Here is a 54688-nt window from a genome sequence, read left to right as displayed (position 1 = left end):
AGTTATTGCATTGGTTGTTGGAGTTGTATTCGGAGCTTTTGAGATGCTTCGGTCCGTTAGGCTCTGGAAACAGGCGGAAACGACGCTGGATCAGACGAGGAAAGCGTTTGCGGAAATGGTGCGCGAGCGGTTCGAATACTGGAATTTGACCAAGTCAGAAGCGGAGGTCGCTCTTTTGACTTTAAAGGGGTTTGATATTCGTGAGATCGCCAAGTTTCGCGACACTGCAGATGGGACCGTCCGCGCTCAACTCTCAAAGATTTATGTGAAATCTGGAATGGGGAACCGCGGTCAGTTCGTTTCGTTGTTTATTGATGAACTTTTGGATAGCGACGCCTACGCAGATACATTTGGGAAAATGCAATAGCCCGTTGCCTTTGCCGAAGCTCTGCTTCTGGCGACTTCGTTTTTCATTGAAATCTGTATTTGGCAAGTTGCCGTCGCTTTTGGCTGCGAAGCAAAGAAATTAACCGCCATTCTCCGAACCTTCATTGTCCTTCCCCCGCAGAGCTTTAGGCGCTTTTCAAAGGGAATGACGTTGGCCAACGCTTTGACTAGTTTTCCGGTGTGATCTCGATTTCCTGGCGCAATTTCCCACTCGCACGGTCAAAAATCAGGATTTGATTGTCGTCTGTCACAACGGCATACCAATCTGGTCCTTGGGTATAGGCGGTGGCGGTTGCCCCACCGGGAAGGGTGATCACCTCTGGCAGAGGGGCGCGGGCATTGTTATAGCGGTGCCAAATCAAGCCGAGGATCAGCACGATCCCCGCAATCATCACGCCCGTAAGGACCGTCACCAGAAGCCGTAGAAAGCGCAACTGGGGTGGTTCGGGCAGATTATCGCCCGTATTATCGCCTTGTGGGGTGTCCATGACCAACCTTTGTATCACCATAGCGGCCAATCCGCCGTCTCGTCTTGATAAAGCTTTGGCGCGTGATGTGCCAGAGGAGGCGGCTTTGTCGCGCACCCGCTTGGCGCGGTTGATTGCCGACGGGGCCGTCACGCGCGGCGGAGTTGTATTGGACAGTGCCAAGATAGCCGTTCAAGAGGGCGATGAGATTAACATCAAAGTGCCCGAAGCGGTGAGCTATGACGTGGTGGCTCAGGACATTCCGTTGGACATTGTTTGGGAAGACGAAGACCTTTGTGTGGTCAACAAACCGGCGGGGATGGTTGTGCATCCGGCACCGGGCACGCCGGATGGCACCTTGGTGAATGCCTTGCTGCACCATTTCGGAGGGGATTTGTCCGGCGTTGGCGGCGAAAAACGCCCAGGTATCGTGCACCGCATTGATAAAGACACCAGCGGGTTGCTGGTGGTGGCGAAATCGGACCGGGCCCATCATGGCCTCGCCAAACAGTTCGAAAAACACACCGCCCAGCGTGCCTATCTTGCGTTGGTCAATGGCGTTCCTGATCCGGCAGACCCGCGTTTGATGGGCACCAAAGGTGTGTCGGCGGGGGGGCGTGGCGACATCACGATCACCAGCGGTTTGGCGCGGCACAAAACCGAACGGCAACGCCAAGCGGTGTTTTTTGACGGGCAGGGGCGTCATGCGATCACTCACGCCCGTGTATTGGAACGATACGGGTCTCCGGAGACGCTATCCTTGGTGGAATGCCGTTTGGAAACCGGGCGCACCCATCAGATCAGGGTTCACATGACCCATGCGGGGCATTCTTTGGTTGGGGATCCAGTCTATGGCGGGCGGCGCAAAGTCTCGGCCAAAGCGATCTCTCCTGAGGCGCATAAAGCAGTGATGGCCTTTAATCGTCAGGCCTTGCATGCGCGGGAATTGGGGTTTGACCATCCGGTGAGCGGCGAGCCGCTCTTGTTTCAGGCCGAGATTCCGGCGGATATGGCAGAGCTGTTAAAGCTGCTGCGATAGTTTCGCCAATAGTCATCATTTTGTGGGCCGCGTTGGATGGGTTATGAAAAGGGGCTTTTGGTTGAATTTTTGTGATGTTATAACGTTGCAAAATTCTGATAATTGCGTGACCAATGAGCAACCTCGGTAAAACACATCTTAGGAAGTCCCGGCGAGGGCGAAACAAAATGCGAGACTTTGATGCCTTGCCGTCCACGTTGCGGGGCTGGATGGCGGGGGCTGTTTTGCCGTGGTCGGCAAAGTCTTGTCTCAAGATTTGGCGCAGCGCGGCCAATCAGGACGAGGCCATAAAGCGATTGCAGGCCGCAGAGGAGCGGTTGCTGTCGCAGGAGCGGGGGATTTCCTGACTGTCTGGCTGGGTTAAGACTTCGTAAACTTGGTTGTAACACAGTGCACCTGTGCGTGAGCGCACGGACATCTACCTTACATTCGGCCAAAGTTGATTTATCTGGTGATTAACGTTTTGGCAGCACAGCCCTTGAAACGGGTGTTAGCGCTGCCTATCTGGATGTTAACGGTCATAACATTGATTGGAGGAACAGGGACATGAGCAATTACGCAAACCTTCCAGCCCCAACGCCTGAAGGCGGGCTGAACCGCTATTTACAAGAGATCCGCAAGTTTCCCTTGCTGGAGCCAGAAGAAGAATTCATGGCCGCGAAGGCTTGGGTGGAAACCCAAGACAGCCGCGCGGCGCATAAACTTGTCACAAGTCACCTGCGTCTGGCAGCGAAAATCGCGATGGGCTATCGCGGTTACGGCCTGCCGCAGGCTGAGGTGATTTCAGAAGCCAATGTTGGCCTGATGCAGGCGGTCAAACGCTTTGATCCGGACAAGGGTTTCCGTCTTTCGACCTATGCGATGTGGTGGATTCGCGCCGCCATTCAGGAATACATCCTGAGGTCATGGTCATTGGTCAAGATGGGCACAACGTCGGCCCAGAAGAAGCTATTCTTTAACCTGCGCAAGGCGAAAAATCGCATTGGTGCCCTTGAAGAAGGTGACCTGCGCCCGGAACACGTGGAAAAGATCGCCACAGATTTGGGTGTGACCAAGGACGAAGTTGTGTCGATGAACCGGCGGATGTCGGGTGGTGATGCATCGTTGAATGCCACCGTCGGGTCCGAAGGTGAAGGTACCATGCAATGGCAGGATTGGCTCGAAGATGAAGACGCTGACCAGGCCGGTGACTATGCAGAACGCAATGAGCTTGAAGCGCGTCGCGAGTTGTTGGCCGAGGCGATGGATGTGTTAAATGACCGTGAAAAGGACATTCTGACACAACGCCGTTTGGCTGAAAGCGCCGTGACTTTGGAAGAGCTGTCAGGCCAATACGATGTCAGCCGAGAACGCATTCGCCAGATCGAAGTGCGTGCCTTTGAAAAGCTGCAAAAGCGCATGCGTGAATTGGCGCGAGAACAAGGTATGCTTGCCCGCGCTTGAGAATAAGGGACAGGCGGTTTGGCCTGACCCACTCTATTCCTCCCTGGCAAAGGCCTCTTTCCGACCTCCCCGGAAAGGGGCTTTTGTTTGTGTTTCTTGAAATTGTGAGCTTTCGCTAAATCGATTTAGTTCTGGCGCTAACATGACTTGGGCGCTATGTCATCTGGAGGAGGATTTCGCTATGACACATCTGCGCTGGGGTATTTTGGGGGCGTCGAAGTTTGCGCGTGACCAAATGGGGCCGGCCCTTAATGCGGCGCGGCGTGGGAAGCTGGTGGCGCTTGCAACATCGTCTGCGGATAAGGCAGTGCCGTTTGACGCCTTTGCCACCGGGATCACGGTGTATGACAGCTATGAGGCATTGATCACGTCGCCTAATGTCGACGCGGTTTACATCCCATTGCCCAATCATTTGCATGTGGAATGGGCATCCAAAGCGATGGATGCGGGCAAACATGTCTTGGTTGAAAAGCCCTTGGCCATGCATGCGAGTGAATTTGACCAAGTGATTGCAAAGCGCGATGCAACCGGGCTGCTGGCAGCAGAGGCTTATATGATCGTGCATCATCCGCAGTGGCTACGGGCCAAGGCATTGTACGAGGCGGGAGCGATCGGCAAACTTGTCCGGGTGAGTGGCGCGTTTTCCTACGACAATTCAGCGGATGTCAGCAATATTCGCCACGATCCTTCTAAAGGGGGCGGTGCGATCCCCGATATTGGTGTCTATATTTATGGGGCTGCGCGATTTGTGACGGGGGAAGAGCCCGATGAGATTTTGAGTACAGACATCCGCCGCGAAAATGGTGTAGATGTCTGGAGCCATGTTACCGCAAGATTTCCGTCATTCCATTATACTGGTGTGGTCTCGATGCGGATGGCACCGTGGCAGGAGATGGTGTTTCACGGCGAAAAGGGCGTGATGCGATTGAGCGCACCCTTTAATGCCAATCTGTATGGCGAAGCGCGGATTGAACTGCAAACGCAAGGTGATGATGGGCCAGAGGTGCAGGCCATTCGCTATCCAGCTGATAATCACTATGTGCATCAAGTCGAAGCCTTTAATGGCTCGGTCCTTGATGGGGTGGCGTATCCGTGCCCTTTGGAGTTTTCCAAAGGGACACAGAATATGATTGATATGGTTTGGGCCAAAGACAATGCGGAAGCGCGACTGTAGAGCGCCCCGGCCGCGCCCCTTTGGGACGCAGCGGCCCGCCCTCCAGCCTGCGCCTTAGAGATCGGCGATTTCAATCACAACCTTGCCAGTAGATTTGCGAGTCCGGAGCATTTCGAGCCCGTCGGCGGCCTGTTCCAGCGGAAACGTGTTGCTGACATGCGGTTTGATTTTTCCTTGACCGTGCCAGTCCATGAGTTGGCTCAACGAGGTTGTAAGTACATCGGGGCGGAACGAAAGGTAACCGCCCCAGTACAGCCCAAGTACCGAAATGTTTTTGACCAAAAGGTGGTTGGCCTTGATTTGTGGAACGTCACCAGAGGCGAACCCAATAGTCAAAATGCGCGCTTCTGGATTGCAGGATCGGAAAGCCGCGGTGAATTGGTCGCCGCCGACAGGATCATACACAACATCGGCCCCGCCCAAGGATTTCATCACATCGCGGATGTCTTCGGTTTTGGCGTCGATGAGGTGGTCAGCACCGGCCGATTTGGCAGCTTGAAGTTTGTCGGCCCCGCGGGCGCAGGCGATGACGCGCGCACCCATCAGTTTACCGATCTCGACGGCCGTTAGACCGACACCACCTGCCGCCCCGAGGACGAGTAGCGTTTCACCGGGTTGCAATCGGGCTCGGTGATCGAGGGCAACATGTGATGTCCCATAGGCAATTTGCAAGGCCGCGGCGTCTGTCCATCCCATTGTGTCGGGTAGTTTGACGGCGCGATTGGCATCAAAGCAGCCATATTCGGCCAATCCACCCTGACCACCAAAAACCGCCACTCGGTCACCTGGCTCAAACCCGGTTACGCCTGAACCAATGGCCGTCACAACCCCAGAAACTTCCATACCCAAGGTGAAGGGCAAGGGTGGGGTTTCTTGATAAGTACCTTTCATCATAAGCAGATCGGCAAAATTCAGCCCGCAGGCGGCAATTTGCAAACACAGCTCTTGGGGTTTTGGTGTTGGCGTAGCACAATTTAAGAGTGTCGGGGGGGATTCGTGTGAGGTGAGTCGATAAGCGCGCATTGGTCTCTCCGATTTTGCGTGCATGAGTGCCTTTTACGGGTGGCCCTGTCAAACATGGCTCGTTGTCTAACGTTGGGTTGAGTAAAAGGAGACAATAACGGGAAAATTGCAACTTTGTGTTGATTTGTGAGCAATTTTACCATCTTTACGACTGTGCGTGACTTGATCTTAACCTCATTTTTGCAGTACCAAGTCATGTTATGAAGCGCACAGGTTCGGGTTGATTGGTACTAGTGGCGCATGGCGCGCCCAATTCGGCCCGCCCATGAAACAAAGAACGGGAAACTTAGTATGGCGCATCCAGTAGATGTACATGTCGGCAAACGTATCCGTCACCGCCGTTGGTTGGTGGGGATGACACAACAACAGCTGGCCGAAAAAGTTGGAATTAAATTCCAACAAATTCAAAAATATGAAACCGGGGCCAACCGTGTCAGCGCGTCGCGTCTTTGGGACATCGCAGATGCGCTTGAAGTCAAAGTCAGCTTCTTCTTTGAAGGGATTGAGACCGAAGGTTCGGAGCAATCGCAATCATCCGACAATGTCCCGGCAGATATCCTTGGTGACAAAGAAGCGCTTGATTTGGTTCGCTCTTACTATGCGATTCCAGAGAACCAGCGCCGCCGTTTGTTTGAATTGGCGCGTGTTCTGTCCGACGTTGCTTGAGCCTGACGCGACCTTGCGGTAGCACGGTGGCAACACCGGACCGGAGGGCGCGACATGGTCTCATCTGAGCTAGCGAATGAGCTGATTTCGACCGCAGAGGCGATGGCCGACGCGGCCAGATCGGCCATTTTGCCGTTGTTTCGCACGTCATCTCTGTTGACCGACAACAAGCTTGAAACCGGGTATGACCCTGTTACCGAAGCGGACCGTGCAGCAGAATGCGCTATGCGCGATGTCTTGGCTAAACGACGGCCATCTGATGCTATTCTGGGTGAAGAATACGGCCAACAGGACGGTGACAGCGGTCTGACTTGGGTTCTAGATCCGATAGATGGAACACGGGCGTTTGTATCAGGGACGCCGACGTGGGGTGTGTTGATTGCGGTGTCGGATGCCAATGGCCCGATTCTAGGCGTGGTCGATCAACCCTATATTGGTGAACGTTTTGTCGGCGGTCTTGGGCGCGCAGATTGGACGGGGCCGCATGGCGGTGGCCCGCTTGGCACCAAAACCACCCAAGACCTTAAGGATGCCATTCTATTTACGACCTTTCCTGAGGTTGGAAGCCCAACTGAGGGGGCTGCGTTTCACAAAGTGGCGGAGCAAGTGAAACTGGTCCGTTATGGGATGGATTGCTACGCTTATGCCTTGTTGGCCGCAGGTCAAATTGACCTTGTGATTGAGGCCGGATTGAACTCCTATGACATTCAGGGGCCCATCGGCGTTATTGTGGCTGCGGGGGGCGTGGTAACGGATTGGCAAGGTGGGCCTGCCCATAATGGCGGGCGTGCCATCGCAGCAGCCAACAAAGATATTCATGCCAAGGCCTTGGCAATCCTGAAACGTCACGTTTAAACTAGCCTCGGCTTAAACCTAAAAAACCGGTAGACGCGTCCTTCCCTTTTCTGGCGTCGCTGGTTTTCGACATACCGAAAAGGGCGGAGATCGTGATGCAGGAAACCCTCATCCGTAACGCCCATACTATCCTGACCATGGATGATCTGGGCCGCGAGTTGACCCAATATGATATCCGGCTAAAGGGCGGTGTTATTGCCGAAATTGGCCAATCTTTACAGAGTTCTGGCGAGGTGGTAGAGGCGGCGGGATGCGTCGTTACACCGGGATTGGTCAACACCCACCACCATTTGTACCAAACTCTGACCCGTGCTGTTCCGGGCGGGCAGGACGCGCTTTTGTTTGGGTGGCTGAAAACACTTTACCCTATCTGGGCGCGCTTTGGACCTGAGGAAATGTTCACTTCGGCGCAGGTTGGACTGGCCGAACTGATGCTCTCGGGTTGTACGATGAGCTCGGACCATCTCTATCTTTATCCCAACGGTGCACGCCTTGAGGATACGATTTTTGCTGCTCAGGAACTTGGGATTCGCTTTCATCCGACGCGGGGAGCGATGAGCATTGGTGAAAGTGACGGCGGTTTGCCGCCGGACAGTTTGGTCGAAAACGAAGCGGCCATTCTTGAAGACTGCATTCGTGTGATTGACGGATTCCATGACCCTCGGGATGGGGCGATGGTGCGCGTCGGCGTGGCCCCATGTTCGCCGTTTTCGGTCAGCCGCGAGCTGATGCGTGATGCCGCCCTTTTGGCGCGAGACAAAGGTGTGATGATGCACACCCATTTGGCCGAAAACGATGAAGATATTGCTTATAGCCTTGCTCAATTTGGCTGCCGCCCCGGACAGTATGCCGAAGATTTGGGGTGGACCGGGGAGGATGTTTGGCACGCGCATTGTGTCAAACTTGATGGGCAAGAGATTGATTTGTTTTCTAAAACGCGTACGGGTGTAGCCCATTGTCCCTGTTCCAATTGTCGGCTTGGCTCGGGTATTGCTCCGGTGCGTGCAATGCGTGACGCCGGGGTGAAAGTCGGCCTTGGTGTCGACGGATCAGCAAGCAATGACGCCGGTAACATAATCCTTGAGGCACGGCAAAGCATGCTCTTGCAACGTGTTGCCAGTGGCGCTGATGCCATGAGCGCGCGTGAAGCTTTGCGCATTGCAACACGCGGCGGGGCCGAGGTGTTGGGGCGCCATGACTGTGGGCAAATTGCCGTTGGAAAACGCGCCGATCTGGCACTTTGGGATATTGCTGGTATCGAAAGCGCGGGGAGCTGGGATCCTGCTGCTCTGTTGTTGGCGGGGCCGGTCTGGGTCAAACACCTCATGGTTGAGGGGCGGCAAGTGGTGCGCGATGGACACGTCACCGGAATTGACCTTGAGAAGGCCATTGTTAAACAGAATCAGCTAGCACAGGCTTTGAGTGAACAATTGTAGGGTCCTGTGACACCGGAGTGAGGAATACCATGTTGCGCTTTGTCTTGATTTTGACGCTGATGATCGGCTTGGGCCAATCGGCAACTGCGCAACAGGCGCGCCAAATGTTGAACGGCTTGCGAGCAGAACAGGGGCTTGGTGCTGTGAAACCGTCTTCAAAACTTGAACAAGCTGCCATGGCACACGCCATGGACATGTCGCGCAAAGGGTTCTTTGCGCACGGCGGGTCTGATGGGTCCAATGTGATGAAACGGGTGCGGCGTACGGGATATGGCCCCTGCGTCGTTGCCGAGAATATCGGAAAAGGCCAGCGCAGCCTGACAGAAGTCATGGGTCGCTGGGCCGCGTCCCCGGGCCATCGCAAAAACATGCTGAATCGTCGTGTCACTGAATACGGCTTGGTGCGGGCCCCCGGTGATATCTGGGTCATGGTCTTGGGTAAGCCGGGTTGCCGCGGTTAGGCGACCCCCGATTGGGTTACCCGTTGACTTTGCGGCCCGCCACGTAAGTCGCTGAAATTGCGCGATCGTCCCCCATCATGATGGTTGGAAACAGGGCTTCCCATATTTCTTGTGCTCGGGTGCTACGTTGCGCAATTTCTGGGGTTGAAGCGAGGTCGAGAACAATGAAATCCGCCTCCATCCCCGCGCCAAGATTGCCGATACGATGATGTTGATGCAGCGCTCGAGCCGACCCTGCGGTGGCCAACCAAATTAATTCCGCGGCATGTAGCGGCGTCCCGCGTAATTGGCCGATTTCATATGCGGCGGCCATGCTGCGCAACATCGAAAAGGACGATCCGCCCCCTGTATCGGTGGCCAATCCCACCTGTTGCCCGGCGGATTTCAACCCGGCCATATCAAACAGGCCAGACCCAATAAAAGTATTGGAGGTCGGGCAATGGATCAGAGACGCTCCCACGTCTTTGAGCTGATTCTTTTCGCGATCTTCCAAATGAATTGCATGACCATAGAGGCCCTTTTCACCAAGCAATCCATAGGCCTCGTATGTATCGAGGTAATCGCGTGCCTGCGGGTACAGACCTTTGACCCAGGCGATTTCGTCGGTCTGCTCGCTTAGGTGGGTTTGCATTAAGCAATCGGGATTTTCGGCCCAAAGGGTGCCGAGCGTCTCAAGTTGCTCTGGAGTTGAAGTTGGCGAAAACCGAGGGGTGATGACATAAGACGCACGCCCGCGATCATGCCAATGTTCGAGCAAGCGACGGCTGTCGTCATAGGCGCTTTTGGCGGTATCGCGCAGACCATCAGGCGCATTGCGATCCATACAGGTTTTGCCCCCAAACACCCGCATATTGCGATCGGCCGCCGCCGAAAAGAACGCGTCGACGGAGGCGGGATGAATAGTGCAAAAGGAACAAACGCTCGTGGTGCCATTGGCCAGCAAGAAATCAAGGTAGCGCCCGGCGATCTCATCGGCATAGGCGCGATCGCCAAACCGCATTTCTTCGGGGAAAGTGTAGGAGTTTAACCAATCTATCAACCGCTTGCCCCAGCTCGCGATAATGCCGGTTTGCGGGTAATGGGCGTGGGCGTCCACAAACCCGGCGACGATCAAACCATCCTTGTGGTCCTCAACCTCTACCCACGGGTAGGCCGATCGCAAATCAGCAGCCGGGCCAACCGCATGGATCACCCCATTTTCAACCAACACCGCCCCGCGTGTTTCATGGCGGGCTGTTTCGATCCCATTGGCAAAGGGATCGCCGTCAAACCAAAGGGTTTGGCCAAGATGCAGGCAAGTTTGGGTCATGGGGGCTCCTGATGTGATGCGCCACGTTAAGCGCACGAATGCCAAAGGTAAATTGCCGCAGTATCATTGCGCAAGCACCCTGTTCCCCCGCTAGCCCATGCCCTAAAGTCAGCCCAAGATTCCCCGGAGGTGCGTATGGCTGATGACATCCAAAAACAGGTGGCAGAGACAGATGGGGAATATGCGCTGGATCGCAAGGATGTTGCGCAGGTTCTGTTTGCCGTAGATCGCGAGGATCGCGAGTCGCTGTTGGCGATGATGGAGCCGTTACACGCGGCTGATATCGCGGACCTTTTGGAACAGATCAACGCCTTTGATCGTATGCGTTTGGTGCGCCTATATGATCAAGAGTTCGACGGTGAAATTCTGTCGGAACTAGACGATGCGATCCGGGAAGAGGTGATTGGCCTTCTAAAACCGCAGGTTCTGGCCGAGGCGGTGCGCGATCTTGAATCGGACGATGTTGTTGACCTCCTCGAAGATCTGAAAGAGCCGCAGCAAGAAGCCATTCTTGACGCGCTAGAAGACAGCGATAGGGCTGCGGTTGAACAATCGCTGACCTATCCAGAATTCTCAGCTGGTCGCTTGATGCAGCGTGAGGTGGTGATGGCACCTGAGCATTGGAATGTCGGAGAAGCCATTGATTACTTGCGCAATAACGATTCTTTGCCTGAGCAGTTTTACCATGTGGTTCTGGTTGACCCGCGCTTGCGCCCGGTCGGCAATATCACCCTTGGGCGCCTTATGTCATCGCGGCGCGAGGTGTTGTTGAAATCGATCCTTGAAGAGACGTTTCAAACAATACCAGTGCTGCAGGACGAGGGCGAAGTTGCCTATGCATTCAACCAATACCACCTGATCTCAGCCCCGGTCGTGGATGAAAACGACCGGCTTGTTGGTGTGATCACAATCGATGACGCCATGGCGGTCTTGGACGAAGAAAACGAAGAAGACATCCTGCGCCTTGCGGGTGTTGACGGTGAAAGCCGCTTGTCTGACCGAGTGATCGATACCACCAAGCGGCGTTTTCCTTGGCTTGCGGTCAACTTGGTAACATCGGTGATGGCGTCGCTGGTCATTGCGCAATTCGAAGACGCGATTTCGCAACTTGTGGCTTTGGCGGTGTTGATGCCGATCGTCGCCTCTATGGGGGGCAATGCGGGAACGCAATCGCTCACGGTTGCCGTGCGCGCTTTGGCAACCAAGGATTTGACCGGTGCCAACATCTGGCGGGTCATCCGACGCGAAGTGTTGGTGGGCCTTGTCAATGGCGTCGCCTTTGCCGTGATCATGGGGATTGTCGGGGTGATTTGGTTTGGCTCTCCCGCCTTGGGTGCGGTGATCGCCGCCGCAATGGTGATCAATCTGGTCGTTGCCGGGCTTGCCGGAATTGCCATTCCTGTGGTTCTTGAAAAGGCCGGGGTTGATCCGGCGCTGGCCTCCGGGGCGTTTGTAACAACCGTGACCGATGTGGTCGGCTTCTTTGCCTTCCTTGGGTTGGCTGTCATGGTGTTGCTATAGGGGCGCAAAATGGATTTGGATGAGCGCAAAGCCGTTGCACGAAAAGAGGCCTTTGCCCTGCGCAAAGCCGCCTATGATACGCGTCCCCCCGGGGCTGCCGGGCATCTGAGCAGTTTGCTGGCGGGCTATCGCAGCGTGCCCCTGTCGGGGTACATGCCGATCCGGACCGAGATCAATCCCGTGCCCGCCATGGAAGAGGCCGCAGCCCATGGCCCGGTGAGCGTTCCGGTGATCATTGCCGCCGGGCAAGCGCTAAAATTCGCGCTGTGGGAACCGGGCCGCGCCATGCAAGATGGACCATTTGGGGCGAAAATCCCCGAAAACCCTCAGTTTATCGAACCAGAAATTGTCATTGTGCCCTTGGTGGCCTTTTCTCGGTCGGGGGGGCGTTTGGGCTATGGTGGCGGCTTTTATGATCGCACATTGGAAGAGTTGCGGGCCAAACGTCCGACGCTGGCCATTGGCTTTGCCTTTGCCGCGCAAGAGGCCGAAGATTTACCGCTTGAGGCGACAGACCAACCATTGGATATGATCGTGACGGAACAAGGGGTGATGACCCCCTAAAGTCGCGTCACTCTGCTTGCGTTTAGATAAGGAGGCCGTTTGGCCCCCTGTCTTTTTTCTAAATGGTATTTGCGGCTTAGCCCAACGCGCGCCAGCCAATGTCGCGGCGCACAAACCCTTCGGGCCAATCCACCGCGTCCACCATCGCATAGGCGCGATCCCGCGCTTCTTGCAGGGTTTCACCGCGCGCCGTGGCGTTCAAAACCCGTCCGCCGCTGGTCAACACCTTGCCATTTTCGGCGGTGGTTCCGGCATGAAACATCATGTTGAAACTATCGGCCTTCAGGCGACCGAGCCCTTTGATCTCGGTGCTTTTTTCATAGGAACCGGGGTAGCCGTTGGCGGCCATAACCACGGTCATCGCGTGATCATCCGCCCATGTGACCTGTGCCTCATCCAACCGGCCTTCGGCACAGGCTTGCATCAAATCAAACGCCTGCGCGCCCAGACGCAGCATCAGGACCTGACATTCAGGATCACCAAAGCGCACGTTGTATTCCACCAACCTCGGTTGCCCGTTTTCGATCATCAGACCAACATACAGGACACCCTGATAGGGGGTGCCACGGCGCACCATTTCTGCCATGGTCGGGCGCACGATTTCATCAAGCGCCTTTTGGGTGACCGCATCATCCATGATTGGCGCGGGGGAGTACGCGCCCATTCCGCCGGTGTTCAATCCGGTGTCGCCTTCGCCAACGCGCTTGTGGTCTTGGGCCGTGCCAATGGGCAGGCAAATGTCTCCATCGACCAGCACAAAGAACGACGCTTCTTCGCCGGTCATAAACTCTTCGATTACCACTTCGGCACCTGCCGCTCCAAAGCTTCCGCCGAACATATCGTCAATCGCGGCTTCGGCTTCGGCGACGGTTTCGGCGATTATCACACCTTTGCCAGCCGCCAGACCATCGGCCTTGACCACGGTAGGCGCGCCGGTTTCACGTACATGCGCCTTGGCGGCCTCTGCATCGGTGAAATGGCCATAGGCGGCGGTGGGGGCATTTGCGGCGTCGCAGATTTCCTTGGTAAAGCTTTTGGAGGCTTCGAGTTTGGCCGCCGCTGCTGAGGGGCCAAAGACCGAGACACCCGCCTCGCGCATGCGATCGGCGACACCGGCGGCAAGCGGGGCTTCGGGGCCGATGATCACCAGATCAATGGCGTTTTCAGAGACGAATTCGGCTACCACGCCACCATCATTAATGTCGAATTGCGCGCATTCGGCGATTTGCGCGATACCCGCGTTGCCGGGCGCGACGATCAGCTTGTCGCACTTGGGGTTTTGCAAGGTTGCCCATGCCAATGCGTGCTCGCGCCCGCCGCTTCCGAGAATAAGGATGTTCATCGCATGGTCCCCTTGGTATCCGTTGGGGGCGGTCTAATGGCCGTGGGTAAAAACGGCAAGAGTTGTGGCGATGAATGGTAATCTAAGTGATCCTGACCTGTGGTCGCGGATCGCGGCCTATGAGTTTCCTTCAGTCGATGGTATGCTCTTTGGCGACTACGTTAGGCTGAAGACCGGATATAATGCGCGTGATGTCAACGCGATGATTTTTGAATATCGGCGCTTTACCTATCTGTGCATTGCCTGCCCGGGTGAGACGCGCCCATCCACCTATGTCGATGAAATCTGGCATATCCATCTGACCTTGACCGCCGATTATTGGAATCGCTTTTGCCCAGAGGCACTGGGCCGCAAGCTACATCACAATCCCGGTGGTCCACCTCCGAATGAGTCGCCTCGGTTCGAGGCAACCCTTGAGCAATATGAGCAAGAATTCGGAAAATCCGCGCCGGATCGCTATTGGCGCCCTGCGCCTAGCCGGTTCATTTTACGCGGCTTACAGATTGGGTTTCTTATTTTTGCCACGGTGGTAAGTTCTGTCGGTTGGCCAAAAACAGCGTTGTTGGCACTCGTACCTATCGTGTTGATTCAGATTTGGATCCATAGACAGCGCCCACAAAAGGCAGGCGGTGACAGTGGTGGCGTTGGTTGCGGTGGTGGCTGCGGTGACTAGCGTCCAAACACCGAACCCACTAAACTGCGCCCAACCCCGCTAAGAGGCAGAGTATGGATCTTTTCGACGACACCCCTGACACATCGGATAACGCCCCGGAATTCACGGTTTCCGAACTCTCTGGCGCGGTGAAACGCACGATTGAGGGCGAGTTTGGGTTTGTACGGGTGCGCGGCGAAGTTGGGCGAGTTAGCCGGCCACGATCCGGGCATATCTATCTTGACCTCAAGGATGACAAATCGGTCATTTCCGGGATCATGTGGAAGGGTGTTGCCGCACGTCAACAGACCCAGCCCGAAGAGGGCATGGAGGTCATCGCCACCGGCAAGATGACCACCTTTCCAGGCCAATCCAAGTATCAGATCATCCTCGAAGAAATCCGCCCAGCCGGGGCCGGGGCCCTGATGGCGATGCTGGAAAAGCGCAAGGCGCAGTTGCAAGCCGAAGGGTTGTTTGAAGCTGCTCTCAAGAAAAAACTTCCCTATCTGCCTGAAATTATTGGGGTTGTGACCTCGCCCTCGGGGGCGGTGATCCGCGATATCCTGCACCGTTTGCGCGATCGTTTTCCACGTAAGGTTTTGGTTTGGCCGGTGGCCGTTCAGGGCGCGAAATGTGCCCCCGAAGTCGCGCGCGCCATTGAGGGGTTCAACCGCATGACACCTGGAGGCGCGATGCCACGCCCCGATTTGTTGATTGTGGCGCGGGGCGGTGGTTCAGTCGAAGACCTTTGGGGATTTAACGAAGAGATCGTGGCACGGGCAGCAGCATCATCGGACATTCCGTTGATTTCGGCCGTTGGACACGAAACCGATACGACGTTGATCGATTTCGTATCGGACATACGGGCCCCAACCCCAACTGCGGCAGCGGAGCTGGCGGTGCCGGTGCGCATGGAGCTTTTGGCCGGGCTGCGCGACTATGATGCGCGAATGACCCGCGCGGTGGAGCAACGTTTGGAACACCGTGGCCAAAGGTTGCGGGATTTGGGACGCGCGATGCCGCGTGCAGAAACTTTGTTGGATGGGCCACGCCAGCGGCTTGATATCATGGGGGATAAACTCCCCGCTGGGTTGCGGCGTTTGGTTGACCGTCAACGCCTGCGCCTGTCTGAAAGCGCCGGGAGCCTGCGCCCCGGTGTGTTGAGCCGCGCCATTGCAGCGGAACAATCGCGCTTGTCGGATCGCGCAACACGGCTTCAACCGGCGCTTAAGCGGTTGGTGCAAACCCGGCGCGAGGCCTTGGTACAACGGCTTGGCCGGTTGTCTCCGCGCCCAATTCAGCGGGAAATTGCGGTGCAATCTGATCGGCTTGTTGGGCTGTCCCGCCGGTTGGACGAGGCGCAACGCGGGCGGATTTCAGAGGCACAATCCAAATTGGATGCGCTGGACCGGTTGCGCGAAACTTTGGGCTACAAGGAAACGCTGCGGCGCGGCTATGCGGTTGTGCGCGGGGATGGCGATGTGGTCACAACCACTGCGGGTGCAAAGAAAGCCGAGGCTTTGGAAATCGAGTTCGCGGATGGGAAAGTGGCGGTTGGCGATGGCGCAACCTTGCGAAAACCGACGAAAAAATCGCAAACGCCACCAAAGCCGGAACAAGGCAGCCTGTTCTGACGCGGCGAATTCGCCGCTATCCTTATGGTAGGCTTTCTTTTTCTTCTGCGCTCGCATAAGCTTTTTCTGCATTGCTGCATCGCAGGGGAGGCGAGGATGGCTGAAAAAGATAAGCCGCTATTGATAAAACGCTACGCCAGTCGGCGGCTCTATAACACGGAGACGTCGGATTATGTGACGCTGGAGGACATTGCTGGCTTTATTCGCGATGGTCGTGATGTTGAGATTATTGACCTTAAGTCGGGTGATGATCTGACCCGCCAATATCTATTGCAGATTGTGGCCGAACACGAAAGCAAGGGCGAAAGTGTTCTTCCTATCAACGTCTTAACGGATTTGGTGCGCAGCTACACGACCCAAGCCGGAAGCTCGGTTCCGCAGTTTTTGGCCGCAAGTTTCGAGATGTTCCGCGATAGCCAATCCAAGTGGATGGAGAATATGGGTGGGGCCAATCCGATGGCCAAAATGAACCCGTTGACCCAAATGCCGGGTTTCGAAGCCATGCAGGCGCAACAAGAAGCGTTCATGAAGGCAATGACGGGTGGAATAGCCGGAGGAACAGCTCCGACTCAGGACGCACCAGAAGAGGGCGAAGACCTCGAAGCTATTCGCAAACAGCTGAGTGATCTGCAAAATAAACTGTCCAAGTTGGACAAGTAAAGCTGCACAAACCTTGAAGATTGGAGGGGTTTTTACCCCTCCTTTTTTGTTTGTGACAATCAGGTTCCGTAAACGCGCAACGGCCCCATAACTTGATCAGCGGCTTGGGTCAGAACGGTAGCGACGGCCTCGCAATCCGATTGGGTCAGACGCGCAGGGAGGCGCGTGTCACAGGCCCGCATGAGCATGGCGCGTGTCTGTGGAAGCTCAACCTGCTCGGGCAAAAATTCCCAGTTCCAAAAGGCCCGCGCGTTATCAGTTGTCAGGCCAAAGACCTGAACTTTGACGCCCATCTCCGCCGCTACGCCCACGAAGGCCTGAACGTCACTATCGCTCATCCCATCAAGGTTGAATTGCAAGGAATCCGGCGCTCGGTTTTCGGGATCAAGCTTGGCGGGAACCGAAATCCACGGGCTTTGATTGATCAATGTCGCGACGTGATCATGGTTGCGCCGCCCCTCCTGAACACGGTTTTTCAGGATCGGAATTTGCGGACGGATCACCGCCGCCGCAAGGTTGGATAGACGCAGGTTGTAGAGTGGGAGCTTGTTTTGCCACCGGTCAAATGCCGCTTCCAACTCGGTTGAATTGTCCTTGCGATCCATATGCTTGCGCCAGTTGTGCTCATATGCACCAGAGAGGATAACGGCACGTGCCACAAGATCGGCATCATCCGTCACCATGATCCCACCTTCGCCGGCGTTGATCATCTTGTAGCTTTGAAAGCTAAAGCACCCGACCTTGCCGATGGTTCCGATATTGCGCCCATGCCATGTGGTGCCAAGGCTATGGGCGGCGTCTTCGATCACCGGGATGTTGCGTGTATCACAGAGCGCCATGATGGCGTCCATATCCGAAGTATGGCCACGCATATGGCTTATGATGACGGCCTGAACACCGGGCAATTTGGCTTCGAAATCGGTCATGTCGATGCGGTAATTGTCGGTGACCTCACATAGAACCGGCACGCAATCGGCATGGATCACCGACGACGGAACCGCAGCAAAGGTGAAGGCCGGGATCATCACGCGGGCATCACGGGGGAGGCCCATTGCCTTCAGCGACAAAAACAAAGCCGCCGAACAGCTGGACACTGCGAGGGCAAATTTGCTTCCTAGCTCGACGGCGAACTCCTGTTCCAAAAGGGACACTGGCGCGTCCTCTGGTGCGTGATAGCGAAACAGGTCACCCGATTGCAAAAGCCGGTCGATTTCGGCGCGGGCGGCTTCGGGGATGGGTTCGGCGTCGTGCATGTTCGGAAGCATGAATTTCAATTTCCTGAATTGCGGTTTTCGGTATTCTTAATTCAGGAGTGCGCACAGGCCAAGAATTTTCCGCGCCAGTTGGCGGGAATTTACCAAATTGTCATGGAGAAAAACTGTTAGACGCCCAACCGGTCGCGAAGCGCGTACCAGCTCATGGCGAGGCTAAGTAGAGGCGTGCGAAACCCCGAACCGCCGGGAAAGCCGGGGGTCGGCAGGGCAGCAAAGGTATCAAACCCCTCGGATTGACCGCGCAGCGCCTCAGCCATAAAGCGACCGGCCTGAATGGCATTGCCAACCCCGTGCCCAGAATACCCCGACGCGGACAAGACATTGGGGGCCAGTTGCACCAAATAAGGCATACGTTTCATTGTGATAGCTAGCGTTCCGCCCCAAGCGTAATCAAGAGAGACATCGCGCAAATGTGGAAAGATCTGCAACATGGGTTTGGAAACGGTGGCGCGGATGTCCTTTGGAAAGCGGTAGCCATAGCTTTCGCCACCACCAAAAAGCAGACGTTTGTCAGCCGAAAGCCGGAAGTAATTGACGACAAAGCGATCATCGGCGACCGCCACGTCTTGGGCCAAGACATCGGCCGCGCGTTCCCCCAGAGGTTCGGTGGCAACGATGAAATTGTTGATCGGCATCACGCGGGCGGCGACCTTGCGGTTCAAGCCGCCAAGATAACCGTTGCAGGCATAGATCAGGTGATCGGCCTCGACATGGCCGGTGTCCGTGGCGATCCGGATTTTCGCCCCCGGTTTAACATCGTGGACATGGGCGCGTTCATAAATTTTTGTACCAGCGGTTGTGGCCGCACGGGCCAGCCCAAGGGCAAGGCGCAGTGGATGCAAATGCGCAGCGCCCTTGTCGAGAATACCACCTTGATAGGTGGGGGAGGGGCAGAGACGATAAAAGGCGTCTTTGTCCAAAACATCAACGTCATAACCATAACGGCGCGACAGATGGTCGGCATAGTCATGGGTCCAGCGCACTGACTTTGTCGATGATCCGGCCCAAGCGACTCCGTTTTTGAGCGCGCAATCGATATTGTGGGTGGCGATCAGATCACGCACCAAAGCCTTGGCGTCTTCACCCAAATCCCAAAGTCTACGCGCGGCGTCGTCGCCGACCATGCGTTCCAACTCCTGTTGGTCCTGACGTTGGCCCGAACCTAGCTGCCCGCCGTTACGGCCCGATGCCCCAAAACCGACGCGCTGTGCCTCGAGCAACACCACATTCACACCGGCCTCGGCCAGATGGAGCGCCGCCGAAAGCCCAGTGAACCCACCGCCAATGATGCAAACATCCGCCTGTGTCGCGCCGCGCAATGGCGGATAGTTGGGCACGTCCCCAGCAGTGGCGGCGTACCAGCTTGCCGGGTGTTCACCGCGTTTGTCGTTTGCAAAAAGCAGGTTCACATGCGTTTCCCCCGAGGGTTAGATCGATCTTGCGTACGCTCTGCGCCGCACACATTAGACGTTGAGCAATAGATGTTCGCGTTCCCATGGCGAAATCACCTGAAGGAACTCATCATATTCGGCCCGTTTCACAATCGAAAACACCCGCGCAAACTCGGGGCCAAGGACCTCGTGCAAAGCTGCGGCGTTTTCAAAGCGATCCAATGCTTGACCTTGAACACGGGGAATATCGCCTTCGCCTTGGTAAGCATCGCCGCGATATTGCGCCGACGGGCGCAGTTTTTCCATCATGCCTAAGTAGCCACAAGCGAGCGAGGCCGCGATGCCGAGATAGGGGTTGCAGTCCATCCCGGCGATGCGGTTTTCAACCCGACGGGCTTGTGGGCTAGAGAGCGGCACGCGTATACCGGTTGTGCGATTGTCACGCGCCCATTCCAGATTGATCGGGGCCGCGTGATCGCGCACGTAGCGGCGATAGGAATTCACATTCGGCGCCAGCACGGCAATCGCTTCGGGCAGGTGTTTTTGTAGCCCGCCGATAAAGTGGAAAAACGCGTCTGTTTCGCCCTCTTGCGGGCCGACAAAGATATTTTGCCCGGTCTCCATATCCAACACCGAATGGTGAATATGCATGGCGCTGCCGGGTTCGTCGGCGATAGGTTTTGCCATGAAAGTGGCGAAACAATCATGTCGCAATGCCGCCTCGCGGATCAGCCGTTTGAAGTAAAATACCTCATCCGCCAGCTTGACCGGATCGCCGTGCAAGAGGTTGATTTCCAACTGTCCCGCACCGCCTTCTTGGGTGATGCCGTCGATCTCAAACCCTTGCGCTTCGGCGAAATCATAGATGTCGTCGATCACCGGGCCAAATTCGTCAACGGCGGTCATGCTATAAGCCTGACGGGCGGCGGCGGGGCGGCCCGATCGGCCGGTCATCGGTTTGATGTCTTGCGCCGGGTCAAGGTTGCGGGCGATCAGGAAAAATTCCATTTCCGGCGCAACCACCGGTTCCCACCCCTGTTGGTGATAAAGGTCCACCACGCGTTTCAACACGTTACGGGGCGAATAGGGGATCGGGTCCCCGTGCCGATCATAGGCGTCATGAATGACCTGAAGCGTCCAGTCCCCCGTCCATGGCGCGGCCGAGGCTGTGCTCATATCTGGGCGGAGCAGCATGTCTTTTTCGATGAACCCGTCGTCATCGGCGGCTTCGCCCCAACCGCCTGTGATCGTTTGGAAAAAGATCGAATCCGGTAGGTGGAAATAGTCTTGGCGCGCAAATTTTGACGCCGGAACCGCCTTGCCACGTGCAATGCCGGGCAGGTCAGCGATGATGCACTCCACCTCGTCCAAACGATGGCCGGTGAGATAGGTTTGCGCGGCTTCGGGTAGGTCTTTTATCAAATCGCTCATGCGATCCTCCCTTCGCGGAAAAACAGGGCAAATTGATCGGCGAGCTTTTGCGCCGATAGCGGCGTGCCGAGTTTTGCAGCGGCTTGATCAAGGATATCTTGGGGTACAATACCGGGGCCGCGCGTGTCGATTAGGTCTTGGGTATAGGCGTCGCTAAATTCGGGATGCGGTTGCACTGAATAGGCCTTGCCCGGATAGAGAAGCGCGGCATGGGTGCAAAACGCATTACTGCCAACGGTTTTGGCCCCGTCTGGCGGGGTGATGACCTGATCCTGATGCCATGCGTTCAGAGTGATGTTCTGGCCATTTAGATCATAGTCTTGTGGACCAATCGCCCAGCCGCCATCGTATTTTTCGACCCGACCGCCAAGGGCCTGAGCGATGATTTGGTGACCAAAACAGATTCCGACAATCGGCTTGCCCGCAGCCACGGCCCCACGGATCAAATCCTCGAGCGGGGCGATCCATGGGTGATCTTCGTAAACGCCATGGCGGGACCCGGTGATAAGCCAGCCATCCGCGGCTTCAGGGCCAGAGGGAAATTCGCCGCGCACAACCGAGTAGCTGTCAAACTCAAACCCGTATCCGGTCAGGAATTTCATAAAGACCTCGGGGTATTCCCCGTGCTCTTCCACCAGATTTTCAGGCACAAGGCCGGTTTGCAAGATACCAATTTTCATGGAACACCATGTTGTTTTGTCAGAGCCTATTTGGCGTGTTTGAGACGGTCAGGTTAGACCGTATCGAGGTAGATTTCGACCTGTTCCGCGGGAGTAAGCTCCTGCATGTCGCGATGTTCTTGTTTTTTGGTCATCAACAGGTTGCGGATTAGATCCGGTGCAAAGATGCGCGGGATATGCGGGCTGGCTTCAAAACGATCAATCGCCGTTTTCCAATCACTTGGAACCTGTGGCAGGTCCTGATCATAGGAATTGCCGGTGATCGGGGCGGGGGGCTTGGCCGCGTCTTCCATCCCGTTTAGGGCGGCGCCCAAAATGGCGGCCAGCGCCAGATAGGGGTTCACATCACCGCCCGCGACCCGATGTTCGATGCGCCGGGCAGAGGGGGCGCCAGAGGGAACGCGAATGGCCGCCGTGCGGTTTTCATAGGCCCAACACACGCTTGTTGGGGCGTGTGAGCCGGGCACAAGCCTGTCATAGGAATTGGCATGCGGGGCAAAGATCAATGTGCTGTCCTGTAGGGCGGACATACAGCCGGCAATGGCGTGGTGGAGCGCCGGGGTGCCATTTTCACCGCCATCATCAAAGATGTTTTTGCCGCCCTTATCCAGTACGGAGAAATGCGCGTGCATGCCGCTTCCGGAATAGTCGTCATAGGGTTTGGCCATGAAACTGGCGGCAAAACCATGACGGCGAGCCAGCCCTTTGACCAGCATTTTGAACAGCCACGCATCATCGGCGGCGCGCAGCGGATCGGCAACATGGACAAGGTTGATTTCGAATTGTCCCAGACCGGCCTCGGAAATGGCGGTGTCGGCGGGAATTTCCATGGCTTCGCAAGCCTCGTAGAGCTCGGTAAAGAAGCCGTCAAAGGCATCGAGCGCCCGGATTGACAGGATTTCGGCGGCCTTGCGGCGTTTGCCGGAACGCGGGCTAATCGGAACCTGCAAATTGCGGCTGCTGTCGTCAATAAGGAAAAACTCAAGCTCAACCGCGACAACAGGGGTAAGGCCCTTGTCAGCATATCGGTCGGCAACACGGGCCAGCGCATGGCGCGGATCACCATCATAGGGGCGGCCATCTTCGTGAAACATCCAAATCGGCAACAGGGCGGTCGGCGCATCAAGCCACGGCATGGGCACAAAGCCACGCTCGGTCGGGAACAGCTGGCCATCCTTGTCGCCAGTTTCAAAGACCAGCGGGCTGTCTTCGATGTCTTCACCCCAGATATCAAGGTTGAGCACCGACATCGGAAAGCGCGTGCCATCCTTAAGCACCTTTTCTGCGCTTGGAATGGGCATACGTTTACCGCGCGCCACACCATTGAGGTCACAGGCGGCGGCACGGATGGTGCGGGCCTGAGGGTGATCGCGCAGCCAGTCGGCGTTTGGTCCTAAACGCGGGGAAACCATAAGACGTCCTGTCGAATTAATTTGATCAAATTCATCGTAGGCGCGAGAGAACGCGCTGGCAAGGGGGATTTCCTTAGCCTGACGACATGATCAAACAACAGGCATTTAGCGGATCAGGTTGGGGCGAACTTTGATCTTGGCGCGGGTGTTTTGCGGTAGATGTCGATTGAGACGGCCATTGATGATGCCAAAAACGCCAATCACAACCAATGTCAGCAAGATGAAATACCCGGCCAAAATGGGGTAGGGGACAAAGGGGTTAAACGTCTTGTCCGCAAAGTAGTTTGCGTAATAAAGCGCGTCTCCCCGTTGCTTTAGCGCCGGAAAGCCGGAGAAATAGACAAGCGTGGTGGCGTGAAAGAGGAAGATTGCTTCGTTCGTGTAGGCGGGCCACGCTAGCCGCAACATCGTGGGCCAGGTGATTTTGCGGAACTTGTTCCAGCCGGAAAACCCATAGGCATCGGCGGCTTCGGTATCGCCTTTGGGGATGGATTGGAGCGCGCCGTAAAAGATTTCACCGGAATAAGCGGCGGTGTTGAGAAACAGCACCGTCAATGCGCCTAGCCACGGCGCGGTAAAGGGGGCGAGGGCAGGAATGACGCCCTTGAGAGCGACAAACAGGAAGTAGGCAAAGAAGAACTGGATGAACAGCGGCGAGCCGCGAAAGAGAAAGATGAACCATTCAGAGGCTTTGCGGATCGGCCAGATGCTGCTGGATTTGCCTAGGGCAACAGCGGTTGCCAAAAAGAAACCGGCCAGCAGGGCAAGAACACCAAAGTAGATGTTCCAGATCATGCCCGACCCGATCAGGGTGAATTGTTGGCACAGGGTAAAATCCCCACGCGGCAAAAGCCGTTCGCCATAGCCAATCGAGCGCAGGCTATAGTCGGTGATTGTCTGCCAACAGCTCATGCAGTTTTCCTTTGCGCTTCGCCACCCGAAGTGGCCTGACCTTTGGTCAGACGGGCCATCAACCGGTCAAGAACGACCTCAGAGACTTTGGTAAAGGCGAGATAGAAAACCAACAGCGCAAAGAAGTACCACATGCGCCAATCCCCATGCGGGTAATCCGTAAAGCGGGCGGTCTTGGACCCTCCCAATTCGCGCGCCCAATAGACAATGTCTTCGACGCCGAGCAGGAACAAAAGCGGTGTCGCCTTGATCAGAACCATCCAGAGGTTGGACAGACCGGGCAGGGCATAGACCCACATTTGCGGCACCATGATGCGCCAAAATGTTTGACGCGGGCTCATGCCATAGCTTTCAGCGGTTTCCAGTTGTGTGCGTGGAACCGCCCGCATGGCCCCAAATAGTACGTTCGCCGCAAAAGCCCCGAACACAATGGCAAAAGTCAGAACCGCCAGCATAAACCCATAGGATTCATGCACCCATTGTGCCGAATCCGACAGCGGCAATTTGGCCTCGGCGCAGACGACAAAATCATTGCCCTGTCGAATGGGTTGTTCCCAATCGGGGCATTTGACCTTGTGGCGCATCCATTCAAACCCCTGATCCAAGGCAATCACGAAGAACAGGAAAAACGCGATGTCGGGCACACCGCGCACGATGGCGATGTAGCTGCGCCCAAACCAACGAAGCGGTGTGAAACTGGATCGTGCCGCCGTTGCCCCGCCAAAGCCAAACGCAAGGGCGGTGGGGGCGGTGATCGCCAGCAAAAGAAGGACCGTACCAAAGGAGGCGTAGAAGGCCATGTGCTTGCCTGTTGTCAGGTAACAGGACAACCACTTGATGCCTTCAAGCGTTTCGGGGTTTGCGCAATGTGCGAAAATGACGGACCTCGTCATGTTGGCGACTTTGGCGATGCGGCCAAGTCACGTCATGGAAAAGGGGCGCGCAAAGCTGCACGCCCCAATGATCAATGGATCAGAAGCGTGGGGACTCTTCGCCCAGCCACTTGATGATCAGCTCGTTGAGCGTGCCATCTTCTTTCATCGAGGCAACCGCCGCGTCGAATTTGCCGCGCAGTTCAGGATCGGATTTGCGGAAGGCCATGCCAATGCCGCCGCCCAATGGCACATCGTCACCAACAAACATCAGGTCCGAGGCTTCGACTTCTGGGATCAGGTAGTCTTTGTCGGCCATAACAGCGTCAGCTTCGCCGGATTTCACAGCGGCAATGGTTTCGTCCGGTGTTGGGAATTCCAACAGGGTCGCGCCGCTATCCACAACGTGGTTAGCCTGAATGGTGCCGGTTTGGGCCGCAACAACACCGCCTGAAAGGTCGACGCCCTCGGACATCGCCGCATAGGCAGATGGCGACGGAGGTGTGTAGTTCTGAGAGAAATCAACAACTTCGGCGCGCTCAGCAGTAATTGACATGCCGGCGATGATTGCGTCGTAGTTCGATGACACCAGGTTGGGGATGATGCTATCCCAATCGTTGGTGACCCACTCACAGGTCAGCTCGGCGCGCTTGCACAGTTCGTCGCCCAGCTCGCGCTCAAACCCATCAACTTCGCCCGCATCGTTGAGGAAGTTATATGGAGGGTAAGCGCCTTCGGTGCCCAGACGAACGGTGTCTGCGGCAAAAGCAGCGCTTGCCATCATCGCCAGAGCGGCGGTTCCGATAAGTAGGTTTTTCATGGTTTGCTCCCTATTGCTGGCCCTTTGCGGACCTTACTTCAAACGTGTGTTGTCGACTTCAGGAACCCCTGAAGCCGTTCTGATTTTGGTGCGCCAAACAAGTGTTCCGGCGCGCCTTCTTCTTCGATGAGACCTTGATGAAGAAAGACCACATGGTCAGACACATCCGAGGCCATCTTCATGTCATGAGTCACAATCAGCATCGTGCGCCCCTCTTGCGCCAGATCCTTGATGACTTTGACAACCTCTTGTTCCAACTCCGGGTCGAGCGCACTTGTCGGTTCATCGAACAAAAGCGCTTCGGGTTCCATACATAGCGCGCGGGCAATTGCTGCGCGCTGTTGCTGACCACCGGAAAGCTGGGCAGGGTAAACATCGCATTTGTCGCCAATCCCGACTTTGTCGAGATATTTGCGCGCGGCGGTTTCGGCCTCATCACGGTCGCGTCCGAGAACTGTGACCGGGGCTTCCATGACGTTTTGCAAAATCGTCATATGCGCCCAGAGATTAAACTGCTGGAACACCATCGACAGGTTGGTGCGAATGCGCAGCACCTGTTTTGCGTCACCAGGATGGCGGTGTAGCCCGTTGCCCTTCCAAGTGACTGGTTCCCCTTTGAACAATATGTCGCCCTGTTGGCTGTCTTCGAGAAGGTTGCAACACCGCAAAAGTGTTGATTTTCCCGACCCCGAGGAGCCAATCAGCGAGACCACATCCCCGGCGTGGGCCGTGATGTCGACGCCCTTGAGAACCTCAAGCTGTCCATAGGCTTTGTGGAGGTTGCGGATCTCGATAACAGGATTGGAAGCGTTCACGGCTGACCTTGGGTAATTTTCTTTGTCGGGCAGAGTGCAGCAAAACTTTGACCCGATGCAATGTGCAAAACGCCATTCTGGTACGTGCATTTGATGGTTTACGACGCGTTAACCTGTGCAAAGTGCAGCGTAGGTGGGTTCGGAAGGTTGAGATATGCCGAATCCTCTAGCGCACAGACTGCATACAAAGATAGCGTTTCGCGTGTTTTTTGATCGAGTCGCACAATGGCACGTTGCAGTGCGTCGCGAATCATCTCTGGGTTTTGGCCCAAACTGGTGATGAAAGGTGTTGCCGGGGTTGGGGCCGTGCGATCGACTTCGCGCAGCTGGGCGGCATGGGGATCGTGACGTTTGATCAAACGCCAACTCATTGCGTCTATCGCCGCCAAATCCCCGTGACCCTTGGCAACGGCCAAAGCCGATCGCACATGCCCACCGGTTTCGGCGGTGACGTTGGGCGTGAGGCCGAAGTTGGCGGCGTGATACCACAGTGCGGCAAATCCCGATTGGCTATGGTTTTGATTGATCAAAACCCGTGCGCCCAAAAGGTCGGGGAGGGCGCGTGTGTCATCGGCGCGGGCAATCAGAACGGAATTGTAGTAGCCCGGCGGGCACCCCGGAAGTTGGTAATCCGGGCTGCCGATCAGCTGCACCTTGCCATGCAGGCGCAGCCGATAGGGAAGGTTGCAGGTCTGGGCCAATATCAGTTCGGGGGATGTCCACATATCCCAGAGGTCATCCGAGCGGGTGAGTTCAGACGGGCCAAACCCCAGTTCGTCATGTATCAGAGCCCATAGAATGTCATTCGCCGCGGCGGTTTCGTCGCGGTCATACATGGGCAGGGTAGAGATCATAAAGACCGTTCAACCCGTTGACGGGCCAATGCATTGTCGCGGTCATTGATCCCTAACATCGACGACACCAAGCGCAACAAGGCGTCTTCGTGCTGATCGCGTTGACCATCCGCAAGGGCAACTTGCCAGAGTGCTTCGATCACTTTGACCCGATCCTCAAGTGGTACGGCGTCCTTGATTTCGCGGGTAAAACGCACGGTGTCGGGGGCCTCTTCCTCAAGGGTTTCCGCCAAACCCCGGAGTGTAAGCGCATCCGCTTCGGACAATTCATAGCGTGCTTGCGTGACGTGCAAAATACGCGTCTGTTCATCGGCATCATAGTAGCCATCAGAGCGGGCAACGCGGACCAGCAAAGCGGTCAGCGCAAGACGACAATCTTCGGCCGGAAGAGTTCCGGGCTGAGCGGCTGTCAGGCGGGAGAAAAAGGATCCAAACATATCACATGATATAGGGTGGGAACGGCCATAGCTCAATCCACCCAGCGTCGATCACGGAATAGAGGCGGCCAAACGTGCGGCCTCAGAGTCTTCGGCGTTCACGCCAAGAACTTTTTCGATCAAATCGACCAACGCCGTTTCGCGTTCGTCGGAAATACCGTCGGCAATCACCACCTGCCAAAGTGCCTCGACCTTTTCACGTCGGTGGTCGTACTCAACATTGTCGCGGATCAGCTGCGCCATTTCGGAATCGTTCTCGATGGAAAAGGCTATTTTTTCACAGGTCGCGCGCATTTTAGCGGCTTCGATCGGGTTCAGATCGTAGGCTTTGGACAAAATCCGGTCGATCTGTTCAATTTCTTCAAACAGATACGCCTTGTCGGCCATGGCCACACGCACCAACAATGTGCCAAGCGCCAATTTGGCATCTGGTTTTGGAAGCGGTGCCTCGGGCACATGTTTGCGTTGAAAAAACGATGTCAACTGCTCAAGCATCTGGATTTCCTTTTCTCCCCCGCGGTCCGTTGTCGACCGCTGCTGATATGTTAACACATCTTGTGGTCGGGGTTCTATGGTTGCGTCATATCTAGTGAGATAGGGACGCACCCACGCCACATTAAAGGGGGAAAAGCCCGATCCGGATCACCCTTTGCTCATCTTTTTGAACCGTTTTGTGAGGTCTTTGGCAAAATTGCCCAATCCCCAGGGCGGATTGACCACAAACATGCCCGACCCAACCATGCCATGCCCTTTGCGCGCCGGAGGAAAGGTAACCTCGTGACACAGGGCGTCGGGGAAGTTTTGCGACAGGGTCGCGAGCATGGGCTTGTGCCGACCATCGGTCAGGATCGGATACCAGAGCATCAACACACCGACGTTCCATTTGCGGTGCAATTTGGCGAGCGTGGTTGGGATGGTTTGGTAATCCGACTTGATCTCCCACGGCGGATCGATCAGCAACACGCCCCGGCGCGGCGTTGGTGGCGCGAGGCTCTGGATCAGCTCCAAACCATCCTGTTGGTAAATCTTGGTGGTGTGGCTACGGGCGTTGACGCGTAGGGCGGCGTATTCGCCCGGATGCAATTCCGCCAAATGCAGACTGTCATTGGCCCGCAAAAGCGCCTGAGCAATAAGGGGCGAGCCGGGGTAGGCGTTATCCCCATGGGCGTCTTTAGTTGCGGCCAGTGCCCGGAGATAGGGGCTTGAGTCGTCAAACCAATCGGCAACTTTCAAGATACCCTGCGCCGCCTCGCCAGTTTTGTTGGCGTCCGCATCATTCAAATCATAAAGCCCACGTCCCGCATGGCTTTCGATATAGCTGATCGGTTTGTCTTTGCAGGTCATATAGTCGAGCACAAAGGCCAGAATGGCGTGCTTTTGGACGTCGGCCAGATTTCCGGCATGAAAAGAGTGTTGGTAAGACAGCATGAAAAGCCCCCGCTCAAACCGTATCTGTTGCATATGCCGCGCTTGTCGACCTACGTCCAGATCGAACCGCTTGATCTTGACCGTTTGGTCAGTAAGCTGCCCACTGATTTTGAAGCAAGAATTATTGAGGCACAGTCAATGAACAGGCCGCTTGAGCAGGATGGCAAAGAGCAGGAGCTTTTTGACTATCTGCGAATTTTTGTGATGTTCTGGCAAAAGATTGATTTCATTTGGGGGCTGTTCATCACCTCTTACATTCCGCTTTTCGGGTTTTTGCACTTTTACCAAGGGCAAATCGGCGGGTCGTTTGGGTTGCTGTTTGTGATTGCCATTGGGGCCTTCACTTGGGTCAACGGCGCGGCGCTTCGCTCGCACTACGATCTTGCCAACACCATGAGCAAAGAGTTCCGCCGCAACAACCGTAGCTACCCCGACCTGAACGCCGCGCTTTTGCGCACCGCCAATGACGGCAAAGAACGCCTTGTTCTCTTCACCCACGGTTTTGCCTTTGCCGGATTTCTCTACATGATGGGCGAACGTGTCGGCGAAACCCTATGCGGAACCAAAAACGGTTGGGGCTGTTTGATTGGGTCGCTGATTGGTGCTGGCTGAAACATATCCAGAGTTGTCTCTTGATACGGGAGATGGTTTCGAGCGACGTTTCGCTATTTGAGGTAGCTGTGCAGGGGGCCTCCTAGTCGGCCAAGCATAAGCGGAGTTTCAAATACAATGTCGTCAATTCCGACAGGAACATCGCCGATGTTTTCCAAGCTAAACCCCGAAACCACTCTATCAAAGCTCGTCTCCAAAAACGTGTATTCGCCGAATGTTTCCAAAAGCATAGGTTCGCCTATAGTGCTCCCGTCTTTTGCGTAAAATTCCAGTTTTACTTTGGGCTGCTTGGGCACCAAAGACTTCACGAGAACAAGTGAAAAGCCAAAGGCGAACTGCGTATCTTTGAAAGACACGGCCATCGGGCCGTAGCCGACCATAATGCGCCTTTGCAGGTTTGGGTAAGCAAGGGGGGCAATATACTGTCGAAGCCCATGCGCCGATCTCAAATCTAACTGAATTGAAGAGGCTAAAAAAGTACTCTCATCTGCGTCAGCAATCACATTCAATCGGCTCAGCATTGTTTTTTGAGGAACTTTGAGTGGAGATCGCGCTGGTCCTTGGCTTGCTCCCCACCTTTTTAGTGGAGCTCTATTTATGAATGCTGTTTGCCCGTCGAAATGGCTACCAATTTTTAGACCGGGGAATGCCAAACGTCTTGCGTAGCTATTTCCAGGAAGAGCGGATGGGGTGAGTGTGTCAAAATCCTCAAGCCCCGTCAGGTGAACCTCAATTTCGTCTCGCTCAACAGTACGAATCTGCTGGGCGGTGACTGAGGTACCCAGCAGAAAAAACACCGTGATTTGAGTTAAGAAACGGATCACACCAGCCGCGAGGCCTCTTTTGCGGCGCGGATGAAATCTTTGAATAGCGGATGCGGTTCGAATGGTTTGGATTTGAGTTCCGGGTGGAACTGAACACCGATGAACCAAGGGTGGTCGGGCCATTCGACGATTTCGGGAAGACGACCATCGGGGGACATGCCTGAGAACTTCAAACCTGCTTCTTCGAGCTTCTCGCGATAAGCGATGTCGACTTCATAGCGGTGGCGGTGGCGTTCATCAATTGAGGTGCTACCATAGGCCTCGGCAACGCGTGACCCTTCGCTTAGAACCGCGTCATAGGCCCCAAGGCGCATGGTGCCGCCCTTGGCGTCGGTGACTTTGCGCGACACTTTTTCGTTGCCCTGAACCCATTCTTTGAGGTGGTAAACCACTGGTTCAAAACGCTTTTCGCCCGCCTCATGATCAAACTCTTCGGAGCCAGCGGTTGACAGCCCGGCAACATTGCGGGCCGCTTCGATAACCGCCATTTGCATGCCAAGACAGATGCCCAGATAGGGCACATTGTTTTCACGGGCGAATTGCGCCGCTTTGATCTTGCCCTCGGTCCCGCGTTCACCAAAGCCGCCGGGCACTAAAATGGCGCTGTATTTGGCCAGATGCGGGGCGGGGTCTTCGCGTTCAAAGGTTTCCGCGTCCACCCATTCGATGTTGACCTTGACTCGGTTGGCCATGCCGCCATGGGTCAGCGCCTCGGCGATGGATTTATAGGCGTCTTCAAGCTGAATATACTTGCCAACGATGCCAACGGTGACTTCGCCTTCGGGGTTGAACACACGGTCGGCGACGTCTTCCCATTTGCTCAGGTTGGGCTTGGGGGCGGGGGCAATGCCGAACGCATCCAAAACCGCCTGATCCATGCCTTCGCGGTGATAGGCGAGGGGGGCTTCGTAGATGGATTTCAAATCCTGCGCGGCAATCACGCTATCGGGGCGCACGTTACAGAACAGCGCCAGTTTTTCGCGTTCTTTCTTTGGGATCGGCCCTTCGGAACGGCAAACCAGAATATCAGGTGCAAGACCGATCGAGCGCAGCTCTTTAACCGAGTGCTGTGTTGGTTTGGTTTTCAGCTCACCGCTGGCCTTGATAAACGGCAGGAGGGTCAGGTGCATGAAAATACACTGGCCACGTGCCTTGTCATTGGCAAACTGGCGGATCGCCTCGAAAAAGGGCAGGCCTTCGATATCGCCAACCGTGCCACCAATTTCGCACAGCATGAAATCAACGTCATCTTCACCAATGCTGATGAAGTCTTTGATTTCATTTGTCACATGTGGAATGACCTGAATGGTTTTTCCAAGGTAGTCGCCGCGCCGCTCTTTTTCCAAAACGTTGGTATAGACCCGGCCCGAGCTGATGGAATCAGTCCGCGAGGCAGGGACGCCGGTAAAGCGTTCGTAGTGACCAAGGTCGAGATCGGTCTCGGCCCCGTCGTCGGTCACAAACACTTCGCCATGTTCAAAGGGTGACATGGTTCCGGGGTCGACGTTGAGATAGGGATCAAGCTTGCGCAGACGAACGGAATAGCCGCGTGCCTGCAGCAAAGCGCCCAAAGCAGCGGAGGCAAGACCCTTGCCAAGCGAAGAGACCACACCACCGGTGATGAAGATAAAGCGTGCCATATTGGGCTAACCCCGTGATTTTGCGTATTATTATGAGCTTAGGCTGAGAATTTGCCGAGCTATATCACGGGAGCCGAGATATAGAGGATTCGAGAGGCGTTGGCAAGCTCAGCGCAAGATGATGTTGCTGGATTTTCGAGACCTGCAAACTGTTGTGGATCAGGCCAAGAGAACAAAACCCGCTTAGGGGCCTGTTTCGCGCAGAACTAACGGCAAATACTGGCAGTGAGGCATGACAACAGGGATCTCGTCCTGACAGGGGCGACATGGGCTAGGCCTTTTGAACTGTGAAAAGATCGTCACAAAGCAGCTTGGACGACATCAATCCGGGAAAAAGAACGGGCGGCCGAAACAGCCGCCCTTTTTTCGTGATGGTTTGACCCGGCCTTAGTCGGCGCGCGGTACCAATGGCGCATCTGCGTCACCGCCCGCTGTTGGCGGCGGAAGAAGTGCATCGGTGTCCAAATCGCCAGCTGGATCGGCGCTTTGCTGAGCAGCAGGAGCACCGCCACCGACGCGATCAAGGATCGATGTGCCCGACGCGTTTTTCGCCGAAATCACCGTCAGGGTGATCGAGGTGATGATAAAGGCAATCGCCAAAACCCAGGTCACTTTGCCCATGGCTGTTGCGGCCGAGCGTTGGCTCATGGCCCCGCCTCCGCCACCCATCCCGAGGCCACCGCCTTCGGAACGCTGCATGAGCACCACGCCGATAAGGGCGAGGGCAAGAAGAAGGTGGACAATGAGAATGACGTTTTCCATGGGGCCTGCAGCATACATTCGGTTCTGCCGGGCTATGTAGGGGATGCGCGGGCGCGGTGCAAGCGGTAGTCGCGTCTATCGGGCGTGAAAGCGCTGGACGCAGGCCAACAGTCGCGCCATGATCACGCCATGCCTCATGATCACCACGACGATTGCCCCCCGCATTCACTGCTTCCGCCGGATCCTGCTTTGCGGGTCAAGGCCTTGGAAACGCTTCTAGAACGCAAGGGATTGCTTGATCCCAGCGCACTGGATGCCATCATCGAAACCTACGCGCACAAGGTTGGGCCACAAAACGGTGCCCAAGTCGTGGCGCGGGCTTGGATTGACGCTGAATTTCATGCTGCTTTGATGTCAGACGCCACCGCCGCCGTCAGCGAGATGGGCTTTTACGGGCGTCAGGGCGAACATATGGTGGCGGTTCAGAACACCGAAGCGGTACATAATATCGTCGTTTGCACCCTGTGTTCTTGTTATCCATGGCCGCTTTTGGGCATTCCGCCGGGTTGGTACAAATCCGACGCTTACCGCGCCCGAGTCGTTCGGGAACCGCGCAAAGTCTTGGCCGAGTTTGGTGTGGTTTTGCCTGAGAATAAAAAAGTGCGCGTTTGGGATTCGACCGCCGAAGTTCGGTATCTGATCATTCCGCAACGTCCGAAAGGGACGGAGGGGATGAGTGAAGCTGAGCTGGCAAACCTTGTCACCCGCGATTCGATGATTGGGACCGGCCTCGCCAAAGAGGTGACCACATGAGCCGGGTTCACGACATGGGCGGGCGGTTTGGCGACGGACCGGTTCCGGTTGGCTCCGACACTGATCCGGCTTTTGCCAAAGATTGGCATGCCCGTGCTTTGGCATTGACGCTTGCCGCTGGGGCTTTGGGCAAGTGGAATATTGATATTTCCCGCCACGCTCGCGAATGTCTTTCCCCAAAAGATTACAGCCGATTTACCTATTATGAAAAATGGATGGGCGGACTGGCTGATTTGCTTGTCCAAAGTGGCGTGGTGACTAGGGATGAGTTGGCAGGACAGATTGTGCAGCCTGCGCCTGACGCCCTGAAAGAGCGCAAGCTAGAGGCCCAAAACGTTGCTGGTGTATTGGCGGCGGGTGGCCCTGCGGATCGGCTAGGCCCGGCTCCGCAATTTGCAGTTGGGGATCGGGTAAAAACCCGGCGCATCGCCCGCAATCTATTTGTTGATGGTGGTCACACAAGATTGCCCACCTATGCCGCCGGTGTTGAAGGTGAAGTCATCTTGTCTCACGGGTGTCACGTTTTACCAGACGCCTCCGCGCACCGTTTGGGGGAGCAGCCCGAGCCGCTTTACACGGTGGTTTTTGACGCCGGGGACCTGTGGGGGGAGCCAGAACGAGCCGGAGATGAGGTGACCTGTGATCTTTGGCAAAGCTATTTGGAACCGGTGGCATGAGCGGCTCTGAAGCCCCAGAGCCGGTGTTTCAGGCACCATGGCATGCTCAGGCCTTTGCCTTGGCGGTCTATCTAAACGAGCGTGGCGTTTTTGAGTGGCCCGAATGGACCGAGGTTTTTGGCGCGGTTCTGGCTGAAAACGGTTTGGCCAAGGAGCTAGACGGCGGTGACGACTATTTTCTCGCTTGGGTCACGGCTCTGGAGCACATTTGTGCAGCTAAGTCTGTTGCCGAAATGGAGGCGCTAAGCGCGCTGAAATCCAGTTGGGAACGCGCCTATTTATCAACCCCACATGGCGATCCTGTGCGCGTTGAAACCGGGGAGGTGGGATGAATCCCACCCTACCTCTATTCCTCTACGTCGTCGGTATCGACCTGACCCGACAACTTGCGCCGTATGATCGACCAGCTCAGGCCCACTGCCAACACGATGGATAGGGCAAGAGTGCCAACCCAAGTGGTGACCTTGGGGTTTTCAAAATCCAACAGGCCAAAATCCCAAAGAACCCAGAGAATGGCACCGACCAAGGCCGCCACCAAGAGCATGCCAAAGCCGCCGATGCTGCGCAGCGTGGCGCGGATATAGATCACATAGCCAATCACCAAAACCAAACCGGCCAACACAACCAAAGGCAATTGGGCATCCCAATTTGCCATGGCCCAGCGGACATAGTTCCACTCGGTTGGGTTATAGGTCGCGGCCAAAAGGACAAAGGCAAACAGCCAGCGCAGAAAGAAACTCATAATGCTCTCCGGTTAGGGCCCGATTTGGGCGACGTCTTGTCTAGCGGATTGACGCGTCGCGTCCAGTGTTTTTGAGCTCAAGGCGCATTTCAGCCCGTTGCAGGGTTTCGCCATTTCGCGGCACAGATTCGTGGTGAAGGGTATGAAACCCCAAGGCTGTAAACGGCGATTGAGCAGCGAGGCTGGCATGGGTGATGATTTTATCAAGCTTATAGTCGCGGACGCGATCTTTGATCATTTCAAGCAGCTTGGCCAAATGCCCCTGACCGCGTGCCTGCGGCAGGAGAAAGGCAAGATCAAGGTAGCCGGTTTCCTCTAAGGTCATCATCCCAACCAGTTTTTGATCGATCTCGACAACAGCGACTTGTTGGGATGCGAGCTTGGCCATCCAATCTGCACCTGAGGGCGGTTTCGGGCACCAAGCAAGCCTTTGAGCAGGCGTGTAGGGGCTCGGTTCCGCGTGAATGGCTGCAAACATGATTTTGCCCAAAGTTTCATAGTCTTCGGCGGTCGCCCATCGATAAGAAATGACGGTTTGTGCAGATGCGTCCATTTTGCGGTTTCCTGTTGCGATACGCTTGGATATACCGGCGCGGGTTTGAAAACCATCACCGAGAGGATGAGTTATGGCGAATGTGGTTGTCGTGGGCGCCCAGTGGGGCGACGAAGGCAAAGGCAAGATTGTGGACTGGCTGTCGAGCCGCGCAGATGTAATTGCGCGATTCCAGGGTGGCCACAATGCGGGCCACACTTTGGTTGTAGACGGAAAAGTCTATAAACTTCATGCGCTTCCATCTGGTGTGGTGCGTGGTGGCAAATTGTCGGTGATCGGCAATGGCGTGGTTTTGGACCCTTGGCATCTTGTCAAAGAGATCGCCACGGTACGTGATCAGGGCGTCGAAATTTCGCCCGAGACCTTGATGATTGCTGAGAACACACCGCTAATCCTACCGATTCACGGAGAGCTTGATCGCGCCCGTGAAGAGGCCGCATCGAAAGGCACGAAGATCGGCACCACAGGTCGCGGGATTGGACCAGCCTATGAGGATAAGGTTGGCCGCCGCTCTGTGCGCGTGGCTGATTTGGCGGACGAAGCGACCCTTGAAGCCCGTGTTGATCGCGCGTTGCAGCACCATGATCCACTGCGCAAAGGTCTCGGAATCGAGCCGGTTGATCGTAATGCGCTTGTAGCACAGCTCAAAGAGATCGCGGCTGAAATCCTGCCCTATGCAGCTCCGGTGTGGAAAGTCTTGAACGAAAAGCGCAAGGCCGGAAAACGGATTTTGTTTGAAGGAGCGCAGGGCGCGTTGCTCGACATTGATTTCGGGACCTATCCCTTTGTGACTTCGTCGAATGTGATTGCGGGTCAAGCCGCGACAGGTGTCGGGATTGGCCCTGGATCGATCAACTATGTGCTTGGAATCGTTAAAGCTTACACCACGCGTGTTGGCGAAGGACCGTTTCCTACCGAATTGCTAGACGCCGAAGGTAACCCCGATGCAGACGGTCAGCGTCTTGGTGAACGCGGTCACGAGTTTGGCACCACAACCGGGCGCCAGCGTCGCTGTGGCTGGTTCGATGCGGCTTTGGTCCGACAGACCTGTGCCACGTCTGGCATCAAAGGCATCTGCCTGACCAAGTTGGACGTTTTGGACGGGTTTGAAACTCTGAAAATTTGCGTTGGCTATGATTTGGATGGCGAAAAGCTGGATTATTTGCCGACTGCGGCCGATCAGCAGGCGCGTTGCACCCCAATTTACGAAGAAATGCCGGGTTGGAGCGAAAGCACAGAGGGCGCGCGGAGCTGGAACGATTTACCGGCCAATGCAGTGAAATACGTGCGTCGTATCGAAGAGTTGATCGAATGCCCTGCGGCATTGGTCTCGACCTCGCCTGAGCGCGACGATACCATTCTTGTGACTGACCCGTTCGAGGATTGATGGCGTGGCGCTGAGTTACAAAGCCCGCCGGCGCTGGTCGCTGGTAATACTGCTGATTGGCATGCCGATCTATATCATGGTGGCCGTGACAGTGGCGAACCGTGTTGGGGTTTCGGATTTGCCAAAGGTCGTTGAGTTGGTGATCTATGTGGCCTTGGGCGTTGGGTGGGTGTTTCCATTGAAACCCATCTTTCTAGGGATTGGTCAGGCCGATCCTGACGCGGACCCTGAGCAAGACCCGAAGGAATAAGAACGGCGGGTCGGCGCTGTTTCCTTTGGAAATGCGCCCCACCCACCGTCCCACTTTTAGTACCCATCGGAACGTAAAAAGGCGGCTCATCTGAGCCGCCTTTTTTGAAGTCGTTTGCGTGCGAGTGTTACCCCGCCGCCCGTGATGGCTTGAAGCTTATCCGGTCGGAAGCTGTAAAGCGTCCACCAGAGGTTTTTTCAATCTTGCCGTCGCGAAGCAGTTGGCCAAAACTGCGTAACCGATCTTCGCGGCTCGATTCTTGGGCCTCTGCCTGACGAACAGTTGTCATCAGTTGAGGGCGTGAGAATTGATCCAACCCTTCGACATAAGACATATACGCCGCCGCCGCTTCGAGTAGGTCAGGTAGCTCTTGAGCACCAACGCTTTCGGCATAGGCTGCAAAGTCGCTGTCGCCAGACGGTTGAGCCAACGGAGCCGGAGCGACGTTTTCTTGTGGGCGTTCAGAACGTTGAGGCGCAGCCGCTGCGGGGGCCGAGCGGCTCACACGACGTGGTCTCACAGGTGTCACCTGTACCGGAGCGGGTGCTTCGGCTGTGTCGGCACTGTCTTCGACCCGCTGTTCCGCGACCAGTTTGAGCGGTGCTGCACGTTGAGGTTCAACACTTGGACGTTCGGTACGGGCTCCGCCTGCTTGTGGGCGGCGCGGACGCACGACGTTTGCCAGATCTTCGCGATATGGCTCGGTCTCTTCGTCTGCGGTCGGTTTGCGCCCCAAAAGGCGATCCGCCTTGGTCGCAGCCACGGCGGCGCGCAGATGCGCAATGGCGCTGCGACGACGGTTGCCTTCTGGTTCCTCAAGTTCGGTGTTGGTCTGGTCCAGAATGCGTGAGGTGTCATTGTCCTCAACACTTTGCTCGGTCAGCATCGCACGGGCCGGGCTTGCCATTTTGACAGCTTTGCGCGCCCCGTCGATAGCGGCGGTCAGATCAATTTCGAGCTCAGCAGGTGCGACGGGGTTGTCGAGGCGCAAGGGCGCATCATCAGACGTGGCCGCAACCAGGTCGTCTTCGTCCTCATCGTCCCAACCCCAATCGTCCGCTTCGGCACTTGGTGCGGGCGCGTCGTTTGTGGCGGGAGTATCAACGATGTCCTCATCGTCCCAACCAGCCATTTCGCCAGCCAGTTCCGCTTTGACAGCGGCCAACTCACGGGCCAACTCATCCTCTTCTTCATCAGAGAGGCTGCTGCTTGAGGCCATCGGGGTCGCTGGTGGCGTTTCAACCGGGGCAGCGGGCGGTGTCGGAACGGCACTTGCCTCCTCAACCACTTCCTCGAGCTGGCCAGATTGTACGGCACGATCGAAGTCAGAGCGCTTAACCTTTACCACACGGGCGCGCACACGGCGTGGCGCAGGGGTCGGCTCAGGTTCTGGGTCGGCGTCGATCACAGGCACAGGCTCTGATGCTGGTTCAGCCATTAACTCTTCAACCGTTTCATCGTCAAAGAGAGCATCGTCCTCTTCGTCGTCAAAGGCAGTGTCGGTCAGACCAGCAACGGCCGCGGCGATATCCCCGCCCAAAATGTCACTATGCCCGTGATCTGCATCGTCTTCCTCGACATCGTCATCCCAGGCCGCCAAAGGATCATCGTCTTCAACCAGCGCCTGTTCGCTTTCGGCTTTGTCGACTTGATCCAAAGCCGCAACGAGGTCAAATTCACCTTCGTCTTCGTCAAAGGCTGTTTCCAGCACCTGATCTAGATTGGGTTCCGGTTCAGGCGTGATGTCCTCTGACGCTTCAAGGTCATCCTGATCGGCGCTCTGGCCTTCAACATCGGCCTGCATCAACCCGGCAATTGTATCGGTGAAGAGATTGTCATCCACAAGCTCAGCGGCATCTTCGACCGTTTCGACAACGTCGTCTGAGACATCAGCGGCAGAATCCACACTATGATCTGCTTGTGCCGTGGCATTGGCCAGTAGAGCGCTTAGAGCGTCATCATCATTTTCGTCTTCGGCAAGGGCGTCACTGGCGTCATTGTCGGCAACAACGGCACGAATGCGGTCCAGTTTGGCAGCAACACTGGCGGCACCGGTGGGACGCGGAGCAGGCGCGTTCCCAACCGGCTCGGCCAGGTCGGCCGCCTGATCTGCGTCCTCGACAAGCAATGCGTCAAGGTCGAGATCATCCGTCTCTTGTGTGGTATCTGCGATCAATGTCTCATCTGACGCTGCAGGGGCGTCTTCGACTGCATCGCGTTCGGCTGTGAGTTCCTCGGAAACTGGCTCTGAGACCTCAAGGTGTTCAACCTCGGGCTCATAGGCCGTTGCTTCGATGGTATCATCATCAGGAAGTGCGTGCTCTTCGGCTTTTGCACGGGTCGGACCCGCGGCCAACGCCGCGGCCAATGCACCAGAAGACGCAGCCGTTGCTTTGCCAACAGAGGCACCGGGCAAATCCAGCCGTACCTGACCACCTTGATGTGACGCGAGTTGTTCGCGCATCAATTCGGATGCCAGTTCCGGATCAAACTGTGGCGGCTCAGCGCCAAAAAAACGATCTTCGCCCACAACGGAGCGGAAAAAATGCGTTGTATCTTTCATCACCGCCAGCGGATCTTCGAATCCTTCTGCGGTGCAAGAAAAGGTGCCATAAGACACTGTAAGAATCTTGCTCGAACTCACCATGTGCTGCTCACTTTCATTCGTTCTGCAACAATGTGTTTACCATGTAGACCGCGTCGAAAGCTGACCGAATCTGTGATCTTCAGCGTATCATTTCGTGGCATGATTGTGATCTGTTTCCTAAAAGGCCATTAATTGGACATGAATACTAAAATTGTTCACGCTCTGAGCCCTGTTTTATTGGTTGGCGGCGGGGAGTGCGCCGAGGACGCGTTAACCAATGCGATGAAGGTGTCACAAACCATTGTGGCGGCTGATGGCGGCGCGGCCGAGGTGTTGGCGCGCGGGCGTATGCCTGATTCTGTGATTGGTGACATGGATTCGCTTGATCCAGCGCTACAGGCGCAATTGGCTCCGGGTGTGTTGATGCATATCGCCGAACAAGATAGCACCGACTTTGACAAATGCCTGCGCCACATCGAGGCCCCGCTAATCGAAGCACACGGATTTCTGGGTGCGCGGGTCGATCACCAGCTGGCGGCGTTAACCGTGTTGGTGCGCCGGTCCGATCAGTGCTGTGTTTTGGTGGGGGCGCATGACGTGGTTTTGGTTGCGCCTCCTAGACTTGTTTTGGACCTGCCAATCGGGATGCGGTTTTCCCTCTTTCCCATGGCTGAAGTTACAGGACGGTCCGAGGGACTTCGCTGGCCAATAGACGGGATAGAATTTAGCCCGGACGGGCGGATCGGAACGTCAAACGAGGTTACCGGCCCGGTGACATTGGAGATGGATGGGCCTGGGATGTTGATTATTCTGCCGCCCGAGGCCCTGCCTCAGGTGACTTTGACCTTGTCGCAGAGTGCCGCAAGATGGCCTGCTCGCGCAGAATAATGTAAAGACCTGAGGCCATGGTGATCGCGATGCCAAGGCTTGCCAGAGGGCCGGGCAGATCGGCAAAGATTAACCATCCGACGAACGTGGCGGCCGGGATTTCAAGATATTGCATCGGGGCCAAGGTTGCGGCCGGCGCATAGCGCAGCGACCATGTCATCAGCAGATGGCCAAGGGTGCCGACCACGCCCATGGCCACAACCATCCCCCAAATGGCCGGTTGCGGCGTGACCCAGCTTAGACCCGGCCAGTCGAGTGGCAAGAGATGTAGCGGGATAAGGACCACCAACGCCAAAGGCGCAGAGAGGGCCTGCATCCCGATGGGATCGGTTTGGCCCGAGATTTTCCGTGTGATCAACATGAACAACGCAAAATCAACCGCAACCCCAAGCGGGAGCAATGCGGGCCAGCCGACATCGCTGAAGGCCGGTTGCACAACAAGCAGGGTGCCAACAAACCCAACGGCGCAGGCGATAAGCCGACGAGAGCCAACCTCTTCACCCAAAAACCAATGGCCCAGAAGAAGCATGATAAACGGCATGACAAAGGCAATCGCCACCGCATCTGCCAAGGGCAGGTAGATCAGCGAGGTGAACATCAACCCGATGCCAAGGATTTGTAGAACCGTTCGCGCCATGATCAAAGCCAACGTGCGCCCCGATGCGCGCCAAGGGCGGCGTGTCAGAATAACGAGCGGGATCAGGATCAGCCCTTGAAAGATGAATCGCAGGGTCACCAGCTGGCCCACCGAAAGATGTGGGCCAAGCAATTTGGCCAAGGCGTCACTATAAGGAATAAGGACGCAAAAGCCGAGCATGAGGGAAATGCCGAGAAGAGGGCGATCTTGATGTGGGGTGGTCATGAGCGGCACGCTAGGCGCGTCGCAACGCGGCCGCAAGGGGGGACGTGCCTAGGGCAGAAGAGACAACCAAACCCAGACCGTCAGAACCGACAAAGCCGTGGCTATCAAAACCGCTGAGGCCGCAACGCGCTTGGCCCGGCCATACATATTGGCAAAGACATAGGCGTTGATCCCCGGTGCCATGGCGGCGGTCAAAACCGCTGAGCGGAAGGAAGCAGTTGAGAGATTGGTGACAGTGCCCAATGTCCAAGTGATGGTCGGGTGCAGAACCAAGGTCACCACACAAATATATGCAATGACGCGGCTGTCCCCTTGGGGGCGATAGCGAAACAGGACCCCGCCCATGCCAAAAAGAGCGGCCGGAAGCGCAGCCCGGATCATCATATCCAGCGCATCAGAGATTGGGCCGGGAATATGGAGATCGGTGATATTGGCGATGGCCCCAAGCGTGATGCCAATCACCAAAGCGTTTTTGAACATCGCCCGCGCGATCTTGCCCGGAACCTGTCGTGATGGGGTGCCACGGGCGCGGACCAGCTCCATCGCAGTGATGCCAATGGCGTAGCAAAACGGCGAGTGAAAGGCGACGATGACATAGTTCGCCTGAAGCGCATCCGCCCCATAGGCGCGCTCGGTTATGGGCAAACCAATCAGGACCGAGTTCGCAAACAAGCAACAAAAGCCAATGGCGACGGCGTCTTCCCAATCGCGGTTAAAGAAATAGCGCGCCCCAAGCAGCCCTGCAAAAAAGCCGGTGACCGAGCCTGTGTAAAAGGAAAGCAACACAAACGGGTCAAAGTCGGGGCCTATTTCCAAGGTCCAAATTGCGCGAAACAACAAACATGGGATCGCGAAATTCTGGGTAAAGGACATCAGCCCATCAACGGCGCTATCCGAAAACCATCCCCGCCACACCGCGCCATAGCCTGCGCCAATGACCAGAAAAACCGGGAGAATGACATCGAGCAACGCTTGCATGGGTCAGAGTGACCTTGCGCTCAAAACGCGCTGGGCATGGCTGCGATCACAAAGCATAGCGGATCGTCATACCATCATATGCCGGTGTGATGTGGTCTGCGGTTTCCGCCTCAACCGTGGCATAGTCGAGGTCGATGTGCATGTTTGTCAAAACTGCTCGGCGTGGGGTCGCGTGGGCGATCCATTCCAAGGCCAGATCGAGATGGGCATGGGTTGGATGTGGTGTGCGGCGCAGCGCATCCAAAATCCAACAATCAAGGTTTTGCAAATGTGCCCATGCCTCATCGGGAATGGTGGCGACGTCGGGCAGATAGGCAAGATCGTTGATACGGAACCCTAGTGCGTCGATCGCCCCATGATTGACCTCAAACGGGGTCAAGGTGATGTCACCACCAGCCCCCGAAATCGTAAACGGCCCGTCAATTGTGTGCATGTTGAGGATCGGCGGATAGGGCGAGCCTTTGGGTTGCACAAAGGCGTATCCAAACCGCGAGATCAGATCGTTCTGGGTCGGACCATCGGCCCAAACGTTTAAACGCTCGCGGGTGTTGAAAACGATCTGGCGTAGATCATCGAGCCCGTGGACGTGATCGGCATGACCATGGGTCCAGGCAACCGCATCAACCTTGGAAATACCAACATCAATAAGCTGCGCGTGCATATCCGGTGAGGTGTCGATCAAGACGGCTGTGGTGCCACCTTCGCTTTCGCGTTCGACTAGCATGGAACAGCGACGGCGGCGGTTTTTCGGGTTGGTCGGGTCGCAATCCCCCCAATGCCCACCGATACGCGGCACGCCGCCCGAACTGCCACAGCCCAGAATGGTAAAACGCAGCTCACCGCTCATGAGGCGGCCTTGGCCTGAACGGGTTGCGATTGCGCCGCCTTGGCGAACAAGCGCTCAAAATTGGCTTCGGTCTGGGCGGCGAAATCCGCATAGCTTATCCCAAAGACCTCGGCCCCTTTTTGTGCGGTGTTTACCACATAAGACGGTTCATTGCGTTTGCCGCGATAGGGGGGCGGGGCCAAATAGGGGCTATCGGTTTCCACAAGAATGCGATCAACCGGGGCGCTGGCAAAGATATCGCGCAACTCTTGGCTTTTGGGAAACGCGGTGATGCCGGACATCGACAGGTAAAAGCCAAGATCAAGTGCGGCACGGCCAAGCTCGGCCGAGCTAGAGAAGCAATGCATCACACATGAATAGGGCCGCGCCTTGTGTGTTTCGGTCAAAATGCGAGCCATATCGTCATCGGCGGCGCGGGCGTGGATGATCAGTGGCAGGCCAGTTTCCTGTGCGGCTTCGATATGAACCCGAAGGCTTTGTTTTTGAATCTCAGCGCTGTCAGCAGTGTAGTGATAATCCAGACCGGTTTCACCAATGCCAACAAACTTGGGGTGCTGTGACAGGGCGATCAACTCATCCACGCTGGCAAGCGGCTCTTCGGCGGCGCTCATCGGGTGGGTGCCTGCGGCGTAAAACACCGGATCATGAGCCTCGGCGATGGCGCGCACCTGTGGTTCATTGCGCAAACGGGTGCAGATCGTGACCATGCGTGTGACACCGGCCTCTAGGGCGCGGGAAATGATCTCCGGGCGCTCCTGATCGAAATCGGGAAAATCCAAATGGCAATGGCTGTCAGTGATCGTGATGGTCATGGGAACTCCTTGCCTCTGAGGTATCGGGGAAGGGGGCGGCAGGGTCAAGATGGACACCTTAACTATGGTCGGTTTTCCGAACACCGCAGATTGCTCGGCCAGAGCACTGCCCTGGTGCCACATGACTGAGTTATTTTTGCCACGCGGCCCCGGATGGCCCCAAATGCCACCTATTTGGTTAACCGCTCGGTAACCATTTTGGGCGCAAGGTTTTGACGTTTTGTGAAATCAAGGATGCACGGAGGCAAAAATGGTGGATGGGCTGTCAACTTGGGCGTCTCGGCATCTGGCCTTTTCTAAGAAGGTCGCCAAATCAACGCGAAATCGATCGAAGCCGTCCAAAGGTCGCGCGCATTCCAAACCGCCCGGGTTCTCCGAAGAGGCGATGATGGGATTGCAAGATCTCGAGGCTCGCATTCCCCCCGCTGGCATCGAAACCAAATCGGCGTTTTCATCTGGGTATAAATCGACCCGAAGATTGGCTGACGATGTCACCGCTGGTGGCGGCTTGGTCACAGATGATCGCGGCAATCAAGTCCCGCACTATTGGGGCCACCGTGAACGGTTGCGCCAAAGGTTTCTTAGCGGCGGCCATGAACCCATGCCGGAATATGAGGTTCTGGAACTCTTGTTGTTCAACGCCATCCCGCGCATTGACGTCAAACCCTTGGCCAAACGTCTTTTGGCCGAGTTTGGTGATTTGAACGGGGTTGTTGCGGCCTCCAAACAACGGGTGATGCAGGTCCCCGGTGCCGATCCCAAGGTCTATTTGCAACTGCGCATTGCCGAAGCCTTTGCCCAAAGGATGAGCCAGGCCAAGATGATGGAACGCGACGTTCTTTCGTCGTCCGAAGCCCTGCTAGAGTATTGCAAAACCCGGATGGCGCATCGCGATACCGAACAATTCCGGGTGATCTATCTGGATCGCAAGAACATGGTTATCGTGGATGAGGCACAGGGCGAAGGCACGGTCGATCATGTGCCGGTCTACCCGCGCGAAGTCATCAAACGCGCGCTTGAGGTCAATGCCTCGGCCCTCATCCTTGTCCATAATCACCCCTCTGGCGATCCAACGCCTAGCGAAGCCGACATCACCATGACCGATGAACTTGTCTCGACCTGTCAGGTGATGGGCTTGTCGATCCATGATCACTTGGTGATTGGCAAAGAGAAAGATTTCTCGTTTCGCGGCGAAGGGTTGATCTAGGTCGCGCGCGACTATTCCTCTAAAGGCATCAAAAGAAAGATTGACCTCAGGTCTCTTCAGCTCATGATTGAGATGTGCGTTGTCATGATCTTTTGGTTTTTGCATGTGACGCGGTCAAAACAAGGAAATGCGCCGTCATGTCCCGCCCCAAATTCACGGACCTTACCCCTGAACAACAGGCAAAGTTTGGCAATGGCGTCGGCCCTGATTGGTTGTCCGACCGTTTGCGCAAATTGATCACCGAAACAGCTAGCTGGTTCTTCGACAAAGCCAGCTGGAAACACCATGACTTTGGCTATGTTGTGGGCGGTGACCGCTGGGATCGCGCACGCTGCGATTGGAAATTTTATGCAGCGATGTTGAAAGATGCCATGCGCCACAAGCAAAAATGGTTTCCCCTGACCGTGCCAATAGCGCTAATCCTGAGCACCGGTTTCTACGTTGCAGTTCGGATCGGTGGGCAATTTGGGTCTTTTGCCTATCGCAAAACCTATGCGTCCCTAGAGGAGGTTCTGTCCTCCGAGGATGCCAACTAAGGCAGCGAGCTTTGGTGGCGAACTCTCAACCCAATGGGGTCAACATCCGTCGAAACAGCGTTTCAACAAAGTCCGGTGCGGTGTCAAACGGGTCTTGCCCGGCCAGAACCGCGCGCACCTGCACGTCGAAATCGGCATAGTGCTGGGTCGTCGCCCAGATCGAAAAGATCAGATGATAAGGGTCTGATTTGGCAAGCCGGCCTGCATCCATCCACCCTTGGATCAAGGCGGCTTTTTCATCCATCAAGGTTTTGAGCGGCCCGGAGATCACCTCGCGGATATGTGGGGCGGCTTGGATCATTTCGGTCGCAAAAAGCCGACTTTCCCGCGGCATGTCGCGGCTCATATCCAATTTGCGGCGCACATAGGCCAGCAGCTCTTCGATCGGCTCGTCACTGTCGGACAGCTCGATCAAGGGCGCAATCCAGATGTCCAAAAGGCTTTCCAAAAGCTCTTTGTAGATCGCTTCTTTGCCCTCAAAATAGTAAATCACATTGGGTTTGGAGAGACCGGCGCGCGCCGCGATCTGATCCAATGTTGCCCCGCGCAATCCGTTTTCGGAAAACACATCCAAAGCCGCATCAAAAATCGCCTGTCGCTTTTCACGCTGGATGCGGGTGGTGCCCGTGGGGCGGGGTTTGGTCATAGGGTCGTCTCGCTAGCCTGTCTCGTCAATGCCCAGCCCGCGCAGGATGATGCCCCGCACATTGGCTTTGGCGTCCTGCCATTCTGCGTCATCTAACGGGCGCCCGCCATTCAAAGTTTCGATTTGATGTTGGAAATCTGCGTAGTGCTGCGTTGTGGACCAAATCATATAGAGCAAATGGCGCGGGTTGGTTTGGGCCATCAACCCATCATCAATCCAATGTTGGATGACCTCTATCCGCCCCTCGGTCCAACTTACCAAAACGTCTTCAAGATAATCCTGAATGACCGGTGCGCCATGCATCACCTCAGACGCCCAAACTTTGGACCCCATCGGGTGACGCCGCGAGATTTCCATCTTGGCATCAATATAACCGCCGATGCCTTCTGCGGGGCCGGATGATTCGTCAAATGCCTCGGCTGCTTGCAGCCAAATGTCGAAAATATTCGACACAACGCGACGATAGAGATCTTCTTTGGTTGAAAAATAATAATGAATATTTGCTTTTGGCAATCCCGACACATCGGCGATCAGCTGCATCGTCGCTCCGCCGAAGCCCGCCTCAGCAAACACTTTTTCCGCTGCCAAAAGGATTTGCTTTTCCTTTTCTTGGCGCCTCATTTTTGAGCCATTGCTATTGGACATAGCGCAAACACATCCTTTTTCAGAAATTTCTTGACCAAATGGTCAAGTAGTGCCGATAGTTGACCATATGGTCAGGGTGTGGCCGGTGCAAGCTTGGAGGGGCCTGCACTGTGTGTTCGCACCAACACAAGACCGCGACAAAGCAAAGGGGCTCGCCATGTCAAACATCTCCAACACTCGGATTGACGCTGATCGGCTGTGGGACAGCCTGATGGAGATGGCCAAAATTGGCCCCGGCATTGCGGGCGGCAACAATCGCCAGACATTGACGGACGAGGATGCCGAAGGGCGTGCCTTGTTCCAAAGCTGGTGTGAGGCCGTTGGTTGCACCATGGGTCTTGATCAGATGGGCAATATGTTTGCCCGATACGAGGGAACAGAGCCGGATTTGTTGCCGGTCTATGTTGGCTCGCATCTCGACACCCAACCGACGGGCGGCAAATATGACGGTGTGCTGGGCGTGCTCGGCGGCCTCGAAGTGATCCGCACCATGCATGAGCAAGGTATCAAAACCAAACACCCCATTGTTGTGACCAACTGGACCAACGAAGAGGGCACGCGGTACGCCCCGGCGATGTTGTCGTCGGGCGTATTTGCGGGCAAGCACACCCAAGATTGGGCCTATGACCGCGTTGATGCCGAGGGCAAGCGCTTTGGTGATGAGCTTGAGCGCATCGGTTGGAAAGGCGATGAAAAGGTCGGCGACCGTAAAATGCACGCCATGTTTGAGCTGCACATCGAACAAGGCCCGATTTTGGAAGCCGAGGGCAAAGACATTGGTGTTGTGACCCACGGACAGGGCTTGCGCTGGATCGAAGTCACTGTGACCGGCAAGGAAAGCCACACCGGGTCTACCCCGATGCACATGCGCAAAAACGCCGGTCGTGGTTTGGCACTGATCACCGAGCTGGTGCATGAAATCGCGATGAAGAACCAGCCCAACGCGGTTGGCGCCATTGGCCACATCGATGTCTATCCGAACTCGCGCAACATCATTCCGGGCAAAGTCGTCTTTACCGTCGATATGCGCACCCATTTGCTCGATAAACTGAACGGCATGGTGGATGAATTGATGGAAAAAGCCCCCAAGCTCTGCGAAGAAATCGGCGTGGAGTTCTCGGCTGAAATCGTTGGCCAGTTTAACCCACCGGCCTTTGACGAAGATTGCGTTGCCGCGATCCGCGAAGGGGCCGAAGTGATGGGCTATTCACATCGCGACATCATTTCCGGTGCGGGGCATGATGCTTGTTGGATCAACGACGTTGCACCCACGGCCATGGTCATGTGCCCCTGTGTCGATGGGCTGTCGCACAATGAAGCGGAAGAGATTTCCAAAGATTGGGCCGCCGCCGGGGCAAATGTCTTGATGCATGCGGTTCTGAAAACAGCTCAGGTTGTGGAGTAACCAACATGTCCGAAGATCTAACCCAGCCCGTGAATGTGACACTATCGCGGGCTGATGTTCTGATCCTCGGCGTGGCTTTGGACAAGTTGGGTGAGAGATTGCTCAAAGAGAATGAGGATAACAAGCCGCTGGTTCAAGCGCTTTGGAACCTCGACGCCGCGCTAGAAAGGGTCGACGACGACGCCTTTCGCGCGGATCATGGGAAATTACTGGCGCAGGCCAGAAACTTATACAGGGGGTATTTCGATGTCTAAGGTAATCAAAGGCGGCATGGTCTGTACTGCGGACCGCACCTACAAGGCGGATGTGCTGATCGAAGGCGAGGTGATCAAACAGATCGGCGAAGACCTTGTTGGCGATGAATATATCGACGCCGAAGGGGCCTATGTGATCCCCGGCGGGATCGACCCGCACACGCATTTGGAAATGCCGTTCATGGGCACCACCGCCGCCGAAACATTTGAATCCGGCACTTGGGCGGCGGCCACCGGTGGCACCACGATGATCGTTGATTTCTGCCTGCCGGGCGAAGATGGCAGCATCAAGAACGCCATCAACGAATGGCATCGCAAATCGGCCCCGCAAATTTGTAGCGACATCGGTTATCACATGGCGATCACCGGCTGGGACGAAAACGTCTTTAACGAGATGAAAGACGCCGTGGATATGGGCGTCAACAGCTTCAAGCATTTCATGGCCTACAAAGGCGCGTTGATGATTGAAGATGATGAAATGTTTGCCTCGTTCAAACGCTGTGCCGAACTTGGTGCCCTGCCGATGGTGCATGCGGAAAACGGCGACTTGGTGGCCGAGCTGCAGACCAAATATTTCAACGAAGGCATCACCGGCCCCGAGGGTCACGCTTATAGCCGTCCACCGGAATTGGAGGGCGAGGCCGCCAACCGCGCGATCACCATCGCCGACGCGGCGGGTGTGCCGCTCTACATCGTGCATGTGTCTTGTGAGCAAGCACATGAGGCAATCCGCCGGGCCCGTCAAAAGGGCATGCGCGTTTATGGTGAGCCGCTGATCCAGTTCCTGACCTTGGATGAAAGCGAGTATTTCAACAAGGATTGGGACCACGCCGCGCGCCGGGTTATGTCGCCTCCGTTCCGCTCCAAGGACCATCAACAAAGCCTTTGGGCCGGGTTGCAATCGGGGTCTTTGCAGGTGGTTGCGACCGATCACGCCGCCTTTACCACCGCTCAAAAACGCGCGGGCAAAGACGATTTCCGCATCATTCCCAATGGCTCAAACGGGCTAGAGGAACGTCTTGCCGTGCTTTGGACCGAAGGGGTTGAAACGGGTCGTCTGACGCCAAATGAATTTGTCGCGGCGACCTCGACCAATGTGGCGAAAATCCTCAATATCTATCCGAAGAAAGGGGCGATTGTTGAAGGCGCGGATGCGGATATCGTTGTTTGGGACCCGAAGATTTCCAAAACGATCACCCCTGCCAACCATCATTCGGTGTTGGATTACAACGTGTTCGAGGGTTTTGAAGTCAAAGCCCAATCCCGGTACACCCTAAGCCGAGGTGAAGTGATCTGGGCCTGGGGCCAAAACAGCCAACCCCAACCGGGCCGTGGCCGTTTCGTCCCGCGCCCTGCGTTTACCTCGGCACAAAAGGCGCTCAGCCAGTGGAAGGCGTTGAACACACCGCGCAAGATCGATCGTAACCCACAAAACATTCCGGCTGGGATCTAAAGTATGAAACCCGCACTGATCACCGGAGCGTTTCTGACGACATCCCTTGTGGCGCTTTTGATTTCTTCGGTGGTGGTCGGGTTTTTGAACGATTCAATTAACGGCGTCGGAAGCCTGTCGGAGACCCTTGCCGTAGGTGTCGCCGTAGCGATCAGAGCTTTGCCTTTCTGGATGTTGCTGGCATTTCCTATCTTTGCGGCCCTTCGTGCTTTCGCTGTATGGAAGTCAAAGGAAAGCCTTCTGGTTTTTGGGGCCATAGGGGCGCTTATTACCGTGGTACTGCTCTTGCCGATCAACCTTACTCTAGCTTTGTCTCAGACAAGCCTAGACTGGTTTGGAACGGTTATTGTTGTTTTGAGTGGAGTGGCTTCAGGGTGCCTTCAATGGTGGTTGGAACAAAAATGGTTCGTGATCGAACCACGATACATATGAACGGAATGGAACAAAAATGACGACCGTCATACAGGCAAAGAACCTGGACCTGACCTATCAGACCAATGATGGGCCGGTGGATGCGCTTAAGGGCGTTGATCTGGACATCAACAAGGGTGATTTCGTGAGCTTTATCGGCCCGTCGGGCTGTGGAAAAACCACGTTTTTGCGTGCGATTGCCGATTTGGAGCAACCAACCGGCGGCACATTGACCGTGAATGGTATGACGCCGGAACAGGCGCGGCAATCGCGGGCCTATGGCTATGTGTTTCAGGCGGCTGGCCTATACCCTTGGCGCACGATTGGCGGCAATATCCGCCTGCCGCTTGAGATTATGGGCTATCCGAAATCCGATATGGCCAAACGGGTCGAAGAGGTTCTTGAGCTTGTCCACCTTGATGGGTTTGAGAAAAAGTTCCCTTGGCAATTGTCGGGTGGCATGCAGCAACGTGCCAGCATTGCCCGCGCCTTGGCCTTTGACGCCGACATCCTGTTGATGGACGAACCCTTTGGCGCGCTTGACGAAATTGTGCGCGACCATCTGAACGAACAGCTTTTGGAACTTTGGGCACGCACCAACAAGACCATCGGTTTTGTCACCCACTCTATCCCTGAAGCGGTTTACCTCAGCACCAAGATCGTGGTGATGAGCCCGCGTCCGGGCCGCATCACAGATGTCATCGAAAGCCCGCTGCCGCGAGAACGGCCTTTGGACATTCGTGACACGCCTGAGTTCCTCGAAATTGCGCATCGTGTGCGCGAAGGTCTGCGCGAGGGGCATGCGTATGACGATTGATATGACACAGCGGAGGGCGACGGCATGAGCATTGCGAACATGACGTGGCTTTTCGCGACGATGGTTGTCTTGTTGACGGCCACATCGTTTTTGCGCGCCTATGTGGATCATGCGGCCGTGTGGATGATTGCCCTCGCGCTAACGCTCTATTCGGTTGGCAATCTCATGATGATACCATTGTTACGCGGGGAAGGCATGGCCGTCGCCATTTCCATCGCCTCGGTGATGCAATTGGTGATGGCAAATGCCGTGGCGGTGGCGGTTTTCGGCGAACGTCCGACGCCTCAGCAATGGGCAGGCATCGCCTTGGGCGTGGTTGCGGTCTTTTTGATCGTCACCGCAAAAGGAGAGAGCGCATGAAATCCATCATTCCCGTGCTGACGGTTGTCGCTGCGATCTTTGCGCTTTGGTATGCCTTTGCGGTGGTTTTGAACGCTGGCTGGGCCTATTCCAAGGCCGAACGCGCCGGCGTTGATTTGTCCTTTACCGAAATGGTCAAAGATACGATGAAACAGGAAAAACCGCGTCTTCCGGCCCCCCATCAGGTGGGCGTGGAAATCTGGAAAACCACAGCTGAAAAGAAAGTGACCTCAAAGCGGTCATTGATCTATCACGGCTGGATCACCTTGCAGGCCACGGCGCTGGGCTTTGCCTTTGGTGTTGGCCTTGGCATCTTGTTGGCGGTGTGCATCGTCTATTTCAAAGTGATCGATATGTCGGTCATGCCTTGGATCATCGCAAGCCAAACGGTGCCCATCTTGGCGATTGCGCCGATGATCGTGGTGGTTTTGGCGGCGATGCAGGTCAATGATATCGTCGCCAAGGGCGTGATCTCGATGTACCTAAGCTTTTTCCCGATTGTTGTCGGAATGGTCAAAGGGTTGCGTAGCCCCGATACGATGCTTTTGGATCAGATGAAAACCTATAGCGCCTCGTCGTCACAGGCGTTTTGGAAACTGCGCTTGCCTGCCTCGACACCCTATCTCTTTGCCTCGCTCAAAGTTGGCGTCGCTGCCAGTCTGATCGGAGCGGTGGTTGCGGAATTGTCGCTAAGCCAGAACGGTGGTCTTGGCGCGCGCCTTTTGGCAGGGAGCTATTACGGACAGACAATTCAGATCTGGTCGGCCCTTTTGGCGGCGGCAACTTTGGCGGCGTTGATGGTCTTTGCCCTAAGCGCGATTGAAAAAGTCACGCTGAAACGTATGGGGATGTCGCAATGATCTGGATTATCGCAAGCCTGTTATTCTGGGTCGTGGCCATTGCCATCAACGTGCATTTGGTGCGCCACAAGGTGCCCGGCGCATCCTTCCTCGTGCCGATTATCTTTGGTGTGACGATCCTTGTCCTCTGGGAAGGGATGGTGCGGGGCTTTAACATCAGCCCGGTGCTCCTGCCGCCGCCCTCGGCCGTTGGTGTGGCCCTCGTCAGCAAGACCGACATCCTGTTGCAGGACCTTGTTCAGACCTTCTTTAAGGGTGCACTTACCGGCTATGCCATGGGGTGTGGCTCGGCGATCCTGATCGCGATTGCCATCGATCGCTCGGCCTTTCTTCAGCGCGGATTGCTTCCCGTCGGCAACTTTATCGCCGCCTTGCCGATTGTTGGCCTCGCGCCGATTATGGTGATGTGGTTTGGGTTTGACTGGCATTCCAAGGCCGCCGTTGTGGTGGCGATGGTATTCTTTCCGGTGCTGGTCAATACCGTGCAAGGGTTGCAAGCCACCGATCACATGCAGCGTGATTTGATGCGCACCTATGCCGCTGGCTATGTCCCGACATTGCTCAAATTGCGCTTGCCCGCTGCGATGCCGTTTATCTTTAACGGTCTGAAAATCGCCACCACGCTGGCGCTGATTGGTGCGATTGTGGCGGAGTTCTTTGGCTCTCCGATCAAGGGGATGGGCTTTCGAATTTCGACCGAGGTCGGGCGTTTGTCGCTCGATATGGTCTGGGCGGAAATCACCGTCGCGGCAATCTTGGGGTCGGGGTTCTACGGTTTGGTCGCTTTGTTGGAAAAACGCATGACCTTCTGGCATCCCTCGCAAAGGAAAACGCGATGAGCGATCTGATCCAGCATTACGTGCCGGTGTTCCGGTACTATCTGGATCGGATTGACGATCTGGCGGGCAAAGCGACCGCCGATCAACTTGCTGAACGTCTGACACCAGATAGTTTTTCAGCGCTTGAGAATTTTGGCATTGCGCAGGGCTATGTCTTGCGCAGCCTATGTCCCTTAGCAGGGCAACCCGTTCCGGATTTGCCAGATGCCGCTGACCCAAAAACGCTTGTTGGGCGGGGGCAAGAAGTGCGCGCCCATCTTGACAGACTTGAGGGCGTGTCTGCCCAAAACACCGGCAAGATTAACCATGTTGCGGGAAAAGCCACGCTGGATCAGGACCCTTACGACTATATTGCGCTTTACGGGGCCCCAAATTTCTTCTTCCATATGAACATGGGCTACGCGATCCTGCGCAGCGTCGGAGGAGCGATTGGCAAAGGCGATTTTGATGGATTTCACAGCTACCCATCCGGGTTTAGCTTTGTCACTGGCGATCAGGGGCAAACCCCTGAACCCGCCCAATAACAATAAGATAATAAAGATAACAAAGACAGCAAGGAGACTGACATGAACACATTTTTGAAAACAGCCCTAGCCAGCGTGGTCGCGATGAGCGCCAGCATGGCACAGGCCGCAGATGACGTAACGCTTCAGCTGAAATGGGTCACTCAAGCCCAGTTCGCCGGTTATTTCGTCGCTCAGGAAAAAGGCTTTTATGGCGACGAAGACCTGAACGTCACCATCAAGCCCGGTGGCCCCGATGTGGCCCCGGCGCAGGTCATCGCCGGTGGCGGTGCCGACGTTGTTCTGGACTGGATGCCTTCGGCCTTGGCCTCGCGCGAAAAGGGTTTGAACCTTGTAAACATCGCCCAGCCCTTTGCCAGCTCGGGCATGATGCTGACCTGCCGCAAAGACACCGGCATCACCAGCCCAGAAGATTTCGCCGGTAAAACACTTGGCGTTTGGTTCTTTGGCAACGAATACCCCTTCCTTAGCTGGATGAGCCAGATCGGCCTGTCGACCGATGGTGGTGATGGCGGTGTGACCGTTCTCAAACAGGGCTTTAACGTCGATCCTCTGTTGCAGGGGCAAGCCGCCTGTATCTCGACCATGACCTACAATG

General features: G+C 55.9%; 62 protein-coding genes (2 of these 62 running past the window's edge). 33 read left to right on the top strand and 29 right to left on the bottom strand.

Annotated elements, in window-relative coordinates; translation table 11 throughout:
* Positions 1-367: the 3' portion of a LuxR family transcriptional regulator gene (locus Q1A43_RS12100; protein ID WP_299925932.1), read on the top strand. The gene continues 182 nt to the left of window position 1, outside the view; only the last 367 of its 549 coding nucleotides appear in the window; the start codon falls outside the window, past its left edge; it ends in the stop codon at positions 365-367.
* A 187-nt stretch (positions 368-554) separates the two neighbouring features.
* Here the strand turns inward: Q1A43_RS12100 and Q1A43_RS12095 are convergent, their stop codons facing one another.
* Entirely contained in the window at positions 555-875 is a 321-nt protein-coding gene (locus Q1A43_RS12095) for a DUF6476 family protein (protein ID WP_299925929.1), read from the bottom strand.
* Between Q1A43_RS12095 and Q1A43_RS12090 the strand changes: the two genes are divergently transcribed.
* The 4 genes from Q1A43_RS12090 (at position 874) to Q1A43_RS12075 (ending at position 4510) form a co-directional block, all read left to right on the top strand.
* Entirely contained in the window at positions 874-1893 is a 1020-nt protein-coding gene (locus Q1A43_RS12090) for an RluA family pseudouridine synthase (protein WP_299925926.1), read from the top strand. The genes Q1A43_RS12095 and Q1A43_RS12090 overlap by 2 nt on opposite strands.
* Before the next feature lie 113 nt (positions 1894-2006).
* Positions 2007-2240, top strand: coding sequence for a DUF6525 family protein (locus Q1A43_RS12085; RefSeq protein ID WP_299925924.1), 234 nt, complete (start codon positions 2007-2009; stop codon positions 2238-2240).
* A 199-nt stretch (positions 2241-2439) separates the two neighbouring features.
* Positions 2440-3336, top strand: a complete 897-nt coding sequence (gene rpoH / locus Q1A43_RS12080; protein ID WP_299925923.1) for an RNA polymerase sigma factor RpoH — start codon at positions 2440-2442, stop codon at positions 3334-3336.
* Positions 3337-3517: 181 nt separating this feature from the next.
* Complete coding sequence (locus Q1A43_RS12075; protein WP_299935467.1) at positions 3518-4510, top strand: Gfo/Idh/MocA family oxidoreductase; 993 nt, start codon at positions 3518-3520, stop codon at positions 4508-4510.
* 54 nt (positions 4511-4564) lie between these two features.
* On the opposite strand, the gene Q1A43_RS12070 is transcribed toward Q1A43_RS12075, so the two are convergent.
* Positions 4565-5533, bottom strand: coding sequence for an NADPH:quinone oxidoreductase family protein (locus Q1A43_RS12070; protein WP_299925918.1), 969 nt, complete (start codon positions 5531-5533; stop codon positions 4565-4567).
* Between the two features lie 291 nt (positions 5534-5824).
* On the opposite strand from Q1A43_RS12070, the gene Q1A43_RS12065 reads away from it, so the two are divergent.
* The 4 genes from Q1A43_RS12065 (at position 5825) to Q1A43_RS12050 (ending at position 8951) form a co-directional block, all read left to right on the top strand.
* Positions 5825-6199 (top strand): helix-turn-helix transcriptional regulator, encoded by a 375-nt coding sequence (locus tag Q1A43_RS12065; RefSeq protein ID WP_299925916.1) that lies wholly within the window; start codon positions 5825-5827, stop codon positions 6197-6199.
* A 54-nt stretch (positions 6200-6253) separates the two neighbouring features.
* The gene (gene hisN, locus Q1A43_RS12060; protein ID WP_299935465.1) at positions 6254-7054 is read left to right on the top strand and encodes a histidinol-phosphatase; all 801 of its coding nucleotides are present in this window, start codon (positions 6254-6256) and stop codon (positions 7052-7054) included.
* Between the two features lie 95 nt (positions 7055-7149).
* Complete coding sequence (locus tag Q1A43_RS12055) at positions 7150-8490, top strand: 8-oxoguanine deaminase (protein WP_299935461.1); 1341 nt, start codon at positions 7150-7152, stop codon at positions 8488-8490.
* 29 nt (positions 8491-8519) lie between these two features.
* Positions 8520-8951: a CAP domain-containing protein gene (locus Q1A43_RS12050; RefSeq protein WP_299935458.1), complete on the top strand. Its 432-nt coding sequence runs from the start codon at positions 8520-8522 to the stop codon at positions 8949-8951.
* A gap of 16 nt (positions 8952-8967) precedes the next feature.
* Here Q1A43_RS12050 and guaD read toward each other — a convergent pair whose 3' ends face one another.
* Positions 8968-10260: a guanine deaminase gene (guaD, locus tag Q1A43_RS12045; protein WP_299935456.1), complete on the bottom strand. Its 1293-nt coding sequence runs from the start codon at positions 10258-10260 to the stop codon at positions 8968-8970.
* Positions 10261-10395: 135 nt separating this feature from the next.
* Here guaD and mgtE point away from each other — a divergent pair, with 135 nt between their 5' ends.
* Together mgtE and Q1A43_RS12035 are read left to right on the top strand one after the other, a co-directional pair.
* A complete protein-coding gene (gene mgtE / locus Q1A43_RS12040; protein ID WP_299925904.1) occupies positions 10396-11781 on the top strand; it encodes a magnesium transporter in 1386 nt (461 codons plus the stop codon).
* Positions 11782-11790: 9 nt separating this feature from the next.
* Positions 11791-12345: a 5-formyltetrahydrofolate cyclo-ligase gene (locus Q1A43_RS12035; protein WP_299935453.1), complete on the top strand. Its 555-nt coding sequence runs from the start codon at positions 11791-11793 to the stop codon at positions 12343-12345.
* A gap of 76 nt (positions 12346-12421) precedes the next feature.
* Here the strand turns inward: Q1A43_RS12035 and purD are convergent, their stop codons facing one another.
* Positions 12422-13687: a phosphoribosylamine--glycine ligase gene (gene purD, locus Q1A43_RS12030; protein ID WP_299935450.1), complete on the bottom strand. Its 1266-nt coding sequence runs from the start codon at positions 13685-13687 to the stop codon at positions 12422-12424.
* 70 nt (positions 13688-13757) lie between these two features.
* Here purD and Q1A43_RS12025 point away from each other — a divergent pair, with 70 nt between their 5' ends.
* From Q1A43_RS12025 to phaR, 3 genes are all read left to right on the top strand, one after another.
* On the top strand, positions 13758-14360 hold the full coding sequence (locus tag Q1A43_RS12025) for a hypothetical protein (protein ID WP_299925897.1): 603 nt from the start codon (positions 13758-13760) through the stop codon (positions 14358-14360).
* Between the two features lie 53 nt (positions 14361-14413).
* Entirely contained in the window at positions 14414-15973 is a 1560-nt protein-coding gene (xseA, locus tag Q1A43_RS12020; protein ID WP_299935448.1) for an exodeoxyribonuclease VII large subunit, read from the top strand.
* A 96-nt stretch (positions 15974-16069) separates the two neighbouring features.
* A complete protein-coding gene (gene phaR, locus Q1A43_RS12015) occupies positions 16070-16633 on the top strand; it encodes a polyhydroxyalkanoate synthesis repressor PhaR (RefSeq protein WP_299925891.1) in 564 nt (187 codons plus the stop codon).
* Positions 16634-16692: 59 nt separating this feature from the next.
* Here phaR and Q1A43_RS12010 read toward each other — a convergent pair whose 3' ends face one another.
* The 13 genes from Q1A43_RS12010 to rlmJ form a co-directional block, all read right to left on the bottom strand.
* Positions 16693-17898: an aminotransferase class I/II-fold pyridoxal phosphate-dependent enzyme gene (locus tag Q1A43_RS12010; RefSeq protein ID WP_299935445.1), complete on the bottom strand. Its 1206-nt coding sequence runs from the start codon at positions 17896-17898 to the stop codon at positions 16693-16695.
* Between the two features lie 116 nt (positions 17899-18014).
* Entirely contained in the window at positions 18015-19316 is a 1302-nt protein-coding gene (locus Q1A43_RS12005; protein WP_299935443.1) for an FAD-binding oxidoreductase, read from the bottom strand.
* A gap of 54 nt (positions 19317-19370) precedes the next feature.
* On the bottom strand, positions 19371-20729 hold the full coding sequence (locus Q1A43_RS12000) for a glutamine synthetase family protein (protein ID WP_299935441.1): 1359 nt from the start codon (positions 20727-20729) through the stop codon (positions 19371-19373).
* Positions 20726-21409, bottom strand: a complete 684-nt coding sequence (locus tag Q1A43_RS11995) for a type 1 glutamine amidotransferase (RefSeq protein WP_299935438.1) — start codon at positions 21407-21409, stop codon at positions 20726-20728. The genes Q1A43_RS12000 and Q1A43_RS11995 overlap by 4 nt, the downstream gene beginning before the upstream one ends.
* A 53-nt stretch (positions 21410-21462) precedes the next feature.
* Positions 21463-22821: a glutamine synthetase family protein gene (locus Q1A43_RS11990; protein ID WP_299935435.1), complete on the bottom strand. Its 1359-nt coding sequence runs from the start codon at positions 22819-22821 to the stop codon at positions 21463-21465.
* A gap of 105 nt (positions 22822-22926) precedes the next feature.
* Positions 22927-23733: an ABC transporter permease subunit gene (locus Q1A43_RS11985; protein ID WP_299925872.1), complete on the bottom strand. Its 807-nt coding sequence runs from the start codon at positions 23731-23733 to the stop codon at positions 22927-22929.
* Complete coding sequence (locus Q1A43_RS11980) at positions 23730-24611, bottom strand: ABC transporter permease (RefSeq protein ID WP_299935488.1); 882 nt, start codon at positions 24609-24611, stop codon at positions 23730-23732. The genes Q1A43_RS11985 and Q1A43_RS11980 overlap by 4 nt, the downstream gene beginning before the upstream one ends.
* A 94-nt stretch (positions 24612-24705) precedes the next feature.
* Positions 24706-25425 carry a transporter substrate-binding domain-containing protein gene (locus tag Q1A43_RS11975; protein WP_299925869.1) on the bottom strand — a complete coding sequence of 240 codons (720 nt, stop codon included), beginning with the start codon at positions 25423-25425 and terminating at the stop codon, positions 24706-24708.
* Between the two features lie 38 nt (positions 25426-25463).
* Entirely contained in the window at positions 25464-26240 is a 777-nt protein-coding gene (locus Q1A43_RS11970) for an amino acid ABC transporter ATP-binding protein (protein ID WP_299935432.1), read from the bottom strand.
* A 98-nt stretch (positions 26241-26338) separates the two neighbouring features.
* The gene (locus Q1A43_RS11965) at positions 26339-27094 is read right to left on the bottom strand and encodes a PhnD/SsuA/transferrin family substrate-binding protein (protein ID WP_299935430.1); all 756 of its coding nucleotides are present in this window, start codon (positions 27092-27094) and stop codon (positions 26339-26341) included.
* Positions 27091-27531: a TerB family tellurite resistance protein gene (locus tag Q1A43_RS11960; protein ID WP_299925860.1), complete on the bottom strand. Its 441-nt coding sequence runs from the start codon at positions 27529-27531 to the stop codon at positions 27091-27093. Before Q1A43_RS11960 ends, Q1A43_RS11965 begins: the two co-directional genes overlap by 4 nt.
* A gap of 51 nt (positions 27532-27582) precedes the next feature.
* Positions 27583-28026, bottom strand: coding sequence for a TerB family tellurite resistance protein (locus Q1A43_RS11955; RefSeq protein ID WP_299925858.1), 444 nt, complete (start codon positions 28024-28026; stop codon positions 27583-27585).
* Between the two features lie 147 nt (positions 28027-28173).
* A complete protein-coding gene (rlmJ, locus tag Q1A43_RS11950; protein ID WP_299935428.1) occupies positions 28174-28959 on the bottom strand; it encodes a 23S rRNA (adenine(2030)-N(6))-methyltransferase RlmJ in 786 nt (261 codons plus the stop codon).
* A 33-nt stretch (positions 28960-28992) separates the two neighbouring features.
* On the opposite strand from rlmJ, the gene Q1A43_RS11945 reads away from it, so the two are divergent.
* Positions 28993-29571 carry a hypothetical protein gene (locus Q1A43_RS11945; protein WP_299935425.1) on the top strand — a complete coding sequence of 193 codons (579 nt, stop codon included), beginning with the start codon at positions 28993-28995 and terminating at the stop codon, positions 29569-29571.
* A gap of 53 nt (positions 29572-29624) precedes the next feature.
* Here the strand turns inward: Q1A43_RS11945 and Q1A43_RS11940 are convergent, their stop codons facing one another.
* From Q1A43_RS11940 to secG, 3 genes are all read right to left on the bottom strand, one after another.
* Positions 29625-30395, bottom strand: a complete 771-nt coding sequence (locus tag Q1A43_RS11940) for a hypothetical protein (protein WP_299935423.1) — start codon at positions 30393-30395, stop codon at positions 29625-29627.
* Positions 30392-32035, bottom strand: a complete 1644-nt coding sequence (locus tag Q1A43_RS11935; protein ID WP_299935420.1) for a CTP synthase — start codon at positions 32033-32035, stop codon at positions 30392-30394. The genes Q1A43_RS11940 and Q1A43_RS11935 overlap by 4 nt, the downstream gene beginning before the upstream one ends.
* Before the next feature lie 387 nt (positions 32036-32422).
* A complete protein-coding gene (gene secG / locus Q1A43_RS11930) occupies positions 32423-32797 on the bottom strand; it encodes a preprotein translocase subunit SecG (protein ID WP_299935382.1) in 375 nt (124 codons plus the stop codon).
* Between the two features lie 129 nt (positions 32798-32926).
* Between secG and nthA the strand changes: the two genes are divergently transcribed.
* From nthA to Q1A43_RS11915, 3 genes are read left to right on the top strand one after another with little or no spacing between them, the layout of a single operon-like run.
* Positions 32927-33550 (top strand): nitrile hydratase subunit alpha, encoded by a 624-nt coding sequence (gene nthA, locus Q1A43_RS11925; RefSeq protein WP_299935380.1) that lies wholly within the window; start codon positions 32927-32929, stop codon positions 33548-33550.
* Positions 33547-34227 carry a nitrile hydratase subunit beta gene (gene nthB, locus Q1A43_RS11920; protein ID WP_299935378.1) on the top strand — a complete coding sequence of 227 codons (681 nt, stop codon included), beginning with the start codon at positions 33547-33549 and terminating at the stop codon, positions 34225-34227. The genes nthA and nthB overlap by 4 nt, the downstream gene beginning before the upstream one ends.
* The gene (locus Q1A43_RS11915; protein WP_299935376.1) at positions 34224-34559 is read left to right on the top strand and encodes a nitrile hydratase accessory protein; all 336 of its coding nucleotides are present in this window, start codon (positions 34224-34226) and stop codon (positions 34557-34559) included. The genes nthB and Q1A43_RS11915 overlap by 4 nt, the downstream gene beginning before the upstream one ends.
* A gap of 14 nt (positions 34560-34573) precedes the next feature.
* Here Q1A43_RS11915 and Q1A43_RS11910 read toward each other — a convergent pair whose 3' ends face one another.
* Together Q1A43_RS11910 and Q1A43_RS11905 are read right to left on the bottom strand one after the other, a co-directional pair.
* Positions 34574-34969, bottom strand: coding sequence for a DUF6524 family protein (locus Q1A43_RS11910; protein ID WP_299935373.1), 396 nt, complete (start codon positions 34967-34969; stop codon positions 34574-34576).
* 40 nt (positions 34970-35009) lie between these two features.
* Positions 35010-35522, bottom strand: coding sequence for a GNAT family N-acetyltransferase (locus Q1A43_RS11905; protein ID WP_299935370.1), 513 nt, complete (start codon positions 35520-35522; stop codon positions 35010-35012).
* Positions 35523-35595: 73 nt separating this feature from the next.
* Here Q1A43_RS11905 and Q1A43_RS11900 point away from each other — a divergent pair, with 73 nt between their 5' ends.
* Together Q1A43_RS11900 and Q1A43_RS11895 are read left to right on the top strand one after the other, a co-directional pair.
* Positions 35596-36909 (top strand): adenylosuccinate synthase, encoded by a 1314-nt coding sequence (locus Q1A43_RS11900; protein ID WP_299935367.1) that lies wholly within the window; start codon positions 35596-35598, stop codon positions 36907-36909.
* Between the two features lie 4 nt (positions 36910-36913).
* A complete protein-coding gene (locus Q1A43_RS11895; RefSeq protein WP_299925833.1) occupies positions 36914-37159 on the top strand; it encodes a DUF2842 domain-containing protein in 246 nt (81 codons plus the stop codon).
* A 127-nt stretch (positions 37160-37286) separates the two neighbouring features.
* On the opposite strand, the gene Q1A43_RS11890 is transcribed toward Q1A43_RS11895, so the two are convergent.
* Positions 37287-39806, bottom strand: coding sequence for a hypothetical protein (locus Q1A43_RS11890; protein WP_299935364.1), 2520 nt, complete (start codon positions 39804-39806; stop codon positions 37287-37289).
* Positions 39807-39944: 138 nt separating this feature from the next.
* On the opposite strand from Q1A43_RS11890, the gene Q1A43_RS11885 reads away from it, so the two are divergent.
* Positions 39945-40634: a thiamine diphosphokinase gene (locus tag Q1A43_RS11885; RefSeq protein WP_299935362.1), complete on the top strand. Its 690-nt coding sequence runs from the start codon at positions 39945-39947 to the stop codon at positions 40632-40634.
* Here the strand turns inward: Q1A43_RS11885 and Q1A43_RS11880 are convergent.
* Genes Q1A43_RS11880 through Q1A43_RS11865 form a run of 4 tightly spaced genes read right to left on the bottom strand, consistent with a single transcriptional unit; the run spans position 40552 to position 44133 of the window.
* Entirely contained in the window at positions 40552-41496 is a 945-nt protein-coding gene (locus Q1A43_RS11880) for a DMT family transporter (protein WP_299935360.1), read from the bottom strand. The genes Q1A43_RS11885 and Q1A43_RS11880 overlap by 83 nt on opposite strands.
* 48 nt (positions 41497-41544) lie before the next feature.
* Positions 41545-42474 carry an AEC family transporter gene (locus tag Q1A43_RS11875; protein WP_299925825.1) on the bottom strand — a complete coding sequence of 310 codons (930 nt, stop codon included), beginning with the start codon at positions 42472-42474 and terminating at the stop codon, positions 41545-41547.
* Between the two features lie 46 nt (positions 42475-42520).
* Complete coding sequence (locus Q1A43_RS11870; protein ID WP_299935358.1) at positions 42521-43321, bottom strand: MBL fold metallo-hydrolase; 801 nt, start codon at positions 43319-43321, stop codon at positions 42521-42523.
* Positions 43318-44133, bottom strand: coding sequence for a TatD family hydrolase (locus tag Q1A43_RS11865; RefSeq protein ID WP_299935355.1), 816 nt, complete (start codon positions 44131-44133; stop codon positions 43318-43320). The genes Q1A43_RS11870 and Q1A43_RS11865 overlap by 4 nt, the downstream gene beginning before the upstream one ends.
* A gap of 250 nt (positions 44134-44383) precedes the next feature.
* Between Q1A43_RS11865 and radC the strand changes: the two genes are divergently transcribed.
* Positions 44384-45340 (top strand): DNA repair protein RadC, encoded by a 957-nt coding sequence (radC, locus tag Q1A43_RS11860; protein ID WP_299935352.1) that lies wholly within the window; start codon positions 44384-44386, stop codon positions 45338-45340.
* Positions 45341-45477: 137 nt separating this feature from the next.
* The gene (locus Q1A43_RS11855; protein ID WP_299935349.1) at positions 45478-45876 is read left to right on the top strand and encodes a hypothetical protein; all 399 of its coding nucleotides are present in this window, start codon (positions 45478-45480) and stop codon (positions 45874-45876) included.
* Positions 45877-45901: 25 nt separating this feature from the next.
* Here the strand turns inward: Q1A43_RS11855 and Q1A43_RS11850 are convergent, their stop codons facing one another.
* Positions 45902-46522, bottom strand: a complete 621-nt coding sequence (locus Q1A43_RS11850) for a TetR family transcriptional regulator C-terminal domain-containing protein (RefSeq protein ID WP_299935346.1) — start codon at positions 46520-46522, stop codon at positions 45902-45904.
* Between the two features lie 12 nt (positions 46523-46534).
* Positions 46535-47143: a TetR/AcrR family transcriptional regulator gene (locus tag Q1A43_RS11845; protein ID WP_299935343.1), complete on the bottom strand. Its 609-nt coding sequence runs from the start codon at positions 47141-47143 to the stop codon at positions 46535-46537.
* A 181-nt stretch (positions 47144-47324) separates the two neighbouring features.
* Here Q1A43_RS11845 and Q1A43_RS11840 point away from each other — a divergent pair, with 181 nt between their 5' ends.
* The 10 genes in view from Q1A43_RS11840 to Q1A43_RS11795 are tightly spaced (at most 42 nt apart) and all read left to right on the top strand, a layout consistent with a single transcriptional unit that may run on beyond the window.
* Positions 47325-48572 (top strand): Zn-dependent hydrolase, encoded by a 1248-nt coding sequence (locus Q1A43_RS11840; protein WP_299925813.1) that lies wholly within the window; start codon positions 47325-47327, stop codon positions 48570-48572.
* A 5-nt stretch (positions 48573-48577) separates the two neighbouring features.
* Entirely contained in the window at positions 48578-48826 is a 249-nt protein-coding gene (locus Q1A43_RS11835) for a hypothetical protein (RefSeq protein WP_299925811.1), read from the top strand.
* Complete coding sequence (gene hydA / locus Q1A43_RS11830) at positions 48819-50279, top strand: dihydropyrimidinase (RefSeq protein WP_299935340.1); 1461 nt, start codon at positions 48819-48821, stop codon at positions 50277-50279. The genes Q1A43_RS11835 and hydA overlap by 8 nt, the downstream gene beginning before the upstream one ends.
* A gap of 3 nt (positions 50280-50282) precedes the next feature.
* Entirely contained in the window at positions 50283-50711 is a 429-nt protein-coding gene (locus Q1A43_RS11825) for a hypothetical protein (protein WP_299935336.1), read from the top strand.
* A gap of 16 nt (positions 50712-50727) precedes the next feature.
* A complete protein-coding gene (locus tag Q1A43_RS11820; protein WP_299935334.1) occupies positions 50728-51507 on the top strand; it encodes an ABC transporter ATP-binding protein in 780 nt (259 codons plus the stop codon).
* Positions 51508-51531: 24 nt separating this feature from the next.
* Positions 51532-51867: a hypothetical protein gene (locus Q1A43_RS11815; protein WP_299925803.1), complete on the top strand. Its 336-nt coding sequence runs from the start codon at positions 51532-51534 to the stop codon at positions 51865-51867.
* Positions 51864-52727, top strand: a complete 864-nt coding sequence (locus tag Q1A43_RS11810; protein ID WP_299925799.1) for an ABC transporter permease — start codon at positions 51864-51866, stop codon at positions 52725-52727. Before Q1A43_RS11815 ends, Q1A43_RS11810 begins: the two co-directional genes overlap by 4 nt.
* Positions 52724-53566, top strand: a complete 843-nt coding sequence (locus tag Q1A43_RS11805; protein ID WP_299935331.1) for an ABC transporter permease — start codon at positions 52724-52726, stop codon at positions 53564-53566. The genes Q1A43_RS11810 and Q1A43_RS11805 overlap by 4 nt, the downstream gene beginning before the upstream one ends.
* Positions 53563-54090, top strand: a complete 528-nt coding sequence (locus Q1A43_RS11800; RefSeq protein WP_299935328.1) for a DUF1993 family protein — start codon at positions 53563-53565, stop codon at positions 54088-54090. The genes Q1A43_RS11805 and Q1A43_RS11800 overlap by 4 nt, the downstream gene beginning before the upstream one ends.
* 42 nt (positions 54091-54132) lie before the next feature.
* Positions 54133-54688, top strand: partial view of an ABC transporter substrate-binding protein gene (locus Q1A43_RS11795; protein WP_299935325.1) — the 5' portion only. Its footprint extends 434 nt past the window's final position; the window shows 556 of its 990 coding nt (coding positions 1-556); the start codon lies at positions 54133-54135; its stop codon lies beyond the right edge, outside the window.

The sequence above is a fragment of the uncultured Pelagimonas sp. genome, assembly GCF_947498515.1.
In the GTDB taxonomy this organism is placed as follows: Bacteria; Pseudomonadota; Alphaproteobacteria; order Rhodobacterales; family Rhodobacteraceae; genus Pelagimonas.
This window is presented reverse-complemented; position numbering and strand designations above follow the sequence as displayed.

Excerpts from the sequence above, each read along its gene's own strand:
- Q1A43_RS12065 (WP_299925916.1), top strand. The coding sequence starts at position 5,825 with ATGGCGCATCCAGTAGATGTACATGTCGGCAAACGTATCCGTCACCGC.
- Q1A43_RS11880 (WP_299935360.1), bottom strand. The coding sequence starts at position 41,496 with ATGACCACCCCACATCAAGATCGCCCTCTTCTCGGCATTTCCCTCATG.
- xseA (WP_299935448.1), top strand. The coding sequence starts at position 14,414 with ATGGATCTTTTCGACGACACCCCTGACACATCGGATAACGCCCCGGAA.
- Q1A43_RS11890 (WP_299935364.1), bottom strand. The coding sequence starts at position 39,806 with ATGGTGAGTTCGAGCAAGATTCTTACAGTGTCTTATGGCACCTTTTCT.
- Q1A43_RS11945 (WP_299935425.1), top strand. The coding sequence starts at position 28,993 with ATGCCGCGCTTGTCGACCTACGTCCAGATCGAACCGCTTGATCTTGAC.
- Q1A43_RS11990 (WP_299935435.1), bottom strand. The coding sequence starts at position 22,821 with ATGGTTTCCCCGCGTTTAGGACCAAACGCCGACTGGCTGCGCGATCAC.
- Q1A43_RS11975 (WP_299925869.1), bottom strand. The coding sequence starts at position 25,425 with ATGAAAAACCTACTTATCGGAACCGCCGCTCTGGCGATGATGGCAAGC.
- Q1A43_RS11995 (WP_299935438.1), bottom strand. The coding sequence starts at position 21,409 with ATGAAAATTGGTATCTTGCAAACCGGCCTTGTGCCTGAAAATCTGGTG.
- phaR (WP_299925891.1), top strand. The coding sequence starts at position 16,070 with ATGGCTGAAAAAGATAAGCCGCTATTGATAAAACGCTACGCCAGTCGG.
- Q1A43_RS11870 (WP_299935358.1), bottom strand. The coding sequence starts at position 43,321 with ATGAGCGGTGAGCTGCGTTTTACCATTCTGGGCTGTGGCAGTTCGGGC.
- Q1A43_RS12010 (WP_299935445.1), bottom strand. The coding sequence starts at position 17,898 with ATGCTTCCGAACATGCACGACGCCGAACCCATCCCCGAAGCCGCCCGC.
- Q1A43_RS12075 (WP_299935467.1), top strand. The coding sequence starts at position 3,518 with ATGACACATCTGCGCTGGGGTATTTTGGGGGCGTCGAAGTTTGCGCGT.
- Q1A43_RS11965 (WP_299935430.1), bottom strand. The coding sequence starts at position 27,094 with ATGATCTCTACCCTGCCCATGTATGACCGCGACGAAACCGCCGCGGCG.
- Q1A43_RS12000 (WP_299935441.1), bottom strand. The coding sequence starts at position 20,729 with ATGAGCGATTTGATAAAAGACCTACCCGAAGCCGCGCAAACCTATCTC.
- Q1A43_RS11835 (WP_299925811.1), top strand. The coding sequence starts at position 48,578 with ATGTCCGAAGATCTAACCCAGCCCGTGAATGTGACACTATCGCGGGCT.
- secG (WP_299935382.1), bottom strand. The coding sequence starts at position 32,797 with ATGGAAAACGTCATTCTCATTGTCCACCTTCTTCTTGCCCTCGCCCTT.
- Q1A43_RS11875 (WP_299925825.1), bottom strand. The coding sequence starts at position 42,474 with ATGCAAGCGTTGCTCGATGTCATTCTCCCGGTTTTTCTGGTCATTGGC.
- hydA (WP_299935340.1), top strand. The coding sequence starts at position 48,819 with ATGTCTAAGGTAATCAAAGGCGGCATGGTCTGTACTGCGGACCGCACC.
- Q1A43_RS11825 (WP_299935336.1), top strand. The coding sequence starts at position 50,283 with ATGAAACCCGCACTGATCACCGGAGCGTTTCTGACGACATCCCTTGTG.
- Q1A43_RS11905 (WP_299935370.1), bottom strand. The coding sequence starts at position 35,522 with ATGGACGCATCTGCACAAACCGTCATTTCTTATCGATGGGCGACCGCC.
- Q1A43_RS11805 (WP_299935331.1), top strand. The coding sequence starts at position 52,724 with ATGATCTGGATTATCGCAAGCCTGTTATTCTGGGTCGTGGCCATTGCC.
- Q1A43_RS12095 (WP_299925929.1), bottom strand. The coding sequence starts at position 875 with ATGGACACCCCACAAGGCGATAATACGGGCGATAATCTGCCCGAACCA.
- Q1A43_RS11865 (WP_299935355.1), bottom strand. The coding sequence starts at position 44,133 with ATGACCATCACGATCACTGACAGCCATTGCCATTTGGATTTTCCCGAT.
- Q1A43_RS11820 (WP_299935334.1), top strand. The coding sequence starts at position 50,728 with ATGACGACCGTCATACAGGCAAAGAACCTGGACCTGACCTATCAGACC.
- Q1A43_RS12085 (WP_299925924.1), top strand. The coding sequence starts at position 2,007 with ATGAGCAACCTCGGTAAAACACATCTTAGGAAGTCCCGGCGAGGGCGA.
- Q1A43_RS11845 (WP_299935343.1), bottom strand. The coding sequence starts at position 47,143 with ATGAGGCGCCAAGAAAAGGAAAAGCAAATCCTTTTGGCAGCGGAAAAA.
- Q1A43_RS12090 (WP_299925926.1), top strand. The coding sequence starts at position 874 with ATGACCAACCTTTGTATCACCATAGCGGCCAATCCGCCGTCTCGTCTT.
- Q1A43_RS12055 (WP_299935461.1), top strand. The coding sequence starts at position 7,150 with ATGCAGGAAACCCTCATCCGTAACGCCCATACTATCCTGACCATGGAT.
- Q1A43_RS12035 (WP_299935453.1), top strand. The coding sequence starts at position 11,791 with ATGGATTTGGATGAGCGCAAAGCCGTTGCACGAAAAGAGGCCTTTGCC.
- Q1A43_RS11915 (WP_299935376.1), top strand. The coding sequence starts at position 34,224 with ATGAGCGGCTCTGAAGCCCCAGAGCCGGTGTTTCAGGCACCATGGCAT.
- rlmJ (WP_299935428.1), bottom strand. The coding sequence starts at position 28,959 with ATGCTGTCTTACCAACACTCTTTTCATGCCGGAAATCTGGCCGACGTC.
- rpoH (WP_299925923.1), top strand. The coding sequence starts at position 2,440 with ATGAGCAATTACGCAAACCTTCCAGCCCCAACGCCTGAAGGCGGGCTG.
- Q1A43_RS11885 (WP_299935362.1), top strand. The coding sequence starts at position 39,945 with ATGAATACTAAAATTGTTCACGCTCTGAGCCCTGTTTTATTGGTTGGC.
- Q1A43_RS11855 (WP_299935349.1), top strand. The coding sequence starts at position 45,478 with ATGTCCCGCCCCAAATTCACGGACCTTACCCCTGAACAACAGGCAAAG.
- Q1A43_RS11985 (WP_299925872.1), bottom strand. The coding sequence starts at position 23,733 with ATGAGCTGTTGGCAGACAATCACCGACTATAGCCTGCGCTCGATTGGC.
- Q1A43_RS12025 (WP_299925897.1), top strand. The coding sequence starts at position 13,758 with ATGAATGGTAATCTAAGTGATCCTGACCTGTGGTCGCGGATCGCGGCC.
- Q1A43_RS11800 (WP_299935328.1), top strand. The coding sequence starts at position 53,563 with ATGAGCGATCTGATCCAGCATTACGTGCCGGTGTTCCGGTACTATCTG.
- Q1A43_RS12050 (WP_299935458.1), top strand. The coding sequence starts at position 8,520 with ATGTTGCGCTTTGTCTTGATTTTGACGCTGATGATCGGCTTGGGCCAA.
- Q1A43_RS11960 (WP_299925860.1), bottom strand. The coding sequence starts at position 27,531 with ATGTTTGGATCCTTTTTCTCCCGCCTGACAGCCGCTCAGCCCGGAACT.
- guaD (WP_299935456.1), bottom strand. The coding sequence starts at position 10,260 with ATGACCCAAACTTGCCTGCATCTTGGCCAAACCCTTTGGTTTGACGGC.
- Q1A43_RS11815 (WP_299925803.1), top strand. The coding sequence starts at position 51,532 with ATGAGCATTGCGAACATGACGTGGCTTTTCGCGACGATGGTTGTCTTG.
- Q1A43_RS11900 (WP_299935367.1), top strand. The coding sequence starts at position 35,596 with ATGGCGAATGTGGTTGTCGTGGGCGCCCAGTGGGGCGACGAAGGCAAA.
- nthA (WP_299935380.1), top strand. The coding sequence starts at position 32,927 with ATGCCTCATGATCACCACGACGATTGCCCCCCGCATTCACTGCTTCCG.
- Q1A43_RS11910 (WP_299935373.1), bottom strand. The coding sequence starts at position 34,969 with ATGAGTTTCTTTCTGCGCTGGCTGTTTGCCTTTGTCCTTTTGGCCGCG.
- Q1A43_RS11840 (WP_299925813.1), top strand. The coding sequence starts at position 47,325 with ATGTCAAACATCTCCAACACTCGGATTGACGCTGATCGGCTGTGGGAC.
- Q1A43_RS12070 (WP_299925918.1), bottom strand. The coding sequence starts at position 5,533 with ATGCGCGCTTATCGACTCACCTCACACGAATCCCCCCCGACACTCTTA.
- purD (WP_299935450.1), bottom strand. The coding sequence starts at position 13,687 with ATGAACATCCTTATTCTCGGAAGCGGCGGGCGCGAGCACGCATTGGCA.
- nthB (WP_299935378.1), top strand. The coding sequence starts at position 33,547 with ATGAGCCGGGTTCACGACATGGGCGGGCGGTTTGGCGACGGACCGGTT.
- Q1A43_RS11935 (WP_299935420.1), bottom strand. The coding sequence starts at position 32,035 with ATGGCACGCTTTATCTTCATCACCGGTGGTGTGGTCTCTTCGCTTGGC.
- Q1A43_RS11850 (WP_299935346.1), bottom strand. The coding sequence starts at position 46,522 with ATGACCAAACCCCGCCCCACGGGCACCACCCGCATCCAGCGTGAAAAG.
- mgtE (WP_299925904.1), top strand. The coding sequence starts at position 10,396 with ATGGCTGATGACATCCAAAAACAGGTGGCAGAGACAGATGGGGAATAT.
- Q1A43_RS11955 (WP_299925858.1), bottom strand. The coding sequence starts at position 28,026 with ATGCTTGAGCAGTTGACATCGTTTTTTCAACGCAAACATGTGCCCGAG.
- Q1A43_RS11810 (WP_299925799.1), top strand. The coding sequence starts at position 51,864 with ATGAAATCCATCATTCCCGTGCTGACGGTTGTCGCTGCGATCTTTGCG.
- hisN (WP_299935465.1), top strand. The coding sequence starts at position 6,254 with ATGGTCTCATCTGAGCTAGCGAATGAGCTGATTTCGACCGCAGAGGCG.
- radC (WP_299935352.1), top strand. The coding sequence starts at position 44,384 with ATGGTGGATGGGCTGTCAACTTGGGCGTCTCGGCATCTGGCCTTTTCT.